The organism is Niabella beijingensis (assembly GCF_020034665.1).
Classification (GTDB): Bacteria; Bacteroidota; Bacteroidia; order Chitinophagales; family Chitinophagaceae; genus Niabella; species Niabella beijingensis.
In genome coordinates this window covers 1,607,070-1,664,740 of sequence record NZ_JAIQDI010000001.1, presented here as the reverse complement: position 1 = coordinate 1,664,740, position 57,671 = coordinate 1,607,070, and the positions used below count along the sequence as shown (strand labels likewise).

Here is a 57,671-nt window from a genome sequence, read left to right as displayed (position 1 = left end):
TTGGCCATATAGGCATTGATCTGTTTGGTGAACTTGCCGGTGCAGATGATGAGAAGGCCGCTGGCCAGGGGATCCAGCGTACCTGCATGTCCTACCTTTTTAATACGGATCAGGTTCCGCACTTTCCGGACGGCATCAAAGGAGGTCCATTCGAGCGGTTTGTCGATCAGCAGTACAGCGCCTTCTGCAAAATCAGTATTTTTTAAATCTTCTTTTTTCATCTGCCGCGAAAATAAGTATCCGGAGCAAGAAAACGCCATTTCATTTTAACAGGGATTCCATCGCAAACGAGGATCAGAGATCGGAATAAGAAGCGGTCTTCAAAAAGGTGACGTCTATATGAGAAACATTTTCTTTGTATTCATCCTGTGTGTTCAGTTGTTTCCATGCAGCATCAGCTCCAAAGTTTTTCCAGTTCTGGCTACGGGCGTCCATATTGGCATGTGTTGTAAGGTACATCAGGTTGGGCATACGCTTTCCTGCCAGAACCGCTCCGTAAAAAACAGCATTGAAACCAAGCCGTTTAAAGATACCGATCTCACCGCCCTCGTTAAACATTTTTACTTTGCTGCGGAACCGCTTTTCCGAGCTGCTTTCATAACTGCGTAATTCATAGACCCGCTGGTCTTTCGGGCCATTCAGCCGGGGTTGTTGCAGTACCGGTGCCCCCGAAAACGATTTTAAAAAGATGGTTTCGATACGGTCATAGATCCCGGCCTTGTTAGCGCTGTTGTAATAATCTGTTGCCGCCTTCAGATAAACCGGATCCTTTTGCAGGCGGTCTGGAAGCGCTGTCCATTGCCGGAGTTCGCGGAACGGGGTGAGGACATAGATCTTTTTCTCCGCGGCTGTGTCATTCGTAAGGGCCCTGAAAACTCCGACCCGTTGCAGCTGCAGCCGGTGCAATGCCGGCACAAGTGCCTGTTGCAGGTATTGATCCAGTTGGGCTTCCTGCTGTTGGCTGGTATAGTAAAAGACCTGTAGCTGAAAATATTCTCTTATCGATCCGGCTTGCGCTGCGGACCGGTTGACGATCATCAGCAGTAAAAGGGAAAGGGCAAATACACGTTTCATGGAATGCTGTTGTAAAACGTAAAGTTAACGGATACCGGTTGTTTTTCACCTTCTTTCATCTGCGACTGAATGCGTACTTTTGAAAAATGAAGGTGCTTTCTGGTTTTGATGATACTATTGCTGCTATTGCCACTCCTCCCGGAATTGGCGCGATCGGCGTTATCCGGCTGAGCGGCAGGGCAGCCATTCCGGTGGCGGATGCGATATTTAAAGGAAAAAAGCTGGAAAAGCAGCCCTCACATACGGTTCACTTCGGACATATTATTGCTCCGGAGGATGGCACGCTGATCGATGAAGTGGTAGTGACCCTCTTCCGGTCGCCCAGGAGCTATACGGGTGAAGATGTGGTGGAGATCAGCGGACATGGGTCCCCCTATATATTACAAAAGATACTGGAAGCCGCTGTTTCAGCCGGTGCACGGCTGGCAACCGCGGGAGAATATACGCAGCGTGCCTTTCTCAACGGAAAGCTGGACCTGGCGCAGGCGGAAGCGGTAGCGGACCTGATCGCTGCGGATAGCCGGGCGCAGCAGCAGGCAGCATTGCAACAGCTGCGTGGCGGATTCTCGGGAGATCTGGCAAAACTACGGGAGCAGTTGATCAACTTTGCCGCATTGATCGAGCTGGAGCTGGATTTCAGTGATGAGGATGTCGAATTTGCCGACCGGGCACAGTTCAGCGCATTGATCACCGATCTTAAATCCCAGGTTTCAACGCTCCTGGATTCTTTCCGTCTTGGCAATGTGATCAAGAACGGGGTCCGTGTGGCGATCATCGGGAAGCCCAATTCCGGGAAAAGCACCCTGCTCAATGCCTTGTTGAATGAAGAGCGCGCCATCGTAAGCGATATTGCGGGAACTACAAGAGATACGATAGAAGAAACCCTGAACATAAAGGGTGTCCTGTTCCGGCTCATTGATACGGCAGGGATCCGGGAGCATACTACCGATCAGATCGAAAGTATCGGTATGGAGCGCAGCAAACAGAACGCGGAAAAAGCAACGATTCTATTGCACCTGGTGGATGTAACCGATCCGGATACATCGGAGATCGGCTGGCTGAAACCTTTTGCAGAAAAAACGATCCTTGTAAAAAATAAGATAGACCGCGAAGACAGCCATCAGCTGTCAGCTGGCAGCGATCGGATTTCAAATCCCCAACCTCCAATCCTTATCAGCGCAAAAAATAATCTCGGTATTGAAGTGCTCAGGAACCGGATGTATGAAAAAGCGGTAGGGGAGGTCATTCAACCCGAAAATAGTATCGTTACCAATGCCCGGCATTATGATGCGCTTTCAAAAATGATGGAAAGTCTGAACAGCATCGAAGCGGGTATGGACCGGCAGCTGACCGGTGACCTGCTTTCCATCGATATCCGCCGCACCTTGCATTACCTGGGTGAGATCACCGGGCAGGTGGAAGTGGACCGTGATATCCTGGGAACGATCTTCGGGAAGTTTTGTATCGGGAAATAAACATAAGAAACATCATATCTAAAGCCAACCAATTTCTACCCGGTACAATTACATAGAGCGGCAATGGAAGAAGCTAAGCAGTATTTCAATACAGATCAGAGTATCTGTAAAATCTATCGCCTGTTCTGCAAAGTGCTATGTAAGGAAATTACTAAACATACATATCAAGAATGATATATGCGAGTACTTACATACTTGACCATTTATGTTGATGTTTAACCAGAAGAGGGATTGGTGTGTGCCAATGAATCGGTTATTAGATGGTCTTGAATGTAAACAAATAACTATTTTCAAGCGCTTGTTATTGATCCGGATTGGTGGAGTGTTTAATAAAGAAAGGAAAAAATAGTAAAATGAATATAAAAAAACTGACTTTGCCGGCTGCTTACGACTGCTATTACTTGTTTGTAATGGGCGCAAACGTAGCTCCAGGAATAGAAAAATTAAATTTTTGTCGATTGGCGCCCAACCTATATCCGCTCCCATTGGTACGACAACACTTCTAAAAAATTGAGGTTTAAATTGAAGGCAGAACTACCTGGGGAATTTTTAGGGCAAACTGTAGAACAGGCACTGAAAAGTGGCAACACAACAATACTTAAACTATTAACTGACGGAATATTTGTAAAATAATGGAAAAAGATAGCACTATAATAAATTAATTAGTAGAGTGAAGTTGACAATTAACTTCAACCTACTAAAGATTGTTGATTTCTGGGAAGCTGATCTTTGTGCGATAGGATTAAAAAAACCAACTAGTGTATATTTCAACATTTAACTATACTGAAGATGGCTTAAAAAGATATGATGTTGATTTGGAAATAACCCGCGACAAATCAAAAAACGAATCAGCAAAATTCAATTTTAACTTTCACGCTTTAGGAAACAGGGCCTGAACCTGGCAGAAATTCTGAGTTTACTTGTCATAGTGCTGCATTATATATTTAAAATAAAACAGCATCTTCTCGTAATTTTCGATGCTGATATATTCATTGGTACTATGAATACTCTGCTGCTCCGCACTATTGATTTTAAAGGGGATGAAGCGGTAGATGTTTTTGCTGACAATCTGGTATTTATATGCATCCGTTCCGCCTACCGTAAGATAGGGGGTCGTCAAAACCCCGGGGAAGACCGTCTTGATTCCGGCTTCTACCACCTGATAGGCCCTGGTATTCGTCGATGATACAGCGGAAGCTGCTCTTGTATTGTCTATCTCTTCCACCTCCACGTCGAAACCTTTTGTGGCATTTGCAATGTGCGCTTTTACCTCTTCAACCGAATTGCCGGGAAGCAGCCTGAAATTGACCACAAACGACACTTCCGGTGACAGCACATTGGTCCCGTCACTACCCTTCATCATTGTCAAAGCGGTGGTGGTACGCACCAACGCATTTGTAGAGTTGTTCTTGGTCAGCTGGGATAGCAGTACTTTTTTCAAAAGCCATTTATTGGCAACAGCCAGACGGGTTGAAAAGGACATGGCCCCTCCCACATTATCAAAAAACTCCTGTATAAGCGGGGTAATGACCGGTTTCATCTGATGATCTTCCAATCGCCGCATAATGATTGCAGCTTTGCCAATGGCACTTTCCAGAGGCGGCACAGAGGAATGCCCGCCGAGGCCCTTTACTTTTATCCGCGCAGACAAAAAACCTTTCTCTGCACAACCAATCAATGCAAGATCCGCATCGATTCCGCCGATACTTCCCTTTTCTAATATGACTCCGCCTTCATCGTAGACTGCATCAAATTCCAGCCCTTTTTGTTTAAAATTCGCTGCAATTTCCTGTGCTCCTTTTCTTCCTCCTACCTCCTCATCAAACCCAAACGCCAGATAGATATCACGTTGAGGAATATAGCCTTCTTTCATCAGGCGGGTCATGGATTCCATTAAGGAAAAAAGCATGCCCTTCATATCCAAAGCGCCTCTTCCATAAATCCTTCCATTAGCAACGGCTCCGGAAAAAGGAGGGTAATCCCACTCCTTGGCTATCATTGTTACAGCGGAGGCTGCTTTATCCAGGGGTTTAAAGATAGCGGAGTCTTTATTTTTAACGGAAGCAGCTCCCGGAGGAACCACATCCATATGCGATAAAAATAAGATGGGCTTTAGAGCAGCGTTGTGGCCTTTCCATCGGAAAACCAACCCATAGCCATTCACTTCATAGTTTTCCGTGTTTTGATAAACCAAAGGATAATTATTTCTCAGGTATATTTTAAATGCATCAAAGGGGGTATAATCAAAATCACCTAATTCGCCGGTAGAGATCGTTGGAACCTTTAAACCGCCGGAGAACCGGTAAACGGCAGAATCGTCTTTTGGAATATTGATGGCTTCAGTTTTACTTGCCGGTGCTTTTTTAAAGGGGTAGGTGATTGTTTTAACCAGAATAAAACCGATCAAAATGACCAGGATGATCAAAGACCATAAAAGGATTTTTCTCATAATTTTCATAGTTGAGGAGTTTTATTGATTTTTAATAGTGCAATCCTGATTATAAAAGATTGTTTTTGATCATCATTATCAATACTGAACCAGAACCTGTGCTTGTCCGGAGTTGGTTACTGATACAGGGGAGCGTTTACGGCCAATGTTAACGCACCGGAATGCCGGCAACCATATTGTACATCAACCGAAGATTTATCCGAAATACCAGAAAGAAAAAGGCTTTCTAATGAGTTCTGGATTATCTTTTTCCCAAACCGGGGACAAAGAAGTAAAAGGCGATTTTTTTTTCTAAACGAAACAATCACTGAACCGGAGCCGGTCAGCCCGATAAAATACCAGAAAAAATTGCAGCAACTTTTGTGCATTACAGAAATAAGAGGACTGGTTATTAATGCGGTTTACCAAATTTACGTTTTAAATATCAATAAAAAATCAAAGAATATGAAACGAATAAAAAATGAAAGGATTGTGTCGGTTGTTTGAGGTTTCAAACCCTATTGATGACTGGATACGCAACGAATAATTTCAATGATTAAGATAGGATCCGGTTGCTTTTTTGGGCATGAACCATCAAAGGGAGAATGGTTCATAGCAGAAGTTCAGACCTGTGATATCAGGTATTGCAGGTAAAACGTACTGCCGCAGGTTAAAGAAGTTATTTTCTGGTGAATCATTTTCAGCCGGCTTTAGCGCTGCATTTTCATGGCATTTTTGGCGTTCTGAATTGATTATCGGAAAGCGGTGTTTATAAAATAAATAAGGTTATTAATACTAATGAAACTGATTTGCCCTGCCCATTCATAAGTCGGGGGTCTGCATCAGTCAGCCATTATACTTTTCTTTGTTTCTGTGAAGATTATACGCTAAAAAATATAATTTTATGAATGGTATTCGGGAAATTATTTTAAACTAAACTATTTTGATACGGATTTTACTATTGATCGATCATTCGAGTAAATTCAGTAGGAGGGTGCTCAGGGGCCTGATAAAGTACTCAAAAGATTACGGACCATGGTTGTTCTATCGCCTGCCTCCTTATTATAAAACTTTATATGGAGAAAAAGGGGTTCTGAAATCGGTCAGGGAATGGAAAGCAGATGCGGTAATTGCACAGGCAGACAGTGATGACGTCAATTATCTTAAAGGCCTCGGTATTCCGGTAATTGTTCAGAACTATAAAGAGCGAAGCGACTATTTTTCGAATTTGACGGGCGATTATCGGGGTACAGGAGTGATGGCTGCCCGGTTTTTTATACAACGGCGCTACCGGGATTTTGCTTTTTACGGAAATAAAAATGTGGTTTGGTCAATAGAAAGAGCCGAAGGATTCAGAAGTGAAATTGAAAAACAGGGTGGCAGGTATTTCCATTTCGAAACAGAGAATCTTAACGAAGAGCAATGGGGCGGCGGGTATGAACGGTTGAACCAATGGCTCATGAGCCTTCCCAGGCCGGTTGCCTTGTTTGCATGTGATGATTATTTTGCACTGCAGGTATCGGACATTTGCAAGCTTAATAATATTTCGATCCCTGGTGATATAGCCCTGCTTGGTGTCGATAATGATGACTTGATCTGTAATCTTTCTGATCCACCGCTCTCTTCCATTGTACTGGATGTGGAAAAGGGCGGATATGAGGTAGGAAGACTGCTGCATCAGCTGGTTTTAGACAAACGGACGATGCCCCATAATGTTATTGTAAACCCCGTGCGTATAGAGCTGAGGCAGTCTACAGAAAGATACAATGTTGCTAATGAATATATAAGAGAACTGGTACAATATATAGAGTCTGCTTATACCACTGCACTTTCCATTGAAGCGCTAACCCGTATGGTGCCTTTATCCAGAAGAAACCTGGAAACCAAGTTTAAAAATGAAATGGGCGTCTCTGTTTATCAGTTTATTTTAAAATGCCGCATAGAACATCTTGCAAACCTCTTGCTTACCCATCCGGAACTGTCTTTATTGGATCTTGCTATACGATCCGGTTTTAGTGATTCCCGCAACCTGTCTCGTATCTTTAAAAAATTTATGAACTGCACGCCCACGGAGTACCTGAAGAAATTTGCAGAGAAAAAGTAAATTTTGCGTTTTTTGAAGTAGGGATTGCGTGATTCGATAATTAAATCTTTAGAAGGGAGTCTAATTTTATACCACGATAAGCGAAGTTTTTGAGATCTCGTCTTTGATTGCTTTTAGAATTTAGATGCCATAAATAACGGATAGAATTATTGAATGAGACGCACATGCCGGCTGAGTATGCCGAATGTCCGGTTGTGAAGAGGGCGCCGGAAAGCCTTCCAGGAACAACCCATAATATATTTACGCAAGAGATCAAATGAGAAAAAATTTTACAAGAAGAGATTTTTTATATGCCAGCTCCCTGGGTACCGCTGGTTTTCTGGCAGGACCATCGATTGGCAAGGCCGGTATTTTTAAGAGTACTGTAAATATTGGGCTCATCGGCGTTGGTCAGCGTGGATCGGGGTTGCTGAATTTACTTACCAGGGTTGATGGTGCTAAAGTAACTGCCTGTTGTGATATTGACAACAGCCACTTACAGCGGTGTAAGACAGTAGTTCCCGATGCCAAATTATATCCGGAATATCAAAAACTGATACAGGATAGATCGGTGGATGCGGTAATTATTGCAACGCCTTTATACCTGCATTACCAGATAGCCAGGGATGCAATTGAAGCAGGTAAGCACATTTATGTAGAAAAAACGATGACTTATGATATCGATCAGGCACTTAAGCTGGAAGCGTTGTCTGAAAGTCGGCCCCAAATTATAATACAGGTAGGGCATCAATACCGGTACTATGGAATGTACCCTAAAATAAAAAAGCTTATTGCAGACGGATTGATCGGGAAAGTAACACATTATGAATGCCAGTATAACCGGAACTCAGACTGGCGCCGGCCTGTAACCGATCCATCTATGGAAAAACAGGTGAACTGGCGGATGTATAAAGAGTTTTCAGGAGGTCCGCTGGCAGAGCTTTCCGCCCACCAGATCGATATAGTGAACTGGCTGCAGGACGGGCATCCTCTAAAAGCGATAGGTATGGGCGATGTTAATTTCTGGAGAGACGGACGTACTACTTTCGATAATGTGAGAGTGATATATGACTATGAAGGGGGCGTAAAATCAAGTATTGTATCTGTTTTAAGTAATGAATACAATGGATATCTTACGAGAATCCTGGGAAGCACCGGAACTATTGAAATGACACGGGACCGTGCATTGCTGTTTCCTGAAAAATTGAAAAAAGAGCAGATGATCGTAGATGGGGTTACCGGTGCTACCAAGGAAGTATTGAATAAGGGCGAGGGGATTGTGATTTTCAATGATACCGAAAAAACAGAGCCCACCACTTTTGCATTACGTGGTTTTGTAAAAAGTGTACGGGACGGCCAGCTGCCGGTTTCCAATGTACATACAGGAAAAGAAACGGCGATTGCAGTGCATATGGGTAATGCGGCGGCGGAATCAGGCATTTTACAAAAATGGGAAGACCGATACAAATAATGATCGTATTTTATGCATAGAAGAAAATTTGTAAAAACAGTTGGAGCCGTATCCATTGCCGGCATCATGGGCAATAGCCTGGCAGCAATGACCACGGCAACCGGTAAAAAAGCAGCAGGAAAACGAGTGGGCATTATTGGCCTGGATACCTCCCACGCAGTTGCATTTACAAAGGCGTTGAATGCCGCGAATCCGGATGCGAAGTGGCAGGGATACCAGGTAGTGACCGCCTATCCTTATGGAAGCCGGGACATCCGGACCAGCGTGGAGCGTATGCCGGGATATACGGAAGACGTGAAAAAGCTGGGGGTAAAAATCGCCGGCTCCATTCCGGAGTTGCTAAGACAGGTGGATGTGGTGTTTTTGGAAACAAACGACGGCCGCCTGCACCTGGAGCAGGCGTTGCAGGTATTGAAAGCACGCAAGCCGCTGTTTATTGATAAACCCATGGCTGCTTCTTTGAAAGATGCCAAAGCTATTTTTAATGCTGCCCGTCAAAACAATACACCTGTATTTTCGAGTTCATCGCTGCGGTTTATAACAGGAATGAGCGATGTAAAAGATGGGAAAATCGGGAAAGTGACCGGAGCGGAAACATATAGCCCTGCTAAATTGGAACCTACACACCCCGATTTGTTCTGGTACGGCATACACGGGGTGGAAACCCTGTTTGCCGCAATGGGCACCGGGTGTAAAACAGTACGCAGGGTGCATACCACCAATACCGATGTTGTAATTGGCACCTGGGAAGATGGGAGGATTGGTACATTTAGAGGTACACGCAGCGGTAAAGATGGTTACGGGGGCATTGTATTTGGAGAAAAAGGACCACTGGTACTGGGAGCATTTACCGGATACGATCCGTTATTAGTGGAGATCACACGTTTTTTTGAAACAGGCGTTCCCCCTGTTACGGAAGCAGAAACACTGGAAATACTGGCGTTTATGGAAGCGGCGGATATCAGCAAAAAAAAGGACGGCAATGCAGTGGATGTGTCTGCATTATTAAAACGATAAAAATTAGTTTATGGAGAAACAACCAGTCAATTCAAGACGGGATTTTGTAAAGAAAGCCATTTTAAGTTCAGCAGCGCTTACCGTTGGAGGTGTTTTGCCAGGATTTACTGCCCGTAGTTATAAAAGTATTTTGGGCGCCAACGAAAAGTTTAATGTGGGCGTAATGGGCGTAAACAGCCGTGGACTGGCTTTGGCCAGCAACTTTGCCAAACAGCCCAATTGCCTGGTGCGCTATATAAGTGATGTGGACCAGCGGGCTGCAGATAAATGCATAACCCGTTTGGAAACGATCCAGCATTTTAAACCGGTGGCACAGCCGGATTTCAGGAAAGCGCTGGAGAAAAAAGACCTGGATGTACTGGTGGTAGCAGCTCCGGATCACTGGCATGCACCCGCAGCACTGCTGGCGATGCAGGCCGGTAAACATGTATACCTGGAAAAACCCTGCAGCCATAATCCAAGAGAAGGAGAGTTGCTGGTGGCGGCTCAGAAAAAATATGGCAAAGTGTTGCAGATGGGTAACCAGCGCCGTTCCTGGCCCAATGTGGCACAAGCAATTAAAGAAATACACGAAGGCGTTATCGGCAAACCTTATTTTGCAAAAACCTGGTATACGAATAGTCGTAAACCAATTGGAACCGGAAAAGTTACGGCAGTTCCAACCTGGCTGAATTATGATTTATGGCAGGGCCCTGCACCCAGGAAACCCTATAAGGATAATCTGATCCATTATAACTGGCATTGGTTCTGGCATTGGGGCACCGGCGAAGCCCTGAATAATGGCACGCATATGGTGGATCTGGCCCGCTGGGGCCTGCAGGTGGATTACCCTACAAAGGTACAATCCAGCGGAGGAACTTTTGCTTTTTCGGATGATTGGGAAACACCCGACACACAAATGATTTCTTTAGAATTTGCTGATAAAAGTATGATCACCTGGGAGGGCCGCAGTGCGAATGGCAAATACAACGAAGGCGCTTCCGTAGGTGTAATATTTTATGGTGAAAAGGGCTCGCTGCAGATCAATGGCGGCAACAGCTACAGCATTTACGGGCTCGACAATAAGCTGCAAAAGGAAGTAAAGGATACTACTGAATTTAAAGCCGGCGATTTGTCGAACCCAACAGAAAAGCTGGACGGGTTTCATTTTCAGAATCTGTTTGATGCCATAAAAGGCAATGCCACCCTGCATTCGGATATTCAGGAGGGATATAAAAGTACCTTGCTGGTGCAGTTGGGTAACATCGCACAGCGAACCTCCGGAATGCTTGTGACCGATCCCGCTAACGGACACATACGCTCCGATGCGGCGGCCATGAAGTTGTGGGGACGCAGTTATGAAAAAGGCTGGGAGCCGCATATATGATTTAAGCAAATAAACCATTTTTATAAATAGAGCGGCCTGGGTAACAGACAGTCCCAGGCATACTGTTCCGGACAGGAGCAGTAATGGGAGTGGTTTGTCATTAATTTTTTACAGATAAAGAATACCGCTAATGGAAGGAAGCCTGTTAAGTAAAAGAGATACGGTCGTATCCCTGGTGATCATAGGGGTGCTGTTTTTTATCTTTGGATTTGTCTCCTGGATCAATGCGATCCTGATCCCCTATTTTAAAATAGCCTGCGAGCTTACCCATTTTCAATCCTACCTGGTGGCCCTGGCATTTTATATTTCCTATTTACTGATCTCTGTTCCCTCATCCTACCTTCTGAAGCGCACGGGTTTTAAAAAAGGAATGATGATTGCATTATGGGTGATGGCGGCAGGGGCATTTATGTTTGTGCCGGCAGCATTGAGCCGTACCTATGGCCTTTTCCTGACAGGCCTTTTTTTACTGGGAACCGGTCTTGCGATTATGCAAACCGCAGCCAATCCCTATATCACGATACTGGGTTCAAAGGAGCGAGCTGCTCAGCGGATCAGTATTATGGGTATCTGTAATAAAGGTGCCGGCATTCTGGCTCCGCTCATTTTTGCGGCAGTTATTCTCCGGTCTTCCGACGCCGCACTATTTCAGCAGATCCCCGCAATGGCTCCTGATCAGAAGGCGGCGGCGTTGGATGAACTGATCCGAAGAGTGATCATACCCTATACGGTAGTAGGCTGTGTGCTCTTTGTTTTAGGGATCATGGTACGGTACTCTCCGTTGCCCGAGATCAATACGGAGGAGGAGAACGGAACCGTGGCCCTGGCCAATTCGGGGAAGACCTCCATTTTCCAGTTTCCGCATCTGGTGCTGGGGGCTGTTGCTATTTTTTTACACGTGGGAACGCAGATTGTTGCTATTGATACCATTATCAATTATGCAGGGAGCATGGGCATCCAGCTGCTGGAAGCCAAGTCCTTTCCCTCTTATACATTGGCAGCCACGATTACCGGGTATATGATCGGGATTATTTGTATACCCCGGTTTTTTAGCCAGGGTACCGCTTTAAAGATATGCACCTTTCTCGGGTTGCTCTTTTCCTTACTGCTCCTTTTTACAAAGGGGCAGGTTACCCTATTGGGACATCAGGCCGATGTCTCCATATGGTTCCTGGTATTATTAGGACTGGCCAATTCCCTGGTATGGGCCGGTATCTGGCCGCTGGCCCTGGACGGACTGGGACGCTTTACAAAACTGGGTGCATCGCTGATGATCATGGGACTTTGCGGCAATGCCATCATGCCGTTGGTGTATGGCTATTTTGCGGATGTTTTCAATGTTCGTGCCGCATACGGAATACTGGTTCCCTGTTATGCCTATTTAATTTTTTATGCGGTGCGGGGATACAGGATCAGGAACTGGCGGCGGGGTGAAATAAAATTGAGCAGGAACGGATGAGTTAAAGGGTGGGAAACGATTTAAAATAGAACCAATTAATAAGAAATAAATGGAAATGGGTGAAGTAAAAAGTACAGTGCGTATAAAAAAATATCCTGCGCGCCAGGCAATGGGTGAGGCGGCTGCGGTTGCCGTAGCCGGGCAGATCGGGCAGCTGCTTCAGCAACAGGAAGTGGTGAGTGTCATTTTTGCGGCAGCGCCCTCTCAGAACGAGTTTCTGGAGGCCCTGTTGTTGCAGGAAATTGACTGGACACGGATCAACGCTTTTCATATGGATGAGTATGTGGGACTGCCGGCCGATGCGCCGCAGGGGTTCGGCAATTTTCTAAAAGACAGGTTGTTTTCCAGGAAGCCATTTCGGTCCGTGTATTATTTAGATGGGAATGCGCCGGATCTGGATGCGGAATGTGACCGGTATGCGCAACTGGTAAAGGAAAACCTACCCGATATCGTATGTTTAGGTATTGGAGAGAACGGGCATCTTGCTTTTAATGACCCGCCTGTTGCAGATTTTGAAGATAGCAAAACGGTCAAAGTGGTGACGCTGGACAGCATTTGCCGGCAGCAGCAGGTGAATGACGGCTGTTTTGAGTTACTGGCAGCAGTACCGGCAACGGCATTAACGCTCACCATTCCGGCATTGATGAAAGGAACCAGTTTGTACTGCATTGTTCCATCTGCCGCAAAGGCACAGGCGGTATACAATACTTTTTATAAAGCATTATCACCACTATATCCTTCTACGATCTTAAGAACACACCGCAATGCATTTGTGTTTTTGGATGAAGAAAGTGCCCGGTTGCTGGATGACGAATTGTTGCAACCAAAAGAATAATGGTGCGGATGAATGATGAGCCGATGGATAACAGACAACAAATAATTATATATATGAAGTGTCGTCTATTTGTCTTTTTGCTGGCGCTGCTTTCTGTAACCGGATCTGCATGGGCACAGGAGATGGATACCCGGACCAGTACGGTAGCAGCGGAAGATGCCGCCTGGTGTTGGTTTTCGGACCCCCGTGCGGTATATCACAAGGAAAAAAAGGAGGCGGTGTATTTTGGATATATCAATAGTGAAGGAGATGTAATGGTGCGGTCACTGGAGCTGCGCACCAATAAAATGCAGGAATATACACTACATGAAAAGCTGCAGAAAGATGATCACGATGTTCCTTCCTTTTTATTCCTGCCCGATCACAGGCTGCTCACATTTTACTGTCATCACAACGGCGACATCTTTATGCGTAAAACGGTGAACCCGGAGGATATCACATCGTGGGAAGAGGAACGGGTGATCCTGAAGAAAGATTCGGCTAATTTTTATTGCTACATGAATCCCGTTATGCTGCGGGATGAGCACAACCGGATCTATCTTTTTGGAAGGAATATCGTTCGCCGGAAGAACGGCATAAATCAGCCCTGGGGCGAAACGGGTATTTATTGTATTTACAGTGATGACTACGGCGCTACCTGGAGCAAGAAAGCGAACCTTCTGGACAACAGTGGTCGTAATACACCCCAGTACGTAAAATATGCAACCGATAACAAATCGAGGATCGATTTCTTATTTACGAACGGGCATCCCAAACAAGGCGCCGATATCTCGGTACATCACATGTATTATGAAAAGGGGGCTTTTTTTCAGACAAACGGAAAAAAAATCGGAACGCTGAAAGACCTGCCTGTGCTGATCAGGGATGTTGATAAAGTATATGATCCGGCAGCGGGAAAGGCACGGAGCTGGATATGGGATATCGCGCTGGATGCTGCAAACAGACCGGTGGTTACCTATGCAAGGTACCCTTCCGAAACAAGGCACCAGTATTACTATGCCCGATGGGACGGACATCAATGGAATACAAAAAAGATCGCGGATGCGGGGCCTTATATGACCATAATCAAACCGGGAAAAAAATTACTGGAAGCCCATTATTCGGGAGGTATCGTACTCGATCACGATAACCCCGGAAACATATATCTGTCCCGGCAAATAAACGGAAAGTTTGAAATAGAAGCATTAAAAGCGGAAGCTGCAGCACAACGGATTTCTGTTACCAGCCGTTCTGTGGTGGATAACATACGTCCCTACGCGGTAAGCAGGGGCCGGGGCCGTACGCCGGTTCTTTTCTGGATGGCAGGGAACTACTATCACTACACGGATTTTGATACCAACCTTAAGATGATCAGGTAGGATCAGGGACGACACCGGGTTGTTGCAATTATCCGGTAGTAATGCACAAATAATGATGCGGACCCATAGACAGTTGGCGCTGTTGCCGGCGGAGGACCAAAAAACTAACGAATATTAAACGAAAAAACTTGTTACAAATGAAAAAAAGAAACCTTTTGTACCTGTGCCTGCTTTTTGGGTTTTTGTTTGCAGGCGCGACCCATTTCCAACTGCATGCACAAACAAAATCGATTAAGGGAAAAATCACCCAGGAAGGGAGTAATGCCCCCCTGGAAGGTGTTACTGTAACTGTGGAAGGGGCCACTGATAACGCCGTTTCTGATAAGAACGGGCGGTATGCTATTGCGGTCAGGCCTTCGGAGGTATTGGTATTTACCTATGTAGGGATGGATACGGTACGGATGGAAGCAGGCGCGTCGGCAACAATGGATGTTGTTATGAAATTATCAAAAGGTTCAATGGATGAAGTAGTGGTGGTAGGGTATGGAACCATGCGGAAGAGGGACCTGACAGGGTCTGTAAGCACCATAAAGACCGCAAAGCTGGAGATTGAAAATCCGAAGAATATCCAGGAGCTGATGCGGGGTAATGTGCCCGGACTCAATATCGGATTAACAACAACCGCCAAAGGCGGCGGTAGTATTGAAATACGGGGACGCCGCACACTAAAAGCCAGCACAGACCCGCTCATCGTATTGGATGGGGTCATTTATAATGGAGATCTTGCCGACATTAACCCGACTGATATCGAATCAATGGATGTGTTAAAAGATGCCAGCTCCGCCGCCGTTTTTGGTGCCAAATCTGCAAATGGTGTTATCATTATAAATACCCGGACCGGCCGTACCGAGAAACCAAGGATCGGTGTCAATATTACAAGAGGTATTGTGAATCTTTTCCGTTCGGAAGACGTGTACGGTCCTTATGAATTTATTAACTGGCGATCAGATGTATTAAAAAGCGGTAACAGAACGGCACCGGCCTATGCGTTCGAAGACCCCAATAAACTTCCTGCCGGTGTTACATTGGCAGACTGGCTGGCTTTTGACAATGCACAGGGAGACCCTACCGATATCTGGCTCCGCCGCCTGGGCATGTCACAGGTGGAACGGGAAAACTATGTCAAAGGACAAAGTACGGATTGGAAGGATATGGTTTTCAGAACGGGCTCGCAACAGAGCTATAATGCCAACCTCTCTGGTAAATCAAACCGGGTCAATTATTACTGGTCCGTAGGTCATGATAAGAATGAAGGCGCTGTAGTTGGGGATGACTATTCGATATACCGGAGCCGGCTGCGACTCAATGCAAATGTTACTGATTTTTTAATGGTAGGGATCAATTCTATGTTTTCTGTAAGGGATGAAAGCGGTGCACCTGTTGCATGGGGGCAATATGATGGTATCTCGCCCTGGGGACAGCCTACCAACCCGGATGGAACCTACAAGATTTATCCCATCGACGATGCAGTAGCCAACCGGCACCCATTGATTGACCGGTATTACACCGAGCGGTCCTATACCTATAAATCGCTCGACAATACGCTGTTCGCCAAACTATCGCTTCCGTTAGGGATCTCCTATGAAGTATACTATTCACCACGGTTCACCAATAACGAGCTTTACTTGCACAATATGTCGCAGCACCCGGAGTACAAGGTGCAGGGCGGGATCGCGGTCCGTAATACTTCCAGCGCATTTAACTGGCAGGTAGATAACCTGTTAAAGTGGAGCCGTACCATTAATAATATCCATCAGTTTGATGTAACATTACTGGCAAATGCAGAGAAATACCAAACCTGGCAGCAATCGATGGATGGACGGGGATTTGCACCGAGCGATGTGTTGGGCTATCATGATATGGGGGCTGCTACTATAACAAAACTGACCAGTGCCGACACGTACAGCACGGGAGATGCTTATATGGCCCGTTTGTTTTATTCCTTTAAGTCACGTTATATGATCACGGGAACGGTTCGCCGGGACGGTTATTCAGCGTTTGGTATCAACAATCCGCGGGCTACTTTTCCTTCAGTAGCCCTGGGCTATGTATTTTCCGATGAGCCTTTTATGAAAACATCCTGGCTCAATTATGGAAAGCTGCGGGTATCCTGGGGTGAAACGGGTAACCGTTCTGTTGGCATCTACGATGCGCTACCCACATTAAGCAACGGGCTGATCACTTATGTAGACGCCAGTGGCAACCCATACCAGGAGTCCTATTTGTATCCGAACACCATGGGAAATGCATTCCTGCAATGGGAGCGCACCCGATCGCTCAATGTGGGATTGGATTTCAGCCTGTTTGACCAGCGGATCAGCGGGAGCATTGAAGGATATTCCATGATGACCAATAATTTACTGGTAAACCGCGCACTCCCATCAGTTACGGGGTATGTATCGGTGCCCTCCAACCTGGGACAGGTGAATAACAAGGGTTTTGAGATCAGCCTGCAGTCAAAAAACATTATAAAGAATAATTTTTCCTGGAATACGACCTTCAATTTCTCATTGAACCGGAATAAAATTGTTGCATTGTACGGCAATAAAACAAATGTGCTGGACGCGCAGGGTAATATTGTGGGACAGCGGGAATCGGATGATCTGCTGAATAAATGGTTTATAGGGCATGCCATTGACGCGATCTGGGGTTTTAAAGTGATCGGTGTTTGGCAGGAAGGAGAAGAAGCAGAGGCCGCGAAATATAAGCTCTCACCCGGCGATATGAAGCTGGAAGATGTAAATAAGGATTATGCATTTACCAATGATGATAAGCAATTCATGGGAAATACCGAACCCCGTTTCCGGTTCTCTTTACGGAACGAATTCCAGTTGTTTAAGAATTTTGATTTCTCATTTTCGGCCTATTCCTACTGGGGACATAAACGATTGTTCAATGAGGCAAAACACAGCTATTCCATTACACTGGAACGGTACAATTCATTTAAGATCCCTTATTGGACACCGGAACACCCGCGCGATGATTTTGCCCGCCTCAATTCAAATGTAGGGGGCGTTACATTCGACGTATGGCAGAATATCTCGTTTATACGGCTCGATAATATTTCCCTGGGATATACCGTGCCTAAAAAGCTGCTCGAACGCGCCAAAATATCGCAGTTAAGATTCAACGTATCAGCCAGGAATGTGGCCGTATGGACAAAGAACTATGTATTCTGGGATCCCGAGTACATCGGGCCGGCGCCTTCCTATGTAACGTTTGGTTTGAATCTTTCATTATAGAAAAATTAAAATGATTTTATTATGAATCGGTTATTAATATATATAAAAGGAGCAGCACTTTTATTTACAGCAATCTGTATGGCACCGGGCTGTAAAAGAGATTTTCTACGTCCGAATCCGCTATCCGTCAGCACTCCTGACGCAACCCTGGTGGATGCAAAAGCCATGTATGCCGTGCTGGCCTCCAGCACCAGGAACATCCGGGACCATTATATGGACGGCACTTTTGCACCTGCTATGTTTACTGAATATTTGTTTACTGAATCGATGATAGATGGTACAACGGATAAAACCTTTCCCAGCAGGGACATGAACCGTCTGGTGATCCCTGATGGTGTGCTGAACGACCCGAGCTACAACCGCATCGGCGATTGCTGGAACAAAGCATACGATGCTGTAAAAAGCGCCTCCCTTGTTATTTATAATATCGACAAACCCGTTTATGCCAGCGATAATGAAAAAAATGCCGTTCTGGGAACAGCTTATTTTCACCGCGCCTTCTGGTATTACCTGCTGGTAAACCGCTTTGGGGATGTGCCCTGGATCTCAAAGCAGATAACCGCACCGCAGCTTGACTTTTATTCCACAAGCAGGGAAGCGATCCTGAAGCGACTCAGAACCGACCTGGTATTTGCCACACAATGGGTTCCGGAAACCATTGATAAGGGAAAAATTTCCCGCGCGGCCTGTTATCACCTGCTTGCAAAAGTATGTCTGGCGCTTGGTGAGTTTGACGCTGCCGTCGAAGCGGCTACAAAAGTTATTAGTGGTAATTATAGTCTTATGACTACCCGGTTTGGAACGGATGCCAATGACCCGGCAAAGAATGTAATATGGGATCTGCACCGGCCTTTGAACAAAACAAGTCCAGCTAATAAGGAAGAAATATTTTCGGTGATCGACCGGTACGGGATGCCGGGCAATATAGCCAATGGCATGACGTCGATGTATATTTTTACGCCCAACTGGGGAAATACTACCAATGCTATTATGACCCCGAACGGCAATCCCGGATGCTCCAAGGTAAATGGCCTGGAGATCCCGCAGGTAGAACAGGTGGGTGGTGGTGTAAACAAGGGCAGGGGTACCAATTACAGTACCCGCATGATATGGGATGACCCCAATGATCTGCGGCATGCTCCGGGCAACTGGATGCGGATGGAAGACCTGGTCTATAATAACCCGCAGCTAAAGGGTAAAGATCCCTATTATGGAAAGCATTTGCAGCTCAAAGATGATCAGGGACGTGTATTAACAAAAGATTCCATTCGTAACTGGTGCGGCGGATGGCCCCATTACAAATTGTTTATTCCGGATCCCATACGGGTACAACCCCGCGGAGGCAATACGGACTGGTATATTTTCCGGCTGGCAGAAACCTACCTGCTGCGCGCAGAGGCCCATTACTGGAAAGGGGAGAATGCATTGGCCCTGGCCGATATAAATGCCGTAAGGACCCGTGCCGGCGCAGCCTCCTATACCGATGCCGGCGCGCTGAATATCGGAACCATTCTGGATGAGCGGGCAAGGGAACTTTTTTATGAGGAGCCCCGGAAATGTGAGCTGACAAGGATCGCATTCATTTTTGCAAAAACCGGCAAAGCGGCCTATAACGGTAAAGTATATACCCTGCAGAATTTTTCAGAGACGAATTTCTGGTATGACCGGATGATAGAAAAAACAGAATTCTTTAACAAGGGGGTCAAAACAGTTGCGGGGGATGAATTCACACTGAGCCCCTATCATGTACTGTGGCCGGTGCCTCAAACAGTAATTGATGCCAACTCCCAGGGAATCATCAATCAGAATAAAGGGTATGTGGGAGCCGGACGGAACCAGCCGCCAAAGGAAACAATTGATTAATCTGTTTTATGCGGGTATCCGGGGCGAGGTTAGCGGATTAATAATGGATCATGCAGCGGTTTTTCAGACATGGCTTTGGAGAATCGTTCGGTGAATCCTTCTGAAATAACCGGTCACCCTGAAGTTTTCAGGGCGATTACCGGAGCGCTTATAAATACTAAACGAAAAACTTGTTACAAATGAAAAAAGAACATCTTTTGTACCTGTGTCTGCTTCTTTGGTTTTTGTTTGCGGGCGCATCCCGTTTGGAACTGAATGCACAAACAAAAACGATTACGGGTCAGATCACACAGGAAGGAAGCAATACCCTTTTAGAGGGCGTTACCGTAAATGTGGAGGGCGCCACCGATGCCGCTCTTTCGGATCAGAACGGCCGGTATACCATTTCGGCTAGCCCCGGGAAGTGGCTTGTATTTACGTATATAGGGATGGATACCTTACGGCTGGAGGTGGGCGCCTCCGCAACGGTGGATGCTACGATGAAAGTGTCAAAAAATGCAATGGACGAAGTCATCGTTGTGGGCTATGGAACACAGAAAAAAAGTAACCTTACAGGTGCTGTGGATGTGATTTCGGGCGACCGGCTTAAAAACCGTGCGGCAAATAATGTTGCGAATTTGATTAAAGGGGCCTCACCCAACCTCAATATCACTATGAATATGCGCGGTGGCGAACCGGGTGCCGCCAGTAACTGGAACATAAGAGGTATGGGATCCATCCAGGGAAATTCTTCACCATTGATCCTGGTGGATGGTGTAGAGATGAATGTAAATAATGTGGATCCGGAATCTATTGAAAGCGTATCTGTGCTAAAAGATGCCTCGGCATCGGCGGTGTATGGCTCACGGGCACCGTTCGGGGTTATTTTAATCACCACCAAAAAGGGAAGCAAAGACGGCGGCGCTAATATTCAATACACAAACAACCTGTCGTTCAACAGCCCGGCGCGGTTGCCCAGCTTTGTAGACTCCTGGACATGGGCTACCGCTTATAACCAGGCTGCTGCAAACGCCAAGATAACGGCGGTGTATAGCGATGAACAAATGCAACGCATCAGAGGTTACCTCGATGGCACGTATCTTACCGAGTATGACCCGGAAAGGCCAATTGAAAATATTTGGGCCGGACGGCGTGAAGGGAATGCTAATAACGACTGGCCGCGCATCTTAATGCGGGATAATTCCTTCAGCCAGAAACACAATATAAATGTCTCTGGAGGAAATGAAAAAAATCAATACTATATCGGCGGCGGTTATATAGAACAAAACGGGCTTTATCAATGGGGAAACGACAGTTATAAGCGCTATAATTTTCTCGGTAATTACAATACCACATTAACTTCCTGGCTCAAATTCAATTCCAGTGTAAAATATGCAGTCGGAAAAACCGATTTTCCCATTGGTTATACCACGGTAGGACGTGAGCACGTGTTTAATGGGATGCTCACTTTTGCCCCGATGATGCCGTTTTATAATATCAATGGCACGGTACAAAACCCCTTGGTGCGGTACCTGCAGAGCACGGGGCGGGATAATGGATTTGCAAATGATTTCTTCCTTACCCTGGGTGGTGAACTGGAACCTATTAAGGGATGGAAAACCAATTTCTCCTACAATTATAACAATCAAAGTAATAGAAGCACTTCCAATCCCAGGCCGGTAATGGTTGAGCTGGGGACGGGTGAGTTTGGCAATGTAGGAAAACCTGTGTCGGGATACAGTTCGGTATTTTCCCAGAATATTTATACGATGATTAATGGTACCAGCGCCTATGAAACAAAGCTCGACCGGCATTATATAAAGGCAATGGTAGGCTATGAACAGGAGTACCGGTATTATACCGGCCTTAGTGGTTCCGGATCGATCCTCATCAATGATGATGTGCCATCGATCAGTACCTCATTAGGCCCGCGGGTGGTAAGTGATCAAATGTACCACTGGGCCACACAGGGTGTTTTTGGCCGGTTCAATTATAATTTCGACGAAAAGTATCTCATTGAATTCAGTGCGCGGTACAACGGGTCTTCGCGGTTTGCACCAGGGCGCCGATGGGGCTTTTTTCCGTCCGGTGCAGTTGGCTATGCCATTTCCAAGGAAAAGTTTTGGGCACCAATTCAACAGGTTGTTAATAACCTCAAACTCCGGGTTTCCTATGGTGCTCTTGGAAATCAGAACATAATTAATGCGGGGGGGCAAAATGCAATCAACTACCGCTACCTGGCTACCATACCTACGGGCAACCAGGTAAACTGGATCATCGACGGCGAGCGGCCGCCTTTTGCCAATGTACCGCTGCTGATCAGTAACACGCTTACCTGGGAAACCATTACCTCCTTTAACGCGGGCATTGATGCCGCATTTTTAAATAACCGGTTGAGCCTTACTTTTGACTGGTACAACCGGGTTACTTCCGATATGGTAGGTCCGGCCATTGCCCTGCCCTACCAGCTGGGCGCAACGCCCCCGCTTGTCAATAATGCTTCGATGGGCACAAAAGGTTATGAACTGGTGCTTAACTGGAGGGATCAGCTTTCGCCGCGGTTGGGATACAATGTGGGGCTAAGCCTGGGCGACAGCCGGTCGAAAGTGCTCCAATACCTGAATGGGAAAGGACTGATAGACACCTGGTATGCCGGCAAATATGTGGGCGAAATCTGGGGATTTGTGAGCGATGGATTGATACAAACTCAGGGAGAAGCCATGGCGGATCAATCTAAATATTTTAGTGCCTGGGGCCCGGGCGATATGAAGTATAAAGATGTAAATGGTGATGGCATTATTAATGATGGGCAGCGATCACTGAATGACCATGGCGACCTGGTGGTGATCGGCAACAACCAGCCGCGATACAACATCGGTATCACCGGTGGTGTAAATTGGGGACAGCTTGATTTTTCAATGTTCTGGCAGGGTGTTGGCAAACAGGATTATTATCCGGATGCCAGTTCCGCCTTATTTTGGGGCCTGACCTCCGCCTGGGGTTCTTCAGGTATATTTAAAAACTCCTACAATCTGGACTATTGGCGTCCCGCCGATGAAACCAGTTTCCTTGGACCCAATACCAATGCCTATTTTGCAAAGCCCTATTTTACAGCAGAGACAACTAAAAACCGGCAAATCCAAAGTCGCTATGTATTGCAGGCCGGTTATTTAAGGCTTCGAAATGCTCAGATTGGCTATACATTGCCACGGGAACTGCTGAAACGGTTTAAGGTGAGCAATCTGCGGGTATATGTTTCGGGGGATAACATCATATTATTTACCGGGCTTCCCAAATCCCTGGACCCCGAAACCATGGTAGCTTCAGATCCGGACTTTGGCGGCTATCAAAATACCGGCGAAATATATCCGCAAACCCGGTCGCTCTCTTTCGGATTAAATCTTACTTTTTAATAGTTAATGATTATGAAATGAGCCGTACAAATTCTTTATACCCAAAAGAATGATTACTGGCGAATTCCATCTGACCATTAAAACAATAAAAAATAAACAGATGAAAAAGTATTATATCATTATCCTTGCATTGGTTGCCTTGCTAAATAGTGCATGTAATAAAAGTTTTCTGGACCGCCGGCCGCTGGATGCTACTACGTCGGACGTGTTTTTTGAAACCCCCGATCAGATGCGTACCTATATCAATTCGTTCTATAGTTCCGCCAATTTTCCTCAATATGCCAATCATGGAAGCGATTTTGACAGTGATAATGAGGTCAACAACAGCCCCAATACCCGATTGCAGGGAACCAGGGTAGTCGCCACATCGGGTACCATCAGCTTTGCCGATGTGCGGCGCATTAATTTTTTCTTTGACAACTACCACAGGGTGAAGGACGGTCACGAGCTTAGCGCATACCAGCAATATCTGGGGGAAGCCTATTTCTTTCGTGCGCTGATCTATTATAAATTGTTGCAGAGCTATGGTGCTATACAAATTGTAACAAAAGAATTAACCACTGAATCGGCTGAACTGTACAACCCGCGCGACCCGCGCGATAAAGTGGCGGATTTTATTATTGATCAGCTGGATTCCGCCGTCACCTACCTGATGGCCGATAAAACTTCCGGGGCCGGACGCATCAACAAATGGATTGCCTTGCTTTTTCAAAGCCGTGTAGCCCTGTACGAAGGGACCTGGGAAAAGTACCATGCCGGCACTCCTTTTGGCGTGGAAAATGCCGATCCTGAAAAATATTTTACAATAGCGGCGGCGGCGGCGGAACAGGTAATTAACAGTAATATTTACAAAGTGTACAGTACCGGCAACCCTCGATCCGATTACAAAAGCTTTTTTTCATTATTGGATTATGCCACGAACAGTGAAATGATGTTTTGGCGCAAATATGATAATAACCTGACCGGTGGGGATGCAGCTTTTGTCAATACCCGTTTCTATCGAATGGCAACACCAGATAACAATACCGTTACCAAACAGCTGGCTGATGCCTACCTGTGCTCTGATGGTAAGCCCATTACCGATAATCCATTGTTTAACGGATACAATACACTCGCTCAGGAAGGAGAGAACAGGGATCCCCGCTTTACTCAAACCATCGCCATGCCGGATCAGATTTGGAAGATTAATTCAAATGGTTCAACAGAAAATTGGAGTGTGGCTTATGGTCGGCTCAATTCTACTGCTGCGTATAATGCGCCCTGTGGCTATATTATTCAAAAAGGATACAACCCCAATACGGCATACCACGTACAGCAATATGAAGAGTCGCCCGGTATTATCTACCGCTATGCAGAGGTGCTGCTCAACTATGCCGAGGCCAAAGCCGAACTGGGTACCATTACCCAGGAAGATATAGACAAATCCATAAAACTCTTGCGTGACCGGGTGGGGATGCCCAACCTGCTGATGTCTGCTATTACTACTGATCCCAAATGGGATTTCCCTGAATTATCGCCCCTGATCAATGAGATCCGCCGCGAACGCAGGGTGGAGCTGGCAGCAGAAGGTTTCAGGTGGGATGATATCGCCCGCTGGGCCGCCGCCGACGAGTTGATCGTAGGCAGCCGGCCAAAGGGCTTCAAGGCTTCGCAGATCACAAAGAATCCCTTCCCGGTAGATGAGCAGGGGTTCCTCGACCCGTTCCAGGAATCCCTGCCCTCCGGGTATGGATTTAAATTAGACAGAGACTACCTGAACTCCATTCCGGAAAGTGAAATTTTATTGAACGATAATTTAAAACAAAATCCGGGCTGGTGATGAAGGGATGTCGTTATGCTACACCCAAGCAGAAGGATATCCCGGTTGCCGGATTGTTCAGTAGTAGCGATCACCGGGTGATTTTCCGAGAAAATCTGTAGGAAATACAACAGCATCCCGGGGTTTAAACGGCGTCATTATAAAAAAGCAGCTAACCACCTCAATAACTAAAAATAAGCGTATGACAATTCAACCTGCAAGAAGAAATTTTATTAAAAAATCCTCATTGGCCCTGGCTGGCTTAACAGTGTCCGGATTAGGTGCAACAACATTTGCTGCACCATTAATTGATTCCAGGCGGCGAATAATAGGAGCTAATGATCGCGTACGCACCGGCTTTATTGGGGTAGGCAACCGCGGAACCCAGTTATTACAGGTATTTATGGAGCAGCCGGACTGTGAAGTAGCAGCGCTCTGTGATGTATACAAACCTTATGTTACACGCAATTATGCGGAGGTAGACCCGCGGTATATAAAAGCAATGCCCCGCCAGATCCCTAAAATGGGAGAACAATTTTCCGGTCAGGTAAAACGGTTTAAAGATTATCGCAGGGTGCTGGACGATAAAAGTATTGATGCCGTATGTATTGCCACGCCCGATCACTGGCATGCACTACAGACCGTGGATGCCATTAAGGCCGGGAAGGATGTGTATGTTGAAAAGCCGCTGTCAAAAACCATCCGGGAAGGAAGAGCAATGGTGGATACAGGAAAGAACAGCAAACAGATCATTACGGTGGGGCTCAACCGGAGGGCGGCGCCTACGTTTCAGAAACTGGCCAAAGAAATACCGGCGGGTAAGATCGGAAAAATAACTTTTGGAACCTGCTGCCACGTAAGCAATATGTGCTCCAAGGGCATTGGAAAGCTGAGGCCGGAGACCCCGCCCGAAAATTTTGATTGGGATTTGTGGCTGGGGCCAAGGGCATACCGGCCCTATCAATACAATATTGCACCCTATATGTTCCGCTGGTGGGATGATTATGCCAACCAGTTATCAAACAACGGCATTCACTACCTGGACCTCATCCGCTGGCTCATCGGCGAAGAAGCCCCGGTTGCCGTTAGTGCACATGGAGGTAAATATGTGCTGGATGATGACCGTACGATCCCGGATACCATGCATGTAACGTACGAATTTGGATCCGGCGTTTTAGTAACGGTAACGATCCTTGAGGCAAGTAGCGGCAGTTTTGTGCCGCATGGCTTTCTTGAGCTCAGAGGTACGAACGGAACCTTATATACGGGAGAGGATGATTATAAAGTGCTGCCTGCCCAGCCCGGACAATTCCAGACCTGGTCATCGCAGATGCAGGCGGAAAATTTTGTGTTGGATAAGAATGATCCGGCACTCCCCGGGGGCGGCTATAAGAACAGCACCTTTGGTAATATACGAAACTTCCTGGATTGTGTAAAATCGCGCAAAGAGCCGTGGGCCACACTGGAAACAGGCCATCGCTCCACAACAATGGCCCATTTAGGTACAATAGCAATGCAAACAAAAAAAAGGCTGGAGTGGGATGCGGTAAATGAAAGATTCACCAATTCAGCAGAAGCTAATAAATTACTTTCATATGAGTACAGAAGACCCTGGAAGTTAACATGATTTTGAAGTGTATGGCGGTGTTGAAGTGTACTGTGTGGGTTGTTACCCTGCACCATGGTGAGCGGTCCTGGTTTTTTTGCTCTATCCGCCGCGGTGCGATAAAAAAAATAAAATACCGGCGCATAAAATTACACCTTGTTGGGCATGTTTTAAATGAAGATGAAAAGAAGAACTTTTATCAGTGATACCGCTTCATTATCATTGCTGCCAATGATAAAGCCTTTAGCTGGGCTGGCTATTCAATCTAAAAATATGAAAATCAAAATAGACCATATCGCATCCGATTTTGAAAGGCAGCCCCTGGTGCGGCCGTTCGGGTTTAAAGGCGGTTACTTAACAGAACTGTGGCAAACCGTTTCTTTAATGCAAACCACATCGGGCAGCCCTAAAATTGGTCTTGCCACACAAAGCGTTTTGTACGGTGATCCGGATGTTTTTTCTGGGCATACGGAAAGTGCCGGAAATGCATTGATGTACGCCTTGTCTGAAAAAGCATTGCGGCTGATAAAGGAAACGCCTTTTGACACACCGGTTGATTTTTTATTAACCAGTTTTCCGGAGGTTGCCAAATACGCCAGGGCGCTTACGGGACTCAACAAGGTGAATCCCAACTTTATTTATAATGCATTGGTAAGCGTTGATAATGCTGCATGGTTGGTGTATGCATCAGAAAATAAATCTGCGGATTTTGATGCGATGATCCCCGATGTGTACAAAAAATCGCTCTCCAACCGAAGTCCAGGTATTGCCGTAATGTACCCGATACCGTATGGGATGCCCATGACCGATTTGGTAAAGGCGGCTGCAGACGGCTATTTTGTTTTTAAAATTAAAACAGGACTGCCGGGAGATCAGGAGCAAATGCTGAAATCGGATATGGAACGACTCTCATTGATTCATAACTCACTGAAAGATTTGAGAACATCTCAAACAAAAGATGGCAGGCTTGTGTATACGCTGGATGCCAATGGCCGTTATGAGAAGAAAGAAAGCTTATTACGATACCTCGATCACGCAAAAACAATAGGGGCTTTTGAGCAAATAAGATTAATAGAAGAGCCCTTTCCCGAATCGAATAATGATGATGTGGACGATATCGGGGTAATTATCGGCGCCGATGAAAGTGTGCATACAGAAGCCGATGCCATAAAAAGAATTCAGCAGGGATATAAGGCGATGGTATTAAAAGGAATTGCAAAGACCCTGAGTATGAGTTTAAGGATCGCCAAAATCGCCTGCGAACATAATGTGGCCTGTGTTTGCGCAGACCTGACCGTGAACCCCCTGTTGGTAGATTGGCATAAGAACCTGGCTGCGCGGTTGCAACCATTTCCGGGAATAGGAATGCCGGTAATCGAAGCTAATGGCGATGTGAATTATAAAAACTGGGAGCAAATGAAAACCTTTCACCCCATACAAAATGCATCCTGGCAGCAGGTAAAACAAGGCGTGTTTGAGTTGAATAATGACTTTTATGAACGGAGCGGGGGCATATTTCAGAAAGCGGCACATTATGAAAATATGTTTAAGCAATTTCGGTAATAAGAAATATTCAGTTTTATGGCAAAATATTTTATACAATTGATGGCGGTCTGCCTGGTTTGGGTGGCAACGTTGATGCCTGCTGCTGCTCAGTCTGTATTTGTTGCCGTGAAGGCGGATCATCCGGACTGGATTTATAAGACAGGGGAAAAGGCGCTGTTTTCAGTTGAAGTAACCAGGGATAACAAGCCGCTGGAGGGTGTTACGGTTAATTACCAGACAGGGCTGGAGCGTATATCTCCCGCTGTTACGGGCGATCTGGTTTTAGAAAAGGGCAGCGGGGTAATAGAAGGCGGCTCTTTGAAAGAGCCTGGTTTTCTTCGCTGCATTGTTACTGTCGGCGTTGATGGGAAGCAGTACCGGGGGCTTGCAACGGCCGCCTATGAACCTGAACATATCAAACCCACTACAACGATGCCTGCAGACTTTGTGGCTTTCTGGAAGCAGGCAACGGCTGAAGCAGCCCGGATTCCGATGGATGCACAGATGAGATTGCTGCCCGATAAGTGTACCGGAACAGTAAATGTATATCAAGTGAGTGTTCAGAATTACCGGCAGGGATCCCGTATTTATGGAATATTGAGTATGCCTAAAAAAGAGGGCAGGTACCCGGCTGTTTTAAAAGTTCCCGGGGCAGGAGTGGGAAGCTATAGTCCCGATATTACCCTGTCGGAAAAAGGAATGATCGTACTCCGGATCGAAATTCATGGCCTGCCTTTCACACTTTCAGACAGCGCTTATAAAGCCATTGCAAACGGAAGACTGAAAGGATATCCTTTGTTTGGACATGATAACAGGGATGCCTATTATTTTAAACGCGTATTTATGGGGTGCATCCGTTCCGTTGATTTTTTGTGCGGTTTACCACAATTTGATGGAACAAATCTTGCCGTGGCCGGCGGCAGCCAGGGTGGCGCGCTCACCATTGCAACAGCCGCCCTGGATCATCGGGTTAAATATATGGTAGCTTATTTCCCCGGACTTTCTGATTTAACAGGCTACCTGTATGGCAGAACCGGTGGCTGGCCGCACCTGCTTAAAGATGCAGATAAAGTAACTAAAAAGGAGGTGGAAACTTCCAGGTATTATGATATGGCCAATTTTGCCCGGCTGATCAAAATTCCCGGCTTTTATAGCTGGGGGTTTAATGACGAAACCTGTCCGCCAACAACCGCATATGCCGTTTACAATACGATCCGGGCGCCTAAAGAACTGCTCCTTGTTAAGGAATCGGGACACCAGTATACTCCGGAGCAACGGGTAGGGATGGATAACTGGTTGCAGGAGAAATTAACCGGGAGCAAATAACAATAAAAAGAGTATATGAAAAGGGAATACTTGTTTTTGATCTGTTCCGGAATGTATTACCTTCCGGATAAGGTTTTAAATCGGATAAGGTCGGCCTGAACCCCATTCCTGAAAGAGAAATGTTGCTCAACAAAAAATAATGGAAAATAAATGAAACAAAATCTGATCTTAAAATGGCTGCGTAGCCTGGGGCCGGGACTAATTGTAGCTGCGCTGGTATTTGGCCCCAGTAAAATGACCATCACTTCCAAACTGGGTGCGGTATATGGTTATAGCCTGTTATGGATTATTGCGGTGGCGATATTTTTCATGATCCTTTTTACGTCTATGGCAGCCCGTATTGGTAGGGCAACAGAACAGTCGCTGTTGGCAACTATTACCAAAAAATGGGGACGTACAATTGGAAAATTAGTGGGTATCGGCGTTTTTTTGGTATGTGTATCTTTTCAGGCGGGTAACTCGGTGGGTGTGGGCATCGCCATTGGCGAACTTACGCATACGCCTAAAACCATCTGGATTATTTTGTTTACGCTTATTGCCATAACCCTGTTATTTTTCCGGAGTTTTTATAAAGTACTGGAGCAATTGATGATTTATCTCATCCTGCTGATGTTGCTGTGTTTTGTGATTACATTATTTTTTGCGAAACCCGATCTGGGCGGCGTTATTAACGGGTTTGTACCCGCTGTGCCCGAAGGATCGCACGGACTGATCATTGCTTTTATGGCCTCCTGTTTTTCTATTGTAGGGGCGTTTTATAATGCCTATTTGGTACAGGAAAGAAGGAGGACCGGAGCTGCTTCGGATTTGAAAGGCAGTGGTAGTGTTACCGGTATCATCGTGTTGGGCCTGCTGAGCGCGATTGTACTTATCAGCGCAGCAGCGGTATTGCATCCCAAAGGTATTGTAGTGAACTCGGCTACGGATATGTCTCTGGCATTGCAACCCGTTTTTGGCAGTTACGCTGCCGGCCTTTTTTTAATCGGGTTATTTGCCGCAGCTTTTTCGTCCATTGTCGGCACGGCAAGCATTGGCGGCACGTTATTGGGGGAAGCATTGGGTTTTGGAAATAATTTTAGTTCCCGTGGTGTGCGGGTGCTTATTACTGTGGTGATGATCGTTGGTTCGGCCATTGCACTGATTTTTGGCAAATTGCCGTTGGAGCTCATTGTTCTGGCGCAAAGCGTTACTATTTTTATTGCACCGGCCATAGGCATCGCCATGTACCTGATTGCCAATGACGAAAAAATAATGGGGCAGAACAGGAACAATCTTTTTTTCAGAGTATCCGGGCTGCTTGGTCTGGTTATTATTATTGGTCTGGCTGTAATAAATATCCGTCAACTTTTTTTAAGCTAAAGAATGAAAAAGACAAGCGTCAAGTTTACCCTGTCCTTTGCTTCAACAGTTATTTTTTTGAGCTGCATTTTAGTTCAATGCACGTATTCTGTGGAAACGCGTTTTGATAGTATAAAACCACAATATAACATACAGCTGGATTCCACACTGTTGGCCGTACAGGCGGTATCAATAAATAATAAAGTACCCTGGGAGCTCATGTGGGGACCGGATAATACCTTGTGGTATAATGAACAGGACGGCAGGATTTTCAAAATTGATCATAAAACCGGAAAATCCAAACTGCTGCTTGCGATAAAAGATGTGTATCAAAAAAATACATCCGGACTTTTGGGAATGGTTGCTGTTGCTTCCGACACCCAAAACCCGGAGTCTTTTTTATTTGTTGCCTATTCTTTTAAAAACAAAGACAATGTTGGGTTAAAACTGGTACGTTACCTGATTGAGAAGGATACATTGATGCGTCCGAAAACCTTTTGCACTATAACAGGGTACCGCGGGCATTTCGGAAGCAGGATCGTTCTGTCGGCAGATAAGAAGCTGTTCTGGGCTACCGGGGATGGAGCTGTAAGCGGTGCGGCGTTGGACGCAGCGGATTTAAAAGGAAAGGTATTGCGTTTCAATCTAGATGGAACAGTTCCTTCGGACAATCCGATAGCGGGCAGCCCGGTATGGGCACGCGGATTTAGAAATATACAGGGAATGGTTTTCTCCGGCAACAATTTATTATACACTTCAGAGCATGGGGATGCATCTGACGATGAAGTGAATATTGTACAAAAGGGAGGAAATTATGGTTGGGATAAAATTGAAGGAGCTGCAGATACCGATGCAGAAAAGGCATTCGCCGGCGGCACCCGGATTATCGAACCGGTAATGGCATGGACACCTACTATTGCACCTGCAGGTTTAACCTTTTATAACAACAGCCGGATTCCTGAGTGGAAAAACAGCCTGCTGCTGGTGTCTTTAAAAGACAGAAGCCTGCGGGTATTAAAACGGTCTGCCAATGGAGCGCGCATTGCCGATGAAACGATCTATCTGGATAAAGTTTATGGCAGATTGCGTGCCGTTTGTGTATCGCCTGATGGAGATGTATACCTGTCTACCAGCAATAAGGATTGGAACCCTTACCGTCATCCCGCACCTGATGATGATAAAATATTGCGCATTACCCCTGTAAAAAAGATTTCGGCGGAGGTCTTGCATGGAAAAAAACCGGAGCGGATCCTTGGTAGCGCAAACGTCGCCAGCCTGTACGAAGTCTATTGCTCCGGCTGTCATAAACAGGACGGCTCGGGAAGCCCGGGTGTTTTTCCCGCACTCATCGCATCTCCCGTAGTGCATAATAAAAGTAATCTGATCGATGTATTTTTATGGGGAAAAAGCACAAAAGGAGTACAGGAAAAAATGCCTTCCTTTAAATTTCTGAATGATGATGAAGCTGCTGCCATACTCAATTATGTGCGGTCGAGCTGGGGAAACAATAATAAGGATTCCATAACAAAAGAAGCGGTACAGGCATACAGAGCCGCTAAATCACATTAAACAATCTTCAACCACCTTCAATAACAAACAATGACAAAAACAAAAGAAGAAACCCTCGCTGACTTATTACAACCTTCTGAAGCGCTGTTAAATGATGTTCAGAAAATAAAAGGCGATATACTCATATTGGGAGCCGGTGGAAAAATGGGGCCTGCACTGGCATTGATAGCGCGTAAGGCGGTAGAAAAGACGGGTGGTACCAACAAAATTATTGCAGTGTCTCGTTTCTCAGATCAGGCAGTAGCAGAAAAACTTACAGCAGCGGGCATTGAATTGATAAAAGCTGACCTGCTGGATGATGATGCACTATTTGATCTGCCGGATGCGGACAATGTTATTTATATGGCAGGGCATAAATTTGGCACTACGGGAAAAGAACCTTACACCTGGGCAATGAACAGCTATCTGGCGGGACGCGTGGCCGAAAAATATAAAAAAGCCCGCATTGTCGTTTTTTCTTCAGGAAATATTTACCCGTTTACCGGTATTGAATCGGGAGGGGCTACGGAGGAAACGGCTCCCGCACCATTGGGTGAATATGCGCAATCCTGCCTGGGACGGGAGCGTCTTTTTCAATATTTTTCATCGATACATAATACGCCGGTATTGATCTACCGGTTAAACTATGCAGTTGATGTCAGTTACGGAGTATTACTTGAAATAGCGAAGTCGGTGTATGAGGAAAAAGAAATCGATCTGACAATGGGCTACGTCAACGTTATTTGGCAGGGTGATGCCAACGAAATGGCGATCCGCTCTTTAATGCATTGTTCTGTGCCCGCCCGGATAATCAACTTTACCGGCACAGAAACCATTTCGGTAAAAAGAATGGCCCAAAATTTTGGAAAACTGTTTGACAAAATCCCAAAATTTACCGGCACTGAACAACCGGAGGCATTGCTGAGCAACGCACAAAAATCGGCAGCTTACTTCGGGCAGCCGCAGGTAAGCGTAGCGCAAATGACCCATCTTATTGCCCGTTGGGTACAGGAGGGCGGCGCAACCTTAGATAAACCCACCCATTTTCAGGAACGAAAAGGAATTTTTTAAGTTATGACAGATCATACGATACTTCAGCCCGGGATAAGGACAGCCCTGCAACAGGGCGCTTTTATTCCGGCACATCCCCTGGCACTGCACGAAGACCTTACAATAGATGAAGAAACGCAGCGGCGCCTGACACGATACTACCTGGCCTGTGGTGTAGGCGGATTGGCCGTAGGCGTACATACCACACAATTTGAAATACGGCAACCAGCGTTTAATTATCTGGAACCGGTGTTGCGGTTAGCTGCGGAAGAAATAGACAGGCAACAACGAACTATTATAAAAGTGGCCGGTATTTGCGGGCCTGCTCCCCAGGCGACAAAAGAGGCCGGGTTGGCCCTTAAATACGGGTACCACCTGGGGCTGTTGAGCATGGGCGGCCTGAATGCTCTTTCGGAAAAAGAACTCATTCAGCATGCGCAGCAGGTGGCGGATAAAATTCCACTGTTTGGTTTTTATCTGCAACCTGCCGTGGGCGGACGCGTATTGAGTTATGAATTCTGGAAGGCATTTTGCGAAATAAAAAATGTAATGGCCATCAAAGTGGCGGCCTTCAACCGGTATCAGACATTAGATGTGGTGCGGGCCGTATGCGAATCAGCGCGTGCTGAAGAAATTGCATTATACACCGGCAACGATGATAATATTGTGGCAGATCTTTTAACACCGTATCGTTTTACGATCGGTGGACGCAATATAGAAAAACGGTTTGCGGGCGGGTTATTAGGTCATTATTCCGTATGGACACGCGCCTCCGTATCCCTTTTTTCACAGATCAAAGCCGCAGCAGATGCCGACGCTTTATTGGCAACGGGCGTTGCCGTAACGGATATGAATGCAGCTGTTTTTGATGCATCCCATCAGTTCAAAGGCTCCATTGCCGGTATTCATGAAGTGTTGAGAAGGGGCGGATTAATGAGAGGCCGCTGGTGCCTTAATCCTGAAGAAAAACTTTCACCCGGCCAGGCAGATGAAATAACAAGGGTGATACAACAATATCCGCATTTAACAGATACGGATTTTGTTCGTGCATTTTTGGAGAAAGAGGCCGGGCTTAGCTAAATCGAGCCAGTGACCGATATAGGTAGTGATAAACCACGGATGTGATTGCCACGGTAACCGGTATCCACACAGGTTTTAATAATAAGACCGGTGAAGTTGAACCTTCAGGTGTGGCAAAAAATAATATAGAACAATAAGGAAAACAGAATATTAAAAGCGGATATGAAAAATAAAAGTATACTGCTCTTATTACTGCTAATGGTTGTTATAACGGATACGGCGAATGGTCAGCGATCAGCAAAGGAGACGATCGATGATCGTATCTCCCGGTATTTTTACCCTCCTGCTGCATTAAAGGATGATCTTGGTCCTTACCGGCCGCTGTTAAGATTTTATAACGGGGACACCGTTCTGACCAAACAGGCATGGCAGAAGAGGAGGACCGAAATAGAAACCACATGGCACCGGATGATGGGCCGGTGGCCCTCGTTTATCAAAAAACAGAAAATGGAGCTGCTGGACTCTATACAAAGGGAAGGCTTTATCCAGTACCGGATCCGGTTTAACTGGACCCCCGTTGAAAAAACCATTGCTTACCTGTGCGTACCCCAAACAAAGGGGAAACTGCCGGCCGTAATAACAACATTTTACGAACCGGAAACCGCCATTGGAAAGGGGAAACCCAACCGCGATTTTGCCTGCCAGCTGGCCAGGAGAGGCTATGTTACTTTGTCGATAGGCACTACTGAGGCTTCAAAAGCAGGTACCTATTCTGTTTATTACCCGTCTATAAAAAATGCAACGGTAGCACCTTTATCGATGCTGGCTTATACGGCTGCGAACGCCTGGTATCTTTTGGCCGATTTACCTTATGTTGATAACAAGCGGATCGGGATCATGGGGCATTCATTCGGAGGAAAGTGGGCCATGTTCGCCTCCTGTCTGTTTGATAAATTTGCCTGCGCCGTATGGTCGGACCCCGGTGTGGTATTTGATGATACCAAGGGCAGTGCTGTCAATTACTGGGAGCCCTGGTACTTGGGATATTATCCGCCGCCCTGGAAAGATACCTGGCGGAAAACAGGATCCACAGCAGATGCAAAAGGATTGTATCCCCGGTTGATCAAAGAAGGCTATGACCTGCATGAGCTCATGGCACTGATGGCACCACGACCGTTCCTGGTATCGGGCGGGTCGTCGGACCCTGTGGACCGGTGGACAGCGCTCAACCAGGTGGTTCGGGTAAATGCCTTATTGGGCTACACGAACAGGGTGGCCATGACCAACCGCCCCAAACATGACCCCAATGATGAGTCCAACGAAGCGGCCTATCTCTTTTTTGATTCTTTTCTTAAGAAATAAAAGATCCGTCTATGTATTCTAAACTATCAGCAATCATGTGTAGCCTGTTTTTTAGCACTGCCGCGCTGCTTTTTCCGGTGGTCTTATTGGCGCAAACAGCGGGAAACCCGGTAAAACGCATAAAAAACATCCGGTACGCACCCCTGCCTCCGGCGCCCTTTGACAAGGATTCCAGCTGTGACAGAACACTCGATTTATATATTCCTCAGGAGCCGGCAGAAAGAAAAGTGCCGGTACTGATCTTTGTTCATGGCGGCGGATTTGCCGGCGGTGATAAACGGGGAAATGCAACGCTCTGTGAAAAACTGGCGCAATCAGGGATCGCTGTGGTTGCGGTCAATTACCGGCTGTATCTGAAGTACCATAAAAATGATGCAGCCAGCGCCGGGGCAAATATGGCCAAAGGGCTGCCGGCGGGTGGACATTTTCATCCGGAGCTTGAGAAAGCCATTGAGATGGCGGCCGGAGATGTAGCGCTTGCGATGCAATGGCTTAAAAATAATGCGGCACTTTATTCAATGGATGCCGGGAAAATGATGATCTCCGGTGGTTCTGCGGGGGCCATGACCGCCTTGTATGTTGCATACGTAAAGCCCGCGCTCCCGCTGAAGATAAGCGGGGTGATCGATTTCTGGGGTGGCCTGGAGGATGCCAGCGTAATTAAAAGAAATGCACCACCGGTATTGGTGTATCACGGAAGCAGCGATAAGGTAATTAATGTAGCGTATGCCCATGCCCTGCAGCAACGAATGGCAGCAGCCGGTAACCGTTTATCCGAATTTCATATTATGGAAGGTAAGGGGCATGCTGCTTACAGGATCATTGAAACCGAAAAAAGTGAAGAAGTGGTATCCTTTATAAGAAAGATTTTTGATCTTGCAGCTGCTCCGAAGCGGGACAAAAGCAGCCACTCCTCTGAATAAAACTCATTTATGATTAAAAGAGCCGCATGCTGAAAATTATCAATGGCAATATTATTACACCTGGTAAGATCATCCCTGGAGGCAGCGTATTAATTGATAACGGAAAAATAACAGCTATCAGTGAAGTACTGCCTGAAGTTTACTGTGAGGAGGTCATAGACGCCCGGGACAACTATGTTTCACCCGGTTTTATCGACATTCATGTGCACGGTGGAGGTGGTTATGATTTTATGGATGGAACAGTGGAGGCTTTTATCGGCACTGCCGGAACGCATGCGCGGTATGGTACTACGGCGATGTACCCTACGACGCTAACCAGTGAAGTTGAAGATCTTTTTATAACACTCGACGCTTTTAAAGAAGCAAAAGCTCAAAATAGAACGGGCGCGCAATTGATGGGCATGCACCTGGAAGGCCCTTATTTTGCGATAAACCAGAAAGGAGCGCAGGATCCCAAATATATCCGGAACCCGGATCCCGTGGAGTACCGGAAAATATTGGAATATTCGGAGGATATTGCCAGGTGGAGCGCAGCTCCGGAACTACCGGGCGCCATTGAATTTGGCCGCTATGTAAAATCGAAAGGAAAGGTATTAGCGCTGGCGCATACAGACGCCCTGTATGAAGAAGTAGTGGAGGGCTTTAACAATGGGTACAGTCTGGCAACTCATTTTTATTCCGCCATGAGTGGGGTGACCCGGCGCAACGCTTTCAGGTATGCCGGAGCAATAGAGGCCGGTTATTTAATAGATGAAATGGATGTGGAAGCGATCGCCGATGGGATTCACCTGCCTCCTCCGCTGTTAAAACTGATTTATAAAATAAAAGGAGCGGAACGAACTGCATTAATTACAGATGCAATGCGGGGTGCAGGTATGCCGGAAGGGGAAAGCATATTGGGTAATATAAATGCCGGTCTCAAAGTGGTCATTGAAGATGGCGTTGCCAAACTGCCGGACCGGTCTGCTTTTGCAGGAAGTGTGGCTACTGCCGATCGCCTGGTAAGAACGGTTGTAAAAGATGCGGAGATACCATTGGCAGCGGCTGTAAAGATGATGACCTTAACTCCCGCACGGATCATGGGAATAGACAAAACGAAAGGAAGCCTGGAAGCTGGTAAAGATGCAGATGTGGTGATTTTTGATGATAATATTAATATTATAACGACCCTGGTACAAGGGCTTGTTGTTTATAAGAATAAGGTTGTTCTGCAATAAATCCGTTAGGAGCTATAGCAGATCGATACCGATTAATTAATAGTAGTTATTCCGTACGCAAACTTTTTACCGGGTTGACGCTTACTGCTTTGATGGTTTGGTAGCTTACCGTTAGCAACGCTACAACGAAGGCGCCCAGACCTGCAAGACAAAATATCCACCAGGGGATCCCGGCGTGATAATTGTATTGCTGAAGCCAGCTATGCAATCCGTACCAGGCAACAGGTACAGCGATCGATATAGAAAGCAGCATCAGCTGCACAAAATCCTTTGATAATAATTCCCACAGGCCAAATTCAGAGGCGCCCAACACTTTACGCACGCCGATCTCCTTAACGCGTTGTTCCACCATAAAGGACGCCATCCCAAACAAACCCAGACAGCTGACAAAAACAGCGAGTATGGCCAGGCTGCCGCCCAACCTGCCCATCCGTTCTTCGTCTCCGAATTTTTGATCGTAGGCAGCATCCACAAACTGGTAGTGAAAGGGATCGCCGGGTAGATATTTTTTATAAAGCTTTTCAACCTGTTGCAGAGCGTTTCCGGCGTTGGCATCCGGACGGATCCGGGCAAGCAGGTAATAATCCCGGGCTGTTGTATGAAGATAATAGAGTGAGGGGCGTATGGCGGCATAGGGCGACTCCATGATCATATCCTTTATAACTCCGATGACCTTCATCGGGACGCCCTCCGATTGGATCATGGTACCCACCGGCTGCTTTAATCCCATAAATTTTACGGCTGCCTCGTTCAGCACTACTGCTGAAGAATCGGTGGGATAGGCTCTTGAAAAATCACGGCCCTCCAGCAGTTGCCAGCCTACTGTTTTTCCGTAATCATACCCTACACCGGAAAAGGGAAAGTCTGAACCCGTGTTGGGATCCTTGCCGGGCCAGTCGATCCCTGTAGTGGTTGCACCCACCTGGGTGGGCAAATCATCCGCCTCTGCCACAGCAGCGATCAATCCCCCGTTTGTCAGTTCCGATTGTATCACTTCAAAATGCCCGTGCAGGTCAGGTGCTGGTATTTCAATCGCCACCAGACCGTTCTGATCGTAACCCAGTGGCCGTTTCCGCGCAAATTCGATCTGGCGGAAAACCGTTAAGGTTCCGATGATCAATACCACTGAGATGGTAAATTGAACGACCACCAGCAGTTTACGCTGTACACCGGCAAAACGACCGGCCTGAAAAGGCCCCTTCAGCACCTTTACCGGATTAAAGGAGGAGAGATAGAACGCAGGATACAGGCCCGCGAGCAGTCCTGTAAGCGAGCAAAAAAACAAAGCGGAAATCCAGAACACGGGGTGGGACCATGGAATGGCGGTTTGTTTTCCCGAAATAGTATTGAACAGCGGCAACAACAGACCTACGAGTACCAGGCACAACAAAAAGGATAAAAGCACGCATAGAAATGATTCACAAAAAAATTGCAGGACAAGCTCATATCGCCTGGAGCCAGCGGTTTTGCGTACACCAATTTCCTTTGCCCGTTTTACACTACGTGCCGTGCTCAGGTTCATAAAGTTGATACAGCCCAGGATCAGCACAAAGACGCCGATGATACCAAAAAGCCATATATACCGGATACGCCCGCCATCGTTCCTGCCGTCTTTGAATGTCTCGTACAGATGCCATCGGTCCATAGGGTATAAAAAAAGTTCAGGCCGCTGCTTTGCAAGCCGTTCATTCACGTGCCTCAGACGCAGATCACGTATTACATGCGATACCGACTGCAGGTTTGTAGAGGCTGTAAGCTGCACATAAGTTGTAAAAGCATTGGGACGCCAAGGATCTTCGATCGTTTTCATCCAATCGCTCGTATTGACAAACAATCTCCAGGCGCCCATAAATCCCACATCGCCAAAACTGCTGTTTAAAGGGAGGTTGCGGTACACTCCCGCAATTTTTACTTCAGAATGTTGGTCAAGTGTCACCGTTCTGCCTATCGCATTATGCCCGCCAAACAGCGCTGCAGCCACCGTTTCAGAAATTAATAAAGCGTTGGGATCTGTAAGCCCGTTCCTGTTGCCGCCGATCATATGCAGATCCAGCAGTTCCCCGATCCCGGGTTCGTAGAAGCCTCCCGTATAAAAAACCCTTTTCTGTCCGGCAGATAACGTATGCTCCCATCTGCCCGCTTCGAGAACGACCTGTTTGAAATGGCTGCCGTATTCCTGCCGCAGCGCTTCGGCCACCGGATAAGGCGTTCCGTTTCCGGTACGTACTTCTCCGTTATTGGTAACATGCTGCATGACCTGCGCGATACGATCATGATGGGCGAATTGCCGGTTAAAAGAAAATTCATCCCAGATCCAGAGGCCGATCAGCATCGCCACGGCCATGCCTATGGACAAACCGGTGATATTAATCACTGAAAAGGCTTTATTGCGAAACAGATTTCTCCAGGCAATTTTTAAATAGTTTCTGAACATATATCAGCTTTAAAGATATGGACCAGTTCCGGGGCATACCGACCGTTTCCGTATTGCGGTGTTCGCAATGCTTCGACCGGGTTCTTCATTACTTTTCTGGACAGATCAAACGATTTCTGTTCTACCTGCTACATTCTATTTCCAAATTAACTGCAATCAGTTTTGTTGAAAGGAGAACGTATTGATCGTCGGCAATAAGAACCAGGTCAAACCGCTCAAAAAATAGTGCCGATTCCCCAAATGTTTCAATTGCAGAAAATTACGCATTTCGGCACTCCGAAAAACGTACGAAATAGCACACCAACTGTCCGGTTTTAATACAGCCTGTTTTATCCTGAAAAGGTATAAGAAATAACCGGTAACAGTTTCATAATCCCGTAATGCCGGATCAATGCTCATTCACCGGTACGACCCTGCTGGGTTTATTATTCCGGATCTTTTCGGGTATGGTTCCGGTAATTTCCTTTTTCAGCAGTTCGATCAGCTTCTGTTTCATAAAATTGCGGTGCACCACAAGACTGACCTCCCGCATTGGAGCCGGCTTTTTAAAATGACGGATCATCAGCATTTCCCGCGGAGGCATACCCAGCGTGGCCAGTTCCGGCAATATGGTAATACCTTCATTTACTTCCACCATACGGCGGAGGGTTTCAATGCTTCCGGCTTCATAGTCAAAAAGACTGTGTTCCCGGCTCAGCTTTTTCAGCTCACAGAGATTGGCGATCTGCGACCGGAAACAATGTCCTTCTTCCAGCAGCCAGAGCCGGTCGGGGTCAATGTCCTGGGGGATGACATAGGTTTTATGATAGACCGAATGTTTTCTGGATACATATACCATCAGTTCCTCATAGAATAACACATGTTCCCGGATGCCGGCTTCCTGTAACGGGGTCACCAATATCCCCGCATCCACTTTGTCCTCGCGGAGGGCACGCACAATATGTTCGGTCATCATTTCCTGTACCACCAGCCGGACTGCAGGGTATTTTTTTGCAAAGGGTTTTACAAACAAGGGTAACAGGTAAGGAGCCAGCGTAGGTATAATGCCGATGCGTAATTCGCCCGCTATCACGCCTTTCCGGTGCTGTACCTGTTGCAGCAATACATCCCTTGCGGCAAGCACCGTTCTGGCCTGCTCCAGGATGAGACGGCCGGTTTCTGTAGGCACTACCGGCTGCTTGCTGCGGTCGAACAGAGTAACGCCCAGTTCTTCCTCCAGTTTCTGTACCTGCATGCTCAGCGAGGGCTGTGTTACATGGCAATGCGCTGCCGCCCGGGCAAAATGTTTCAGCTGCTCCAGTGCAATAATATATTCCAGTTGAACGAATGTCATGATAGTTTTTAACTATTAGATTATAAAATTAATTGATTGTGTTTATTTCTCAAAAGTCATAAGTTTGTCTGGAACAAATCTGAGATCAATCAATAAAATTTATAAAAATGGAAAAAGACCCGAATGACATCAGTAAATGCCCTTTTCACAATGGCACGATGAAACAAAATGCAGGCGGAGGCGGCACCAAGAACCGCGACTGGTGGCCCAACCAGCTTAAGCTGAATATTTTGCGGCAACATTCTTCCTTATCGAACCCGATGGATGGAAATTTTAATTATGCGGCAGCCTTTAACAGCCTCGATCTTGAGGCCGTAAAAAAAGACCTGCATGTGCTGATGACCGATTCGCAGGATTGGTGGCCGGCGGATTTTGGTCATTACGGAGGGCTTTTTATCCGCATGGCCTGGCATAGTGCCGGCACTTACCGGGTGGGGGATGGCCGTGGCGGAGCGGGTTCCGGGCAACAGCGGTTCGCACCCCTGAACAGCTGGCCCGACAATGTGAGTCTGGACAAGGCGCGCAGACTGCTCTGGCCCATCAAACAAAAATATGGCAATAAGATATCCTGGGCCGATCTGCTGATCCTGACCGGCAATGTGGCCCTGGAGTCCATGGGCTTTAAAACCTTTGGTTTTGCGGGCGGACGGGAGGATGCCTGGGAGCCGGCAGAAGACGTGTACTGGGGCGCAGAGACCACCTGGCTGGGAGGCGATATACGTTATGCACACGGAGATCCGGGCGTAGAGAAAAAAGGGGGAGTTGTGGTTTCAGACGACAATGCTGATGGTGATATCCACTCCCGTAACCTCGAGAAACCGCTTGCCGCGGTACAGATGGGACTGATTTATGTAAACCCCGAAGGACCGGATGGTAACCCGGATCCCATTGCCGCAGCAAAGGACATCCGCGATACGTTCGGGCGAATGGCCATGAATGATGAAGAAACCGTAGCGCTGATCGCCGGCGGGCATAGCTTTGGTAAAACACACGGTGCAGCACCGGCCACACATGTTGGAAAAGAACCAGAAGCCGCAGGCATGGAGGCGCAGGGATTGGGCTGGGCGAACAGCTTCGGCAAAGGCGTGGGCGCAGATGCGATCACCAGCGGACTGGAAGTGACCTGGACCAAAACCCCCACCCAATGGAGCAATAACTTTTTTGAGAACCTGTTTGGTCATGAATGGGAGCTGACCAAAAGCCCGGCGGGAGCGCATCAATGGGTAGCCAAAGATGGGGAAGACATCATCCCCGATGCGTTTGACCCGGGTAAAAAACACCGTCCCACCATGCTTACAACCGATCTTTCCCTGCGGTTCGATCCGGTTTATGAAAAGATCTCCCGGCGCTTTCTGGAAGACCCGGAAGCCTTTGCCGACGCTTTTGCACGGGCCTGGTTCAAACTTACCCACCGGGATCTGGGACCACGGTCGCGCTACCTCGGACCTGATGTTCCGGCCGAAATACTGCTCTGGCAGGACCCTGTTCCAGAACCGGATCATGTGTTGATCGATGATAAGGATATTGCCGCATTAAAAGCAAAAGTACTGGAGTCGGGGCTGAGCATATCGGAGCTGGTGACCACTGCCTGGGCCTCGGCCTCTACGTTCCGCGGTGGTGATAAACGGGGGGGCGCCAATGGTGCCCGGATCCGTCTGGCCCCGCAACGCTACTGGCAGGTAAATAACCCGGCACAACTGCAAAAAGTGCTGGATGTACTGGAAAACATCCGGAAAGATTTCAACGCAGCACAGGCGGAAAATAAAAAAGTATCGATCGCCGACCTGATCGTACTGGCAGGTGCCGCGGGTATCGAAAAAGCCGCCAAAGATGCGGGACAGAATATTACGGTTCCTGTAACACCGGGCCGTACGGACGCTTCCCAGGAGCAAACGGATGTGGAATCGATTGCGTTTCTGGAGCCCCTGGCTGACGGCTTCCGTAATTACCGTAAAACAGGCCTGGGTGCATCTACAGAAGCATTGCTGATCGATAAGGCACAACTACTGACACTTACGGCACCGGAACTGACGGTGCTGGTTGGCGGCCTGCGCGTACTCGGAACTAATTTTGACGCTTCCGCACATGGGTTATTTACACAACGTCCGGGACAGCTTACCAACGATTTCTTTGTGAACCTGCTGGATATGCGCACCGCCTGGAAAGCCATTACCGACGACCGGGAGCTGTTTGAAGGCAGCGATCGTGCCACCGGAGCCGTTAAATGGACCGCCACCCGTGCCGACCTGGTATTGGGCTCCAACGCAGAACTGCGGGCCATCGCCGAGGTTTATGCAAGTACAGACGGAGCGGAAAAATTTGTGCGGGATTTTGTTGCCGCCTGGAATAAAGTCATGAACCTGGATCGCTTCGACCTGGTATAACCATTCGCACCGTTTGAGTTTCATAGATATCAGAGGTGGCCTGGAAACAGGCCGCCTTTTTTTATAGTGTGGTAATGTTTCCGTCACCCGCTGTATGACCGGCAACATAAAGCGGTTGATGGCACCGGGTGAAAAACAATACGATCGCTCCGGTTATAAAACAACTGTTCGTCTGTGTAATATTAACGGAACGTTAATTTTTTTATTAAATGAATGTTCAATCAATTTAATAAAATAGCTTACCGTTTTCGTAGCATGGTCGCCAGCTCTTTAGAAGCGCACATAATGCTGCAGACTACGATAATAAAATTGATTGTAAGGTGAGGTATCTGTTAACTGTATGGCTGTCATTTCTGTCTGTAACCACCGTATTCCCCCAGTTTGCCGGCAACAGGGTCCTGCACCTGGATGGAAAAGATAACAATGTGCGTACCGGCATGGGGATCATCAAAGCTCCCTGGACCCTGGAAGCCTGGATAAAGGGGGATGATACTTCCTGGAAAGAGCAGGAGGTCATCTTTGGAGGCGGGGAGTACAGTCAGCTGAGTACCACGGATGCATTGCCGCTGGTTTTAAAGAAGGGCCGGTTGCACAATGAAAAGGCAGGTCTTTGGTCGCCCACAGTGCTGGACAACAAATGGCATCATGTAGCATTGAGTTGCGATGGTAAGACCACCCGTCTGTACCTCGACGGAGTACTGGCAGACAGTAAACGGGGTGCAGCTGCTATATTACCGGGAGCCTTGGGGGTGCAGGAAGATGCGGCTGCCGTATTTGGCGGACTGATGGATGAAGTGCGCATCTGGAACACGGCTGTTCCGCAGCGCATCCTGCGCGAATGGAGGTACCGTTCGCTGACACCGGATCATCCGGGATTTAAAGCGCTTGTCGCTTACTATACATTTGATGATGAGCTGGAGGATATGGTAGTGAATTGGGTGGGAAAGGGGGATCAGGCCTACCACCTGCGCAATGGCCGGATCAACTACAGAGGCGATGCTCCATTGGCCTCAACGGTGGTAAATGATGCGTTGCGGTTTGATAAACCAACCCGACAACGGCTTTTTAATGCCGTGGTAGTGGCCAGCGAATGGGACGCGGATGCAGGGACATCAGACGATCAGCTCCTCAAATTGCGTATTGCTGTTACCGGAACAGCAGCGCCTTTATACCTGGATGAATTAATGCTCGATCTGTCGAAGGTTGCTGCATTGCCGGATATCAGCCGTATTCATGTGTATTATGCGGGTAAGACCCCATCTTCCGGGATCCGGGAGGAATTGTTTGGCAATGGAAGACCTCCGGAACGGGTGCTGCGGTTTGCAGGCAGGCCGTTTCGTCTCGGTCCCGGGATCAATTATTTTCTGGTCACTGCCGATATTGCAGAAAATGCCGTGGCCGGTAACCGGGTGGAAATAACCCTTCCTTCCTTCCGGTTGAATAAACGCCGCTACCAGCCGGAAACAGGGATAGGTCTGGTCGCGAAAAGGATTACCGGCAGCAGCAGAACAGACCAGGGTATTATAAAAGTATTGCAATGGAATATATGGCACGGCGGCGTGCACCTGGGTAATAACGGACCCAACAAGGTGATTGATCTGATAAAGGCAACACATGCAGACCTCATTACCATGCAGGAAGCTTATGGATCGCAGCAACGCATTGCGGATTCCCTGGGGTATTATCTGAACACCGCTTCTTCCAAAGACAACCTGGCGCTGTTCAGCCGGTACCCCGTAACAGGCATTCCCACGGCTTACAAAACGTTCAACTCAAATCCGGTAATGGTCAGTCTGCCGGGAGGCCGCCGGATGCTGGTTAATGCCTGCTGGCTCCGCTATGCCTACCGGCCGGAATATACTTCTGTTTTCCAGGAACCGGGGCAGGACACAAGGACCTGGATCGCGGAGGATTCCCTGCTGGGACTTGCAGATGCACGTGCCGTTATCGAAAAGGATACCGGCCCTTATCTGAATGATACGCTGCCCGCCATTATCGGCGGCGATTTCAATTCCTGCAGCCACCTCGACTGGACAAAGGCTGCCGCCCCGCTGCATTTCGGGTATGGTCCGGTTGCATTTCCCATTTCCCGTTATCTGCTGAAAGAAGGGTATAAAGACAGTTTCCGCGAAATGAACCCCGATGAAGTGGCAAGACCGGAAGGTACCTGGGCGGTAATCTATGGCCACCTGCAACGTTACCGGATCGACTTTCTTTACTATAAAGGAAACAATATAAAGGCGGTGGCTTCCAAAATTATAAAAACCACGCCCGAGATCGATAGTGTATGGCCCTCGGATCATGCCGCGGTACTGACCACCTTCCGGCTTACCGGTTTTTGATCAGCAGTATCAGACCCGCTGAATACAGAATATTATTTTTTTGAAATAATTCTTGCAAATTATGAAGCAGTTTTCTTTTTTTATTGGTATCGCGTTTTTGTGTTCCTGCCGGCCGGTGGCGCAACAGGAGCCGCACCATTCGCTTTCATTGATGCCGGAAGCTCCGGCCTGGGGCGCTTTGTGGCAGCAGCGTGCAGCGGAATACAGGGCGTTATCCTATCAGGCCTATAATACAGCCCGGTTCCGGTTGGATCAGATGCTGGAGCAACCTTCAGCAAGACCCAGGGCCATTGTGACCGATGTAGATGAAACCGTACTGGATAATAGTCCTTACTACCTGCACCTGGCAGTGCAGCATGCCGGTTACTCGGATTCTTCGTGGGTCAACTGGACAAAGAAAGTAGCTTGCGATTCGGTGCCCGGCGCACCATCGTTTTTTCAATATGCTGCTTCAAAGGGGATAACAGTATTTTATATTACAAACCGTATTGCGGAAGACCGGCTGCAGACAGTAGAAAACCTGAAAAAATATGACTTCCCAAATGCGGATACCAGTCATTTAATGCTGATGGGTGCTGTGTCGGATAAAGAAGCACGGAGGCAGGTCGTACTGAAAGCATATGACATCATCATGTTACTGGGTGATAATCTCGGGGATTTTTCGTCCCTGTTCGACAACCGTTCCATGGACAGCCGCCATGAATGGACGGAAAAATATAAGGCTGATTTTGGCAGTAAATTTATTGTCCTTCCCAATCATATGTACGGCAACTGGGAAGAGGGCTATTACAACGGAAAAAAACTCGGGTCGGTTACCGACAGTAATGCGGTATTGCAACAGCTTTCCAGTTATTATTGATAGCTGATCTCCTGATACAAAACCAGCAGATAACATTCATGCCTGCTTTTTTTTCGCATTTTTTTTTGAACAGAAAAGAACAAATACCAGTAAATTTGGTCAGAATTGATTAAACGATATCCTATGTTTGAAAAATTGATTCCAAAAGAGGCCATTGGGGATTATCATATCGTTCAGGCTGAAGAGGACAGGAGTACCTACTGGAAAGAACAGTTGAACTATGCCGTACGTCTCGGCAATGAGTTTAAAAGTAAAACAACCGTTACATTCAATACTTCCGAGGGACCGAAATCGGTAGAAACAACCGTATGGTCGCTTACGGAAAACTATATTTCCTTAAAAGGAGGCATCCTTATCCCGCTGAACAGTATTATTGATGTTCATTTTTAATAGCGGGAGTTAAGTCCGCATTATTTGTTATAGCAAAAAAGACCATCCGGCCGGAAACCTGCCGGATTCAAACGGAAAATCCGTTTTACCCGGTCTGCTGCTTCCGGTACTTTATGCCGGGTGAGGGTATTGATACCTTTAGCGGTTTCGGAAACAATCAGCTGCTTCGCAGAGCGGGCGCCCGGAACGGATGCCTTGTAAGCCACACTGCTGTTACCTTTGATACCGGTTCGCGCGCCGCACTCTTTTCAGGGATCAGCTGCCTCCTAATTTTTTGTTAAGGACAAAATACGGGTAATGCAAATTCTATTTTTCTACAAAATTGCGATACAATTTTACACGGTCCGATTTTTTATCCTGCTCTAAAAACTAAAAATGAAAACAGCTGTTTTCCCGGCCGGTCTGTTTACAGAGGTAAGCCAGGCCGCTGTTTTAAGAGTGTTGTTTTTGGTGCATCCGTACCCCCGGGTAAAAATTCAGTGGAAAAAGAAGCGCGCTATAAAGTTTTTTTCAAACCGGAATACAAAACCCCGTGAAGAAGGACTGCGTTCATTTTGGGCACGCAGGTTGCCGCATTTTATAAGTGTTGATATATAAGAAATGAAGAAGTACCGGATCGTTTTTTTTGTGTTTATAGCTGTTGTAATGTGCATTCATTTGCAGGCACAGACAAAAGTTACCTTCAGGGTTTATAACCAAAGTAACCAGGAAGCGGTTCCCGGGGTTACGGTCTCCGTAAATGATACCATTGCCGCTACGGCAGACAGCAGTGGTATCGCCGCACTGAACACCCCTGCCGGCAATAAGATCTTTTTGTTCTCGGCGGTAGGGTATGAGCGTTTCGTACTGTCCCTGCAGCTGACAAAGGACACGCTGATCGCTGTTCCGCTGAAGGCGGTAAGTAAGGCGTTGGATGAAGTGGTGGTGATTGCTACCACCCGCAACAATCAGCCGATTGAAAATGCACCTATAAAAGTGGAAGTACTGGGAAAGGAGGAAATGGGGGAGGAAAATACCATCAGGCCCGCCAATATTGCCAGTATCCTGGGTGATGTAAGCGGGGTACAGATACAGCAGTCGAGTGCTACATCCGGTAACTCCAACGTGCGGATACAGGGGCTTGACGGGCGTTATACACAGATCCTCCGGGATGGTATGCCGCTTTATGATGGCTTTAGCGGCGGATTTGGTATTCTTACCATTCCCCCGCTCGACCTGCAGCAGATAGAGCTGATAAAAGGATCGGCCTCCACCCTATACGGCGGCGGTGCCATTGGGGGATTAGTAAACATTATTTCAAGAAGACCGACGGCAGCGCAGGAAGCGGTGATTACACTGAACCGGACCATATTGAAAGAAACAGATGGAAATACATTTTTATCAAAACGGTATAAAAATTTTGGTTACACTTTTTTTGGAGGTTATACCCATCAGTCAGCAGTAGATGTAAACCAGGATGGCTTTTCTGATCTTCCAAAGCTGAACAGTTATACCCTGCATCCCCGTTTATTCTTCTACCCGAACAACACGACCATCATCCTGGGATATAATGGGAATGTAAATAATACCAAAGGCGGAGATATGCAGGTGCTAAAGGGTAATCCGGATGCGGTGCATCAGTATTTTGAGCAAAACAATACGGTCCGCCATACCGGCGAGCTGGTTGCGGAACATCGTTTCAGCAATGGCAAAAGCCTGTACTTCAAAAATACCATAAGTGATTATACCAACAATTTTTCAGCAACACAGCTAAATTATAAAGGGAACCAGCTGAGTTATTACAGCGAGCTCTCAACGCTGATCCCTTATGGCAATAAAAGCAGTTTTGTAGGTGGCATGAACATCACCGGCGACCGGTTTAATGCCACGCATCAGAACCGGATCATCCCTATCCCTGCGTTAAGTAATAATACCGTTGGTTTTTTTGCACAGAATACCTGGCTGGTAAAAGCGAATACCACACTCGAGCTGGGTCTGCGGGACGATATTCATCAGAAATATGGAAATTTTTTCTTGCCCCGCCTGGCATTTTTTAACCGCTTCAATGACCACTGGGCTACCCGCCTGGGTGCGGGATGGGGGTATAAAGTCCCCAATCCTTTTACGTCCTGGTTTATAGAATATACCATCGACAAGATCGCGGCCTTGCCGGCAGCTCTGAAACCCGAAAGGTCCATCGGCTATAATGCAGAAGTGAATTACAAAACGGAATGGGGTGAAGGGAATACCCTGTTTATTAACCAGGCTTTTTTTCTTACACAGATCCGGGATCCTGTTTATGGAACCGCCAATACGGATGGAACATTGTCGTACCAGAATGGGGGCAGGAACCTGGTCAGCCGAGGGTTTGATACCTATATAAAAGCAACAATAGCGGAATGGGAGCTGTATGCAGGCTATACCTATACAGTAGTGACCCGGAATTATCTTTCGCAACATCAATTTATGCCGCTGACCCCCAGGAACCGGATGTCGTTCGTGTTGGCGCACGATTTTGAAGATGCAGGTATGATGGCTGGTCTTGAAGGCTCCTATAACGGAAGCCAGAAAAGACTGGATGGATCCGATACTCCTGATTATATGTTTATGGCTGCGGTTGTGCAGAAACATATTGGAGATCATGTAACACTGGTATTGAATTGTGAAAACCTGCTGAACTACAAACAAAGCAATACGGAAGTTCTATATACCGGATCTGTAACAGATCCCTTATTTAAACCCCTGTGGGCCCCTATTGACGGAAGGGTGGTGAATCTGTCGCTTCGTTTTAAACTATAAGTATGAAGAAAAAGTTATTCCTGTTCCTGTGTTTTGGCCTGCCGCTTTCCCTGCCGGCGCAACAGGATACTCTTGCAACGGTTACGGAATCCCTGCCTTCCGGGTTCCGGGAGCTGCCGGCCTTCGGTAGCCAGGTTCGGTTAAAGAATTTTATTGTGCCTGCTTCCCTGATTACATTGGGCGGACTGGCAGATGGCACCAATCTGTTTAAGGGGCTGAATAAAACGACCAGGGATGAAATTATAGAGGATCATCCTTCTTTTGGAACACATATCGACAATCTGATGGAATATACTCCCGGAGCTGCCGTATTTGCGTTACGGGCTCTGGGTGTGAAGGGCAAAAATACCGTTGCACACGAGGCCATGTTATATGCCCTGTCTTTAGGCATTAATGCAGCGTTGGTAACACCATTAAAACATCTTACAAAAGTGGAGCGCCCGGATGGGAGCAACCGCCTGTCCTTTCCCTCCGGACATACCTCTACAGCGTTTGCTTCTGCAGAATTCCTGAGGAGGGAATACAAAGAGGTATCACCCTGGTATGGGATCGGGGGGTATGCGGTAGCAACGGCTACCGGTTTACTCCGGATGTACAACAACCGTCACTGGCTGGGCGATGTGGTGGCCGGCGCCGGGTTTGGCATCGCTTCCACAAACCTGGCGTATCTCTGCTATAATAAGTTACATATTGGTCAGAAGAAGAACCATGAACAGGGAACTACTTATTTTTTTCCTGCTGTTTCCGGTAGGAGTTTCGGGATCGGCCTGGTAAAAAACCTGTAACAGCCCTTCGCACACACAATACCGGCATCTCCGGTGCGGCTATTCCTTTTTTCGATAATTTCACAGTATGGCAATCGGAAGAAAACGCACATCGGGCAGGACGGTTGATAATACCGGCCTGAACACATCGGTAACCGCTAAGTATGCCCGTTTTATCAATAAGGACGGCAGTGTAAATGTGATCAACCGCTCCGGCTCTGTATTTGATAAATACAGTATTTATAATTATCTGATCAACCTGAAAAGCTGGAAGTTTGGTTTGCTCATTATCGGGTTCTATACAACGATCAATCTGTTGTTTGCCACGATTTATTACGTCTTTTGTATCCCGCACCTGCAGGGTCTTGTAAAGGGCACACCACTGGAAACCTTTGAAGAAGCCTACTTTTTTTCTTCTCAAACACTGACTACGGTAGGTTATGGCCGTATCAGCCCCATTGGTTTTATCACCAATACCATTGCCTCCATTGAGGCCCTGGTGGGGATCCTGACCCTGGCCATCATTACCGGATTGCTTTACGGCCGGTTTGTAAAGCCCCGTGCTTATATCCGGTTCTCCAAACACGCGATCATTGCCCCGTTCAAAGGAGGAAAGGCACTTATGTTCCGCATGGCGCCCATTAAAAATGCGACCCTCAGCGAAGTCTCCATACAGGTGACAGTAAGCATGCTGGTCAGTGAGGACGGACAGGACAGCTACCGGTATTTTTCCCTGCCGCTGCAGTTCAATACCATTAACGCGCTGCACATCTCCTGGACGGTGGTGCATCCCATCAACGAGGAAAGCCCGGTATACAACATGACAATGGAAGAGCTGGAACAGGCCGATTTTGAAATGATGATCTATCTCAAGGCTTTCGATGAGGATTTCTCCAATACGGTTATTGCACGTACCAGCTATACCTACAGCGAATTGGTGAACGGTGCAAAATTTGTTCCGGTGTATCATGACTCTCCTGAGGGAAAGGGAACGATCGTCGAATTGTCGAAATTGCATGACTATAGCCGGTTTCCCGAAGCCGCCATCTGATTTGCCGGTATTTCTTTAAATTTGCCTGGTTTGAAAATACTGAGTATCATAATGTCGTTTTTGCTGCTTACAACCGGCGCCCTGCTGTTGGTTGGTATGCCGGTGGCAAAACCTGCCTGTAAGCGTGCTGTATATGTTAAGAATGCGGCTGCTACCAAACGACCGACCCCCGTTCATGATATGGAACTTCCCTGCGGTGCTGTTAATCCTGCGGTCAGTCTTGCGGTAGTTGAATGTGAGCCGCCGGAACCAACCGTGATCCGGAACGATTATCCACTGATCAGTGCGCGGTTCCCGGCAGACCCGTTTCCGGAAGGTATTTATACACCTCCGCGTGGCTGATGCTGCTTTTACAGCAATATGAACAGGGCGTCTGCAGCTGAACAGGGACGCACCAAACAGCTATCTTAATCTGACACAAAAAACAATCAATGAAACTGAATTATTTTATACTGATGATCGGGCTGGGGGTTGCTACCCTTACTGCCTGTAAGAATGAAGATCAACCCAATGATACCGCAGGAACACCCCCTGCTGCAACAGATACGGTAACAATGCCGGAACCTGCCGCGCCCGATGCGGCTGTAACGCCTGCAGTATCGGTAATGCCTTCTTTTAAAATGACCGATGAGCAGGGGCGGCCGGTGACACTGGAATCGCTAAAAGGAAAAAAGGTCGTGGTGAATATCTGGGCTTCCTGGTGCCCGCCCTGCCGCGCAGAAATGCCTTCTATTCAGAATCTTTATAAAAAACTGGATAAAGAAAAAGTGACTTTTGTATTGCTTTCGGTAGATGACAATATGGAAGACGCTGCCGCATTTAAAAAAGGCCAGCAGCTGAAAATGCCGATATTTTTTCCCGGTGAACAACTGCCGCTTTTATTCAACGTGCAGGCGATCCCCTCTACCTTTATTTTTAATGAAAAAGGCGAGCTGATCAAAAAAATGGAAGGAATGGAAGATTATGATACACAGGAATATGTGGATCTGCTGAAGGGATAGCGCTGAATGCTTTGACAGATTAACAGGAAGCCGGAATAGGCCGTGCGTTCTTGTTAATCTGTCTTTTTTTGATAAATTTGATCTGGATGTTGCTTGAAAAGGACCATTGATGTTATGATGGTCCTGTTGAAAAATATTTCTTTGCTACTACCGGTGTCAGATCAACAAAACCAAACGAAATGAGAAAAAATCTACTGCTGTTGCTACTGCTTGTAACACTCACTACAAACGCTCAATCTGAACAGGAAGCTTTAAAAAAAGCGAAAGAGGCCATTGCCCTGGTGGATAAAGGAAAATTTGATGAAAGCATCCCGCTGCTTGAAGCCGCTCAAAAGCTCGCGCCCGACGACGTAAATTATCCCTATGAGCTGGCGTATGTATATTACTCAAAAAAGAATTATCCCAAAGCAATTACATATCTTGAGAAATTGGTGACACACAAAGATGTGAGCGACCGGGTGTTCCAGCTGCTGGGCAACAGCTATGATAACCTTGATAAAAGTGAACAGGCAGTAGCGATTTATACTGCCGGACTGAAATCCTTTCCCCGGTCCGGAAATTTGTACCTTGAAATGGGGGTGCTGAATCTGCGGAAAAAAGAATATATAAAAGCGCTTTCCTATTTTGAGAAGGGAATAGAGGTAGCACCATCATTTTCTTCCAACTACTATTGGGCTTCAAAGATCTATTGCTCCTCTTCAGAAGAGGTATGGGGCATGCTCTACGGGGAGATCTTTATGAATCTGGAGCGCAACAGTCAACGAACAGCGGAGATAAGCCGGCTGCTATACAATACCTATAAAAATGAAATTCGTTTTTCAGACAATTCTTCGATTTCTGTGAGCTTTAGTAAGGAGGGGGCGTTACAAAAGGATGGCTCATTGCCCTTTGGTATGGGTGTCTATGAGCAAACATTAATAACTGCCCTGCTGGAAGCAGGAACGGAGATCAATTTAAATACGCTTCATAAGATACGAAGCACTTTCATTGACCTGTATTTTAAAAACGGGCATGATGAAAAGTACCCTAATGTGTTATTCCGTTATCAAAAGCAGGTGAAGGATGCCGGACATATGGAAGCCTACAACTATTGGATACTGATGAAGGGCGATGAGAACGGCTTTAAAGAATGGATGACTGTAAACAAGAATAAATGGGAAAACTTTACAAAATGGTTTACGGATAATGGAATGAAGATCGGCCAGTCGAACCAATTTTATAAGGCCCAATACAGCAGGTAACGGATCAATTTGCCGGAACCTTTTTGATACAGTTCTGATAAAGGTAGTTCACCGCATCATACAGCAGCGCTACCACCGATTGTTTATACTGTGGCAGGCAGCCATTGGTAATGACCACGAATCCAAACTTTTTTTCCGGTTGAAAGAACATGCTGCTGTATAAACCGTAAGCATCCCCGGTATGCCCCACCATTTTTTCGCCGGCGATTAAATTTTCGGTGGTCCATAAGGCCAGCCCGTAATTTTCTTTGTCAGAGCGTTTGGTCTGCATTGTCTTGCTGCTTTCCTCACTGATGATGCGCACCGTATTGCTGCTCCCATAATTCATATGCATCATCATGTATTTTGCCAGATCCAGCGCAGAGATCTTCATTCCTCCGGTTGGAGAAAATACGGGAGTGCTGTAGCCTTTTGCGTAGTTCACCAGTTTTGCTTTTGGGGATGTATAAGCCCCCGGCGAAACAGCAAAGGTTTTTGAAGCATCGTCGTATTCGTAAAGGGGCACCAGGCGGTCACGCGCCAGCGAATCGACCAGGTATCCGCCATACAGCTGCAGCGGTTGCAGAACATGCTGCTTCACATACTGATCAAACCGCTCGCCGGAGGCCCGTTCCAGTATGGCTCCGGCCAGGTTGAAGTTGAGGTTACAGTACTCATAGCCGGTACCGGGTTTATAATCGTTATAGGCCTTTGCCCAGGACGGGTTCTTTTCCGGGTTGATCGCATCCAGTGTAAAATAACCGTTTTTGTCGTTGATGCTGGAAGTGTGTGAAAGAAGCATCTCCAGGGTAATGGGTATATCTGGGTATTGGGGATTGTTTACTTTGAAACCTACCAGTTTGGTCACTTCATCCTTCAGGCTGATCCGGCCCTGTTCTATCAGCTGCATCAACGAGGTTGCTGTAAAGGACTTTGAAATAGAAGCAATACGGAAGAGGTCGGTGTTCTGTATCAACGTTTTTACTTCCGGATCTTTATATCCGAAGGATCTGTTGTAGATGATCTTATTGTCCTTCACAACTGCTACCGACATACCCACAGCGCGGTACTGTTCCATTAATTTCAAAAGCCCGGTTGTCAGCGGTTCCTGGGCAGAAGACCTCAGTTGAAGTATACAGATAAAAGCAGCGATCAGGAGGGACGGTCTCATGGCCAATTGTTGTTTTAGCAAGAAAGGTACAATTAATATCAAACAGATCAAACAGGAATAATACGGGATTAAAAACCGTTTAGGAGTAAGTTATTGTATAACTTTGAAAGTGGGAAATGTATCTGGTTTGCTGCTGAATTGCTTTCTTAACCTTTAAATACAAAGCACTATGACTACAACATTATTGGAAGAACGCCTGAAGAACTGGTGGCTCCTGCTGGTATCCGGGATCCTGTTCGTGTTGCTGGCATTTTATATTTTCAGTCAGCCGGTAGCTTCTTATCTCGCCTTGTCCGTTCTGTTTGCTTCCACCTTCCTGGTGGCGGGTATCTTTGAGATCGTTTATGCAATGAGCAGCCGCAAGCACGATCAGGGCTGGGGCTGGTCGCTGCTGGGCGGGATCGTGGATCTGCTGTTTGGCATCTTTCTGCTTTCCTCTCCGGCACTTACGATGGCGGTATTGCCGGTTTACATTGGGGTGGTGATTTTGTTCCGCGCATTGCTGGGGATCTTTTATGCATTCAATTTAAAAAAGGCGCAGGTGCCGGGCTGGGGTGGGGTGCTGTTCGTGGCGGTCATCGGTATCCTTTTTGCCCTGCTGATGATCGGCAATCCCGTATTCGGAGGCCTCACCATCATTGTTTATACGGCGGTGTCGTTTTTAATGCTGGGCATCTTCCAGATCGCGCTTTCATTGCGGCTGCGGCGACTTAAAAAACGATTGGAGTCGTAAAACGGTCATAACAGCGGGGAGAGCAGGCGGCAGGTTTTTTCAAACAGCCGGATATAAAGCGGGCGTTGCAGCCATTCGGCGGCATCAATCCTTTCTGCATCCAGGAGGTCGCGCTCAAATGCGCGTGCCAGCTGTTCTGCAATTCCCATATCATAAACAACAGCATTCACCTCAAAATTCAAATCAAAGCTGCGGTGATCCATATTGGCGGTTCCCACCATCGCCAGGTTGCGGTCGGACACCAGTGTTTTGGCATGGACGAATCCTTTTTTATAACGGTAGACCTCCACACCTGCGGCCAGCAATGTGGCATAGTATGAATTGGCGGCAGTATTCACCAGCAGGGAGTCCGAGATCCCCGGCACCAGGATGCGTATCCGGATACCACTGTATGCCGCCACAATCAGGGCCTCCATGATGCTTTCGCCGGGGATGAAATAGGGCGTGGTGATCAGCAGTTCTTTTTTTGCCAGGCCGATAGCACGGAGAATGGTATAAAGAATGGTGGGGTTATCCGAGTCGGGACCACTGGCAGCGGTCTGCACGAGCTTGTCTTCTTTTTGCAGGAGCGCAGCTGGAGGCGGGAAGAACTGCTCATTAACCGTGAGCCGGTCACCGGCACAAAAATTCCAGTCGGCAAGAAACAGGTATTGCAGGTAATAGACACCGGGTCCCTGTATCATCAGGTGGGTATCCCGCCAGTACAGTTTATTGTTGAAGGCGGCATCATTGACATATTTGTTGCTGATATTGATACCGCCTACAAATGCCGTATGGCCGTCCACGATAATGATCTTTCGGTGGTTGCGGTAATTCAGCCGGTTGGCGAAGGCAATAAAAATGATCTTATGAAAAGGGAAAGCATTGACGCCCGATCTGCGTAACCGTTTTACCAGCATTCTTCTTATGGAATGACTGCCAAAGTCATCATAAATAAACCGGACCTCCACTCCCTGCCGGGCTTTTTCAATCAACAGATCTGCAATGGCGTTGCCGGTTTCATCGTTCTCATAAATATAATATTCCAGGTGGATGTGATGGGTGGCGGCGCGCAGTAGTTCCAGTACCTTGGGAAATTTCTGTTCGCCGTTGATCAGCAGTTCGACATTGTTATGCCCGGTCAGGGGGCTGCCTTCTTTCAACAGGTAATGGAACAGGCGGTCATTATTATCCACCACGGCACTGTTCCGGGTAAAGGCTTCCATAGAACCGCTTTGTATCCGCTCATGAAGCGATCGCTCCATTGCTTCGTTCATTAACAGCTTTTTGGTGTAAAGCTTCCTCCGCCGGTAATTGATGCCAAATGAAAAATAGGTAAACATTCCGATCACCGGAAGGAAAATGATCAGCAGCAGGTAGGCCAGCGTTTTAGTGGTGCTGCGGGTGTCATAGATCACACGCATGCAAACCAGGAC

General features: G+C 47.0%; 40 protein-coding genes (2 of these 40 cut by a window edge). 33 read left to right on the top strand and 7 right to left on the bottom strand.

Annotated elements, in window-relative coordinates; translation table 11 throughout:
* Together truB and K7B07_RS06965 are read right to left on the bottom strand one after the other, a co-directional pair.
* Window positions 1-221 carry the start of a tRNA pseudouridine(55) synthase TruB gene (gene truB, locus K7B07_RS06970; protein WP_223708506.1) on the bottom strand. 469 nt of this gene lie to the left of the window's left edge, so only the first 221 of its 690 coding nucleotides appear in the window; it begins with the start codon at window positions 219-221; its stop codon lies beyond the left edge, outside the window.
* Between the two features lie 73 nt (window positions 222-294).
* On the bottom strand, window positions 295-1,074 hold the full coding sequence (locus tag K7B07_RS06965; RefSeq protein WP_223708505.1) for an NIPSNAP family protein: 780 nt from the start codon (window positions 1,072-1,074) through the stop codon (window positions 295-297).
* Between the two features lie 86 nt (window positions 1,075-1,160).
* Here K7B07_RS06965 and mnmE point away from each other — a divergent pair, with 86 nt between their 5' ends.
* Window positions 1,161-2,549: a tRNA uridine-5-carboxymethylaminomethyl(34) synthesis GTPase MnmE gene (mnmE, locus tag K7B07_RS06960; protein ID WP_223708504.1), complete on the top strand. Its 1,389-nt coding sequence runs from the start codon at window positions 1,161-1,163 to the stop codon at window positions 2,547-2,549.
* A gap of 916 nt (window positions 2,550-3,465) precedes the next feature.
* Here the strand turns inward: mnmE and K7B07_RS06955 are convergent.
* Window positions 3,466-4,998, bottom strand: coding sequence for a M20/M25/M40 family metallo-hydrolase (locus tag K7B07_RS06955; protein WP_223708503.1), 1,533 nt, complete (start codon window positions 4,996-4,998; stop codon window positions 3,466-3,468).
* 922 nt (window positions 4,999-5,920) lie between these two features.
* Here K7B07_RS06955 and K7B07_RS06950 point away from each other — a divergent pair.
* From K7B07_RS06950 to nagA, 21 genes are all read left to right on the top strand, one after another.
* Entirely contained in the window at window positions 5,921-7,081 is a 1,161-nt protein-coding gene (locus K7B07_RS06950; protein WP_223708502.1) for an AraC family transcriptional regulator, read from the top strand.
* 256 nt (window positions 7,082-7,337) lie between these two features.
* The gene (locus K7B07_RS06945; protein WP_223708500.1) at window positions 7,338-8,531 is read left to right on the top strand and encodes a Gfo/Idh/MocA family protein; all 1,194 of its coding nucleotides are present in this window, start codon (window positions 7,338-7,340) and stop codon (window positions 8,529-8,531) included.
* Window positions 8,532-8,543: 12 nt separating this feature from the next.
* Window positions 8,544-9,548, top strand: a complete 1,005-nt coding sequence (locus K7B07_RS06940) for a Gfo/Idh/MocA family protein (protein WP_223708499.1) — start codon at window positions 8,544-8,546, stop codon at window positions 9,546-9,548.
* Between the two features lie 10 nt (window positions 9,549-9,558).
* Window positions 9,559-10,914: a Gfo/Idh/MocA family protein gene (locus K7B07_RS06935; protein WP_223708498.1), complete on the top strand. Its 1,356-nt coding sequence runs from the start codon at window positions 9,559-9,561 to the stop codon at window positions 10,912-10,914.
* Between the two features lie 130 nt (window positions 10,915-11,044).
* Window positions 11,045-12,373 carry a sugar MFS transporter gene (locus K7B07_RS06930; RefSeq protein ID WP_223708497.1) on the top strand — a complete coding sequence of 443 codons (1,329 nt, stop codon included), beginning with the start codon at window positions 11,045-11,047 and terminating at the stop codon, window positions 12,371-12,373.
* A 55-nt stretch (window positions 12,374-12,428) separates the two neighbouring features.
* Complete coding sequence (locus K7B07_RS06925) at window positions 12,429-13,208, top strand: glucosamine-6-phosphate deaminase (RefSeq protein ID WP_223708496.1); 780 nt, start codon at window positions 12,429-12,431, stop codon at window positions 13,206-13,208.
* Between the two features lie 53 nt (window positions 13,209-13,261).
* Complete coding sequence (locus K7B07_RS06920) at window positions 13,262-14,566, top strand: BNR-4 repeat-containing protein (protein ID WP_223708495.1); 1,305 nt, start codon at window positions 13,262-13,264, stop codon at window positions 14,564-14,566.
* Window positions 14,567-14,703: 137 nt separating this feature from the next.
* Window positions 14,704-17,808, top strand: a complete 3,105-nt coding sequence (locus K7B07_RS06915) for a SusC/RagA family TonB-linked outer membrane protein (RefSeq protein WP_223708494.1) — start codon at window positions 14,704-14,706, stop codon at window positions 17,806-17,808.
* Between the two features lie 21 nt (window positions 17,809-17,829).
* The gene (locus K7B07_RS06910; protein WP_223708493.1) at window positions 17,830-19,671 is read left to right on the top strand and encodes a RagB/SusD family nutrient uptake outer membrane protein; all 1,842 of its coding nucleotides are present in this window, start codon (window positions 17,830-17,832) and stop codon (window positions 19,669-19,671) included.
* Window positions 19,672-19,850: 179 nt separating this feature from the next.
* The gene (locus K7B07_RS06905; RefSeq protein WP_223708492.1) at window positions 19,851-23,063 is read left to right on the top strand and encodes a SusC/RagA family TonB-linked outer membrane protein; all 3,213 of its coding nucleotides are present in this window, start codon (window positions 19,851-19,853) and stop codon (window positions 23,061-23,063) included.
* A gap of 100 nt (window positions 23,064-23,163) precedes the next feature.
* The gene (locus tag K7B07_RS06900) at window positions 23,164-24,882 is read left to right on the top strand and encodes a RagB/SusD family nutrient uptake outer membrane protein (RefSeq protein WP_223708491.1); all 1,719 of its coding nucleotides are present in this window, start codon (window positions 23,164-23,166) and stop codon (window positions 24,880-24,882) included.
* Window positions 24,883-25,063: 181 nt separating this feature from the next.
* The gene (locus tag K7B07_RS06895) at window positions 25,064-26,488 is read left to right on the top strand and encodes a Gfo/Idh/MocA family protein (RefSeq protein WP_223708490.1); all 1,425 of its coding nucleotides are present in this window, start codon (window positions 25,064-25,066) and stop codon (window positions 26,486-26,488) included.
* 252 nt (window positions 26,489-26,740) lie between these two features.
* A complete protein-coding gene (locus K7B07_RS06890) occupies window positions 26,741-28,030 on the top strand; it encodes an enolase C-terminal domain-like protein (RefSeq protein ID WP_223708489.1) in 1,290 nt (429 codons plus the stop codon).
* 18 nt (window positions 28,031-28,048) lie between these two features.
* Complete coding sequence (locus tag K7B07_RS06885; protein ID WP_223708488.1) at window positions 28,049-29,338, top strand: acetylxylan esterase; 1,290 nt, start codon at window positions 28,049-28,051, stop codon at window positions 29,336-29,338.
* A gap of 150 nt (window positions 29,339-29,488) precedes the next feature.
* Window positions 29,489-30,697 carry an Nramp family divalent metal transporter gene (locus tag K7B07_RS06880; RefSeq protein WP_223708487.1) on the top strand — a complete coding sequence of 403 codons (1,209 nt, stop codon included), beginning with the start codon at window positions 29,489-29,491 and terminating at the stop codon, window positions 30,695-30,697.
* A gap of 90 nt (window positions 30,698-30,787) precedes the next feature.
* On the top strand, window positions 30,788-32,245 hold the full coding sequence (locus K7B07_RS06875; RefSeq protein WP_223708486.1) for a PQQ-dependent sugar dehydrogenase: 1,458 nt from the start codon (window positions 30,788-30,790) through the stop codon (window positions 32,243-32,245).
* Between the two features lie 30 nt (window positions 32,246-32,275).
* Window positions 32,276-33,295, top strand: a complete 1,020-nt coding sequence (locus tag K7B07_RS06870; protein WP_223708485.1) for an NAD-dependent epimerase/dehydratase family protein — start codon at window positions 32,276-32,278, stop codon at window positions 33,293-33,295.
* 3 nt (window positions 33,296-33,298) lie between these two features.
* Window positions 33,299-34,354, top strand: a complete 1,056-nt coding sequence (locus K7B07_RS06865) for a dihydrodipicolinate synthase family protein (RefSeq protein WP_223708484.1) — start codon at window positions 33,299-33,301, stop codon at window positions 34,352-34,354.
* A 162-nt stretch (window positions 34,355-34,516) separates the two neighbouring features.
* The gene (locus K7B07_RS06860; protein ID WP_223708483.1) at window positions 34,517-35,656 is read left to right on the top strand and encodes a prolyl oligopeptidase family serine peptidase; all 1,140 of its coding nucleotides are present in this window, start codon (window positions 34,517-34,519) and stop codon (window positions 35,654-35,656) included.
* 11 nt (window positions 35,657-35,667) lie between these two features.
* Window positions 35,668-36,579, top strand: coding sequence for an alpha/beta hydrolase (locus K7B07_RS06855; protein WP_223708482.1), 912 nt, complete (start codon window positions 35,668-35,670; stop codon window positions 36,577-36,579).
* Between the two features lie 26 nt (window positions 36,580-36,605).
* On the top strand, window positions 36,606-37,796 hold the full coding sequence (gene nagA / locus K7B07_RS06850) for an N-acetylglucosamine-6-phosphate deacetylase (RefSeq protein WP_223708480.1): 1,191 nt from the start codon (window positions 36,606-36,608) through the stop codon (window positions 37,794-37,796).
* A gap of 46 nt (window positions 37,797-37,842) precedes the next feature.
* Here nagA and K7B07_RS06845 read toward each other — a convergent pair whose 3' ends face one another.
* Window positions 37,843-40,230 carry an ABC transporter permease gene (locus K7B07_RS06845; RefSeq protein WP_223708478.1) on the bottom strand — a complete coding sequence of 796 codons (2,388 nt, stop codon included), beginning with the start codon at window positions 40,228-40,230 and terminating at the stop codon, window positions 37,843-37,845.
* Window positions 40,231-40,618: 388 nt separating this feature from the next.
* On the bottom strand, window positions 40,619-41,563 hold the full coding sequence (locus K7B07_RS06840) for a hydrogen peroxide-inducible genes activator (RefSeq protein ID WP_223708476.1): 945 nt from the start codon (window positions 41,561-41,563) through the stop codon (window positions 40,619-40,621).
* Window positions 41,564-41,670: 107 nt separating this feature from the next.
* On the opposite strand from K7B07_RS06840, the gene katG reads away from it, so the two are divergent.
* The 10 genes from katG to K7B07_RS06790 all read left to right on the top strand — a co-directional run bounded on the left by katG (window position 41,671) and on the right by K7B07_RS06790 (window position 54,373).
* Window positions 41,671-43,947, top strand: a complete 2,277-nt coding sequence (gene katG / locus K7B07_RS06835) for a catalase/peroxidase HPI (RefSeq protein WP_223708474.1) — start codon at window positions 41,671-41,673, stop codon at window positions 43,945-43,947.
* 320 nt (window positions 43,948-44,267) lie between these two features.
* Window positions 44,268-46,289 carry an endonuclease/exonuclease/phosphatase family protein gene (locus K7B07_RS06830; protein ID WP_223708472.1) on the top strand — a complete coding sequence of 674 codons (2,022 nt, stop codon included), beginning with the start codon at window positions 44,268-44,270 and terminating at the stop codon, window positions 46,287-46,289.
* Between the two features lie 61 nt (window positions 46,290-46,350).
* Entirely contained in the window at window positions 46,351-47,148 is a 798-nt protein-coding gene (locus K7B07_RS06825) for a 5'-nucleotidase, lipoprotein e(P4) family (RefSeq protein WP_223708470.1), read from the top strand.
* 123 nt (window positions 47,149-47,271) lie between these two features.
* Complete coding sequence (locus K7B07_RS06820; protein ID WP_223708468.1) at window positions 47,272-47,538, top strand: hypothetical protein; 267 nt, start codon at window positions 47,272-47,274, stop codon at window positions 47,536-47,538.
* 600 nt (window positions 47,539-48,138) lie between these two features.
* Complete coding sequence (locus K7B07_RS06815) at window positions 48,139-50,316, top strand: TonB-dependent receptor (protein WP_223708466.1); 2,178 nt, start codon at window positions 48,139-48,141, stop codon at window positions 50,314-50,316.
* A gap of 2 nt (window positions 50,317-50,318) precedes the next feature.
* Window positions 50,319-51,101 carry a phosphatase PAP2 family protein gene (locus K7B07_RS06810; RefSeq protein ID WP_223708464.1) on the top strand — a complete coding sequence of 261 codons (783 nt, stop codon included), beginning with the start codon at window positions 50,319-50,321 and terminating at the stop codon, window positions 51,099-51,101.
* Window positions 51,102-51,168: 67 nt separating this feature from the next.
* Window positions 51,169-52,131 (top strand): ion channel, encoded by a 963-nt coding sequence (locus K7B07_RS06805; RefSeq protein WP_223708462.1) that lies wholly within the window; start codon window positions 51,169-51,171, stop codon window positions 52,129-52,131.
* A gap of 30 nt (window positions 52,132-52,161) precedes the next feature.
* Complete coding sequence (locus K7B07_RS06800; RefSeq protein ID WP_223708460.1) at window positions 52,162-52,473, top strand: hypothetical protein; 312 nt, start codon at window positions 52,162-52,164, stop codon at window positions 52,471-52,473.
* 89 nt (window positions 52,474-52,562) lie between these two features.
* Window positions 52,563-53,132, top strand: coding sequence for a TlpA family protein disulfide reductase (locus K7B07_RS06795; protein ID WP_223708459.1), 570 nt, complete (start codon window positions 52,563-52,565; stop codon window positions 53,130-53,132).
* Between the two features lie 179 nt (window positions 53,133-53,311).
* Window positions 53,312-54,373 carry a tetratricopeptide repeat protein gene (locus K7B07_RS06790; protein ID WP_223708458.1) on the top strand — a complete coding sequence of 354 codons (1,062 nt, stop codon included), beginning with the start codon at window positions 53,312-53,314 and terminating at the stop codon, window positions 54,371-54,373.
* A gap of 4 nt (window positions 54,374-54,377) precedes the next feature.
* On the opposite strand, the gene K7B07_RS06785 is transcribed toward K7B07_RS06790, so the two are convergent.
* On the bottom strand, window positions 54,378-55,523 hold the full coding sequence (locus K7B07_RS06785) for a serine hydrolase domain-containing protein (protein WP_223708457.1): 1,146 nt from the start codon (window positions 55,521-55,523) through the stop codon (window positions 54,378-54,380).
* A 169-nt stretch (window positions 55,524-55,692) separates the two neighbouring features.
* On the opposite strand from K7B07_RS06785, the gene K7B07_RS06780 reads away from it, so the two are divergent.
* Window positions 55,693-56,256, top strand: coding sequence for an HdeD family acid-resistance protein (locus tag K7B07_RS06780; RefSeq protein WP_223708456.1), 564 nt, complete (start codon window positions 55,693-55,695; stop codon window positions 56,254-56,256).
* 5 nt (window positions 56,257-56,261) lie between these two features.
* Here K7B07_RS06780 and cls read toward each other — a convergent pair whose 3' ends face one another.
* Window positions 56,262-57,671, bottom strand: the 3' portion of a protein-coding gene (gene cls, locus K7B07_RS06775; protein ID WP_223708455.1) for a cardiolipin synthase. The gene runs 51 nt beyond the window's last position; 1,410 of the gene's 1,461 nt are visible here — the last part of the coding sequence; its start codon lies beyond the right edge, outside the window; its stop codon occupies window positions 56,262-56,264.

Bases quoted from the DNA above. Each gene is read 5' to 3' on its own strand.
- K7B07_RS06825 (WP_223708470.1), top strand. From the start codon at position 46,351: ATGAAGCAGTTTTCTTTTTTTATTGGTATCGCGTTTTTGTGTTCCTGC.
- K7B07_RS06940 (WP_223708499.1), top strand. From the start codon at position 8,544: ATGCATAGAAGAAAATTTGTAAAAACAGTTGGAGCCGTATCCATTGCC.
- K7B07_RS06915 (WP_223708494.1), top strand. From the start codon at position 14,704: ATGAAAAAAAGAAACCTTTTGTACCTGTGCCTGCTTTTTGGGTTTTTG.
- K7B07_RS06890 (WP_223708489.1), top strand. From the start codon at position 26,741: ATGAAAATCAAAATAGACCATATCGCATCCGATTTTGAAAGGCAGCCC.
- K7B07_RS06900 (WP_223708491.1), top strand. From the start codon at position 23,164: ATGAAAAAGTATTATATCATTATCCTTGCATTGGTTGCCTTGCTAAAT.
- K7B07_RS06785 (WP_223708457.1), bottom strand. From the start codon at position 55,523: ATGAGACCGTCCCTCCTGATCGCTGCTTTTATCTGTATACTTCAACTG.
- K7B07_RS06910 (WP_223708493.1), top strand. From the start codon at position 17,830: ATGAATCGGTTATTAATATATATAAAAGGAGCAGCACTTTTATTTACA.
- katG (WP_223708474.1), top strand. From the start codon at position 41,671: ATGGAAAAAGACCCGAATGACATCAGTAAATGCCCTTTTCACAATGGC.
- K7B07_RS06965 (WP_223708505.1), bottom strand. From the start codon at position 1,074: ATGAAACGTGTATTTGCCCTTTCCCTTTTACTGCTGATGATCGTCAAC.
- mnmE (WP_223708504.1), top strand. From the start codon at position 1,161: ATGAAGGTGCTTTCTGGTTTTGATGATACTATTGCTGCTATTGCCACT.
- K7B07_RS06840 (WP_223708476.1), bottom strand. From the start codon at position 41,563: ATGACATTCGTTCAACTGGAATATATTATTGCACTGGAGCAGCTGAAA.
- K7B07_RS06810 (WP_223708464.1), top strand. From the start codon at position 50,319: ATGAAGAAAAAGTTATTCCTGTTCCTGTGTTTTGGCCTGCCGCTTTCC.
- K7B07_RS06860 (WP_223708483.1), top strand. From the start codon at position 34,517: ATGAAAAATAAAAGTATACTGCTCTTATTACTGCTAATGGTTGTTATA.
- K7B07_RS06895 (WP_223708490.1), top strand. From the start codon at position 25,064: ATGACAATTCAACCTGCAAGAAGAAATTTTATTAAAAAATCCTCATTG.
- K7B07_RS06790 (WP_223708458.1), top strand. From the start codon at position 53,312: ATGAGAAAAAATCTACTGCTGTTGCTACTGCTTGTAACACTCACTACA.
- K7B07_RS06815 (WP_223708466.1), top strand. From the start codon at position 48,139: ATGAAGAAGTACCGGATCGTTTTTTTTGTGTTTATAGCTGTTGTAATG.
- K7B07_RS06845 (WP_223708478.1), bottom strand. From the start codon at position 40,230: ATGTTCAGAAACTATTTAAAAATTGCCTGGAGAAATCTGTTTCGCAAT.
- K7B07_RS06930 (WP_223708497.1), top strand. From the start codon at position 11,045: ATGGAAGGAAGCCTGTTAAGTAAAAGAGATACGGTCGTATCCCTGGTG.
- K7B07_RS06865 (WP_223708484.1), top strand. From the start codon at position 33,299: ATGACAGATCATACGATACTTCAGCCCGGGATAAGGACAGCCCTGCAA.
- K7B07_RS06805 (WP_223708462.1), top strand. From the start codon at position 51,169: ATGGCAATCGGAAGAAAACGCACATCGGGCAGGACGGTTGATAATACC.
- K7B07_RS06945 (WP_223708500.1), top strand. From the start codon at position 7,338: ATGAGAAAAAATTTTACAAGAAGAGATTTTTTATATGCCAGCTCCCTG.
- nagA (WP_223708480.1), top strand. From the start codon at position 36,606: ATGCTGAAAATTATCAATGGCAATATTATTACACCTGGTAAGATCATC.
- K7B07_RS06780 (WP_223708456.1), top strand. From the start codon at position 55,693: ATGACTACAACATTATTGGAAGAACGCCTGAAGAACTGGTGGCTCCTG.
- K7B07_RS06905 (WP_223708492.1), top strand. From the start codon at position 19,851: ATGAAAAAAGAACATCTTTTGTACCTGTGTCTGCTTCTTTGGTTTTTG.
- K7B07_RS06855 (WP_223708482.1), top strand. From the start codon at position 35,668: ATGTATTCTAAACTATCAGCAATCATGTGTAGCCTGTTTTTTAGCACT.
- K7B07_RS06880 (WP_223708487.1), top strand. From the start codon at position 29,489: ATGAAACAAAATCTGATCTTAAAATGGCTGCGTAGCCTGGGGCCGGGA.
- K7B07_RS06925 (WP_223708496.1), top strand. From the start codon at position 12,429: ATGGGTGAAGTAAAAAGTACAGTGCGTATAAAAAAATATCCTGCGCGC.
- K7B07_RS06885 (WP_223708488.1), top strand. From the start codon at position 28,049: ATGGCAAAATATTTTATACAATTGATGGCGGTCTGCCTGGTTTGGGTG.
- K7B07_RS06795 (WP_223708459.1), top strand. From the start codon at position 52,563: ATGAAACTGAATTATTTTATACTGATGATCGGGCTGGGGGTTGCTACC.
- K7B07_RS06935 (WP_223708498.1), top strand. From the start codon at position 9,559: ATGGAGAAACAACCAGTCAATTCAAGACGGGATTTTGTAAAGAAAGCC.
- K7B07_RS06820 (WP_223708468.1), top strand. From the start codon at position 47,272: ATGTTTGAAAAATTGATTCCAAAAGAGGCCATTGGGGATTATCATATC.
- K7B07_RS06870 (WP_223708485.1), top strand. From the start codon at position 32,276: ATGACAAAAACAAAAGAAGAAACCCTCGCTGACTTATTACAACCTTCT.
- K7B07_RS06920 (WP_223708495.1), top strand. From the start codon at position 13,262: ATGAAGTGTCGTCTATTTGTCTTTTTGCTGGCGCTGCTTTCTGTAACC.
- K7B07_RS06955 (WP_223708503.1), bottom strand. From the start codon at position 4,998: ATGAGAAAAATCCTTTTATGGTCTTTGATCATCCTGGTCATTTTGATC.